At 35.1% G+C, this 57,671-nt stretch carries 54 protein-coding genes and 2 rRNA genes (2 of these 56 only partly in view); 31 read left to right on the top strand and 25 right to left on the bottom strand.

The features are described from left to right. A protein-coding gene (locus EL260_RS04435) for a GNAT family N-acetyltransferase (RefSeq protein ID WP_123859027.1) crosses the window boundary here: on the bottom strand, nt 1-1,353 show its 5' portion. The gene continues 252 nt to the left of window position 1, outside the view; 1,353 of the gene's 1,605 nt are visible here — the first part of the coding sequence; it begins with the start codon at nt 1,351-1,353; the stop codon falls past the left edge of the window. Between the two features lie 394 nt (nt 1,354-1,747). Here EL260_RS04435 and EL260_RS04430 point away from each other — a divergent pair, with 394 nt between their 5' ends. The 6 genes from EL260_RS04430 to EL260_RS04405 all read left to right on the top strand — a co-directional run bounded on the left by EL260_RS04430 (nt 1,748) and on the right by EL260_RS04405 (nt 5,121). Beyond that, nucleotides 1,748-2,212 carry a hypothetical protein gene (locus EL260_RS04430; protein WP_123859026.1) on the top strand — a complete coding sequence of 155 codons (465 nt, stop codon included), beginning with the start codon at nt 1,748-1,750 and terminating at the stop codon, nt 2,210-2,212. 86 nt (nt 2,213-2,298) lie between these two features. Continuing rightward, entirely contained in the window at nt 2,299-2,748 is a 450-nt protein-coding gene (locus EL260_RS04425) for a hypothetical protein (RefSeq protein ID WP_123859025.1), read from the top strand. Next, the gene (locus tag EL260_RS04420; protein WP_123859024.1) at nt 2,748-3,245 is read left to right on the top strand and encodes a metallophosphoesterase family protein; all 498 of its coding nucleotides are present in this window, start codon (nt 2,748-2,750) and stop codon (nt 3,243-3,245) included. Before EL260_RS04425 ends, EL260_RS04420 begins: the two co-directional genes overlap by 1 nt. 9 nt (nt 3,246-3,254) lie before the next feature. Then, complete coding sequence (locus tag EL260_RS04415; RefSeq protein ID WP_123859023.1) at nt 3,255-3,749, top strand: Smr/MutS family protein; 495 nt, start codon at nt 3,255-3,257, stop codon at nt 3,747-3,749. An 18-nt stretch (nt 3,750-3,767) separates the two neighbouring features. After that, a complete protein-coding gene (locus EL260_RS04410; RefSeq protein ID WP_123859022.1) occupies nt 3,768-4,484 on the top strand; it encodes a DUF3822 family protein in 717 nt (238 codons plus the stop codon). Nucleotides 4,485-4,548: 64 nt separating this feature from the next. Next, a complete protein-coding gene (locus EL260_RS04405) occupies nt 4,549-5,121 on the top strand; it encodes an RsmD family RNA methyltransferase (RefSeq protein ID WP_123859021.1) in 573 nt (190 codons plus the stop codon). On the opposite strand, the gene EL260_RS04400 is transcribed toward EL260_RS04405, so the two are convergent. Beyond that, nucleotides 5,118-5,465, bottom strand: a complete 348-nt coding sequence (locus EL260_RS04400; protein ID WP_123859020.1) for a winged helix-turn-helix transcriptional regulator — start codon at nt 5,463-5,465, stop codon at nt 5,118-5,120. The genes EL260_RS04405 and EL260_RS04400 overlap by 4 nt on opposite strands. Nucleotides 5,466-5,549: 84 nt before the next feature. Between EL260_RS04400 and EL260_RS04395 the strand changes: the two genes are divergently transcribed. Next, on the top strand, nt 5,550-6,149 hold the full coding sequence (locus tag EL260_RS04395) for a nitroreductase family protein (RefSeq protein WP_123859019.1): 600 nt from the start codon (nt 5,550-5,552) through the stop codon (nt 6,147-6,149). Between the two features lie 204 nt (nt 6,150-6,353). On the opposite strand, the gene murI is transcribed toward EL260_RS04395, so the two are convergent. The 5 genes from murI to EL260_RS04370 all read right to left on the bottom strand — a co-directional run bounded on the left by murI (nt 6,354) and on the right by EL260_RS04370 (nt 11,752). Then, nucleotides 6,354-7,184 carry a glutamate racemase gene (gene murI / locus EL260_RS04390; RefSeq protein WP_123859018.1) on the bottom strand — a complete coding sequence of 277 codons (831 nt, stop codon included), beginning with the start codon at nt 7,182-7,184 and terminating at the stop codon, nt 6,354-6,356. 151 nt (nt 7,185-7,335) lie between these two features. Next, nucleotides 7,336-8,460 (bottom strand): radical SAM family heme chaperone HemW, encoded by a 1,125-nt coding sequence (hemW, locus tag EL260_RS04385; protein ID WP_123859017.1) that lies wholly within the window; start codon nt 8,458-8,460, stop codon nt 7,336-7,338. A gap of 51 nt (nt 8,461-8,511) precedes the next feature. Further along, nucleotides 8,512-9,462 (bottom strand): PorP/SprF family type IX secretion system membrane protein, encoded by a 951-nt coding sequence (locus tag EL260_RS04380; RefSeq protein ID WP_123859016.1) that lies wholly within the window; start codon nt 9,460-9,462, stop codon nt 8,512-8,514. Nucleotides 9,463-9,513: 51 nt separating this feature from the next. Next, complete coding sequence (locus EL260_RS04375) at nt 9,514-10,587, bottom strand: RluA family pseudouridine synthase (protein WP_185145598.1); 1,074 nt, start codon at nt 10,585-10,587, stop codon at nt 9,514-9,516. Nucleotides 10,588-10,660: 73 nt separating this feature from the next. After that, complete coding sequence (locus EL260_RS04370) at nt 10,661-11,752, bottom strand: PASTA domain-containing protein (protein WP_123859015.1); 1,092 nt, start codon at nt 11,750-11,752, stop codon at nt 10,661-10,663. A 156-nt stretch (nt 11,753-11,908) separates the two neighbouring features. Between EL260_RS04370 and EL260_RS04365 the strand changes: the two genes are divergently transcribed. The 3 genes from EL260_RS04365 to EL260_RS04355 all read left to right on the top strand — a co-directional run bounded on the left by EL260_RS04365 (nt 11,909) and on the right by EL260_RS04355 (nt 14,179). Continuing rightward, complete coding sequence (locus EL260_RS04365; RefSeq protein ID WP_123859014.1) at nt 11,909-12,898, top strand: D-alanine--D-alanine ligase; 990 nt, start codon at nt 11,909-11,911, stop codon at nt 12,896-12,898. An 89-nt stretch (nt 12,899-12,987) separates the two neighbouring features. Continuing rightward, nucleotides 12,988-13,452: a pantetheine-phosphate adenylyltransferase gene (gene coaD, locus EL260_RS04360; RefSeq protein WP_045492768.1), complete on the top strand. Its 465-nt coding sequence runs from the start codon at nt 12,988-12,990 to the stop codon at nt 13,450-13,452. Nucleotides 13,453-13,546: 94 nt separating this feature from the next. Next, complete coding sequence (locus EL260_RS04355) at nt 13,547-14,179, top strand: trimeric intracellular cation channel family protein (protein WP_123859013.1); 633 nt, start codon at nt 13,547-13,549, stop codon at nt 14,177-14,179. A gap of 59 nt (nt 14,180-14,238) precedes the next feature. Here the strand turns inward: EL260_RS04355 and EL260_RS04350 are convergent, their stop codons facing one another. Both EL260_RS04350 and EL260_RS04345 read right to left on the bottom strand, forming a co-directional pair. Next, nucleotides 14,239-14,805, bottom strand: a complete 567-nt coding sequence (locus EL260_RS04350; RefSeq protein WP_123859012.1) for a tetratricopeptide repeat protein — start codon at nt 14,803-14,805, stop codon at nt 14,239-14,241. Nucleotides 14,806-14,955: 150 nt separating this feature from the next. Continuing rightward, the gene (locus EL260_RS04345; RefSeq protein WP_123859011.1) at nt 14,956-15,453 is read right to left on the bottom strand and encodes a dihydrofolate reductase; all 498 of its coding nucleotides are present in this window, start codon (nt 15,451-15,453) and stop codon (nt 14,956-14,958) included. A 77-nt stretch (nt 15,454-15,530) separates the two neighbouring features. Here EL260_RS04345 and EL260_RS04340 point away from each other — a divergent pair, with 77 nt between their 5' ends. The 5 genes from EL260_RS04340 to EL260_RS04320 all read left to right on the top strand — a co-directional run bounded on the left by EL260_RS04340 (nt 15,531) and on the right by EL260_RS04320 (nt 19,975). Next, a complete protein-coding gene (locus EL260_RS04340) occupies nt 15,531-16,136 on the top strand; it encodes a LemA family protein (RefSeq protein WP_066690947.1) in 606 nt (201 codons plus the stop codon). A 2-nt stretch (nt 16,137-16,138) separates the two neighbouring features. Continuing rightward, nucleotides 16,139-16,567, top strand: a complete 429-nt coding sequence (locus EL260_RS04335) for a TPM domain-containing protein (RefSeq protein WP_185145892.1) — start codon at nt 16,139-16,141, stop codon at nt 16,565-16,567. After that, complete coding sequence (locus tag EL260_RS04330) at nt 16,548-17,366, top strand: TPM domain-containing protein (RefSeq protein WP_123859009.1); 819 nt, start codon at nt 16,548-16,550, stop codon at nt 17,364-17,366. The genes EL260_RS04335 and EL260_RS04330 overlap by 20 nt, the downstream gene beginning before the upstream one ends. A 197-nt stretch (nt 17,367-17,563) precedes the next feature. Next, entirely contained in the window at nt 17,564-18,085 is a 522-nt protein-coding gene (locus EL260_RS04325; protein WP_123859008.1) for an NAD(P)H-dependent oxidoreductase, read from the top strand. 3 nt (nt 18,086-18,088) lie between these two features. Further along, nucleotides 18,089-19,975 carry a monovalent cation:proton antiporter-2 (CPA2) family protein gene (locus tag EL260_RS04320; protein WP_123859007.1) on the top strand — a complete coding sequence of 629 codons (1,887 nt, stop codon included), beginning with the start codon at nt 18,089-18,091 and terminating at the stop codon, nt 19,973-19,975. A gap of 2 nt (nt 19,976-19,977) precedes the next feature. Here the strand turns inward: EL260_RS04320 and EL260_RS04315 are convergent, their stop codons facing one another. Further along, nucleotides 19,978-20,796: a GIN domain-containing protein gene (locus EL260_RS04315; protein WP_123859006.1), complete on the bottom strand. Its 819-nt coding sequence runs from the start codon at nt 20,794-20,796 to the stop codon at nt 19,978-19,980. 250 nt (nt 20,797-21,046) lie between these two features. On the opposite strand from EL260_RS04315, the gene EL260_RS04310 reads away from it, so the two are divergent. The 5 genes from EL260_RS04310 (at nt 21,047) to EL260_RS04290 (ending at nt 25,620) form a co-directional block, all read left to right on the top strand. After that, nucleotides 21,047-23,188: a M3 family metallopeptidase gene (locus EL260_RS04310; RefSeq protein ID WP_123859005.1), complete on the top strand. Its 2,142-nt coding sequence runs from the start codon at nt 21,047-21,049 to the stop codon at nt 23,186-23,188. Nucleotides 23,189-23,254: 66 nt separating this feature from the next. Continuing rightward, nucleotides 23,255-24,028, top strand: a complete 774-nt coding sequence (locus EL260_RS04305; RefSeq protein ID WP_123859004.1) for a hypothetical protein — start codon at nt 23,255-23,257, stop codon at nt 24,026-24,028. A gap of 2 nt (nt 24,029-24,030) precedes the next feature. Next, nucleotides 24,031-24,462, top strand: coding sequence for a hypothetical protein (locus tag EL260_RS04300; RefSeq protein ID WP_123859003.1), 432 nt, complete (start codon nt 24,031-24,033; stop codon nt 24,460-24,462). Nucleotides 24,463-24,641: 179 nt separating this feature from the next. Beyond that, the gene (locus EL260_RS04295) at nt 24,642-25,019 is read left to right on the top strand and encodes a YchJ family protein (RefSeq protein WP_123859002.1); all 378 of its coding nucleotides are present in this window, start codon (nt 24,642-24,644) and stop codon (nt 25,017-25,019) included. Between the two features lie 7 nt (nt 25,020-25,026). After that, entirely contained in the window at nt 25,027-25,620 is a 594-nt protein-coding gene (locus tag EL260_RS04290; protein WP_123859001.1) for a hypothetical protein, read from the top strand. A 138-nt stretch (nt 25,621-25,758) separates the two neighbouring features. Here EL260_RS04290 and EL260_RS04285 read toward each other — a convergent pair whose 3' ends face one another. Together EL260_RS04285 and EL260_RS04280 are read right to left on the bottom strand one after the other, a co-directional pair. After that, nucleotides 25,759-26,259 (bottom strand): FKBP-type peptidyl-prolyl cis-trans isomerase, encoded by a 501-nt coding sequence (locus tag EL260_RS04285; RefSeq protein WP_123859000.1) that lies wholly within the window; start codon nt 26,257-26,259, stop codon nt 25,759-25,761. A 245-nt stretch (nt 26,260-26,504) separates the two neighbouring features. Further along, the gene (locus EL260_RS04280; RefSeq protein ID WP_123858999.1) at nt 26,505-26,750 is read right to left on the bottom strand and encodes a VF530 family protein; all 246 of its coding nucleotides are present in this window, start codon (nt 26,748-26,750) and stop codon (nt 26,505-26,507) included. Between the two features lie 75 nt (nt 26,751-26,825). Here EL260_RS04280 and EL260_RS04275 point away from each other — a divergent pair, with 75 nt between their 5' ends. Genes EL260_RS04275 through EL260_RS04265 form a run of 3 tightly spaced genes read left to right on the top strand, consistent with a single transcriptional unit; the run spans nt 26,826 to nt 31,278 of the window. Further along, nucleotides 26,826-27,020: a hypothetical protein gene (locus EL260_RS04275; RefSeq protein ID WP_123858998.1), complete on the top strand. Its 195-nt coding sequence runs from the start codon at nt 26,826-26,828 to the stop codon at nt 27,018-27,020. 13 nt (nt 27,021-27,033) lie between these two features. Next, nucleotides 27,034-28,239, top strand: a complete 1,206-nt coding sequence (locus EL260_RS04270) for a metallophosphoesterase family protein (RefSeq protein ID WP_123858997.1) — start codon at nt 27,034-27,036, stop codon at nt 28,237-28,239. Nucleotides 28,240-28,242: 3 nt separating this feature from the next. Continuing rightward, on the top strand, nt 28,243-31,278 hold the full coding sequence (locus tag EL260_RS04265) for an AAA family ATPase (RefSeq protein WP_123858996.1): 3,036 nt from the start codon (nt 28,243-28,245) through the stop codon (nt 31,276-31,278). 83 nt (nt 31,279-31,361) lie between these two features. Here EL260_RS04265 and EL260_RS04260 read toward each other — a convergent pair whose 3' ends face one another. Then, nucleotides 31,362-32,387, bottom strand: a complete 1,026-nt coding sequence (locus tag EL260_RS04260; RefSeq protein ID WP_123858995.1) for an LLM class flavin-dependent oxidoreductase — start codon at nt 32,385-32,387, stop codon at nt 31,362-31,364. Between the two features lie 154 nt (nt 32,388-32,541). Here EL260_RS04260 and EL260_RS04255 point away from each other — a divergent pair, with 154 nt between their 5' ends. After that, entirely contained in the window at nt 32,542-33,348 is an 807-nt protein-coding gene (locus tag EL260_RS04255) for a hypothetical protein (protein ID WP_198418057.1), read from the top strand. Nucleotides 33,349-33,613: 265 nt separating this feature from the next. On the opposite strand, the gene EL260_RS04250 is transcribed toward EL260_RS04255, so the two are convergent. Then, nucleotides 33,614-35,752 carry a S9 family peptidase gene (locus tag EL260_RS04250; RefSeq protein ID WP_123858993.1) on the bottom strand — a complete coding sequence of 713 codons (2,139 nt, stop codon included), beginning with the start codon at nt 35,750-35,752 and terminating at the stop codon, nt 33,614-33,616. A 278-nt stretch (nt 35,753-36,030) separates the two neighbouring features. Here EL260_RS04250 and EL260_RS04245 point away from each other — a divergent pair, with 278 nt between their 5' ends. The 3 genes from EL260_RS04245 (at nt 36,031) to EL260_RS04235 (ending at nt 38,677) form a co-directional block, all read left to right on the top strand. After that, nucleotides 36,031-36,543 carry a YceI family protein gene (locus EL260_RS04245; protein WP_123858992.1) on the top strand — a complete coding sequence of 171 codons (513 nt, stop codon included), beginning with the start codon at nt 36,031-36,033 and terminating at the stop codon, nt 36,541-36,543. Nucleotides 36,544-36,625: 82 nt separating this feature from the next. After that, on the top strand, nt 36,626-37,453 hold the full coding sequence (ygiD, locus tag EL260_RS04240) for a 4,5-DOPA-extradiol-dioxygenase (RefSeq protein ID WP_123858991.1): 828 nt from the start codon (nt 36,626-36,628) through the stop codon (nt 37,451-37,453). A 54-nt stretch (nt 37,454-37,507) separates the two neighbouring features. Then, nucleotides 37,508-38,677 (top strand): carboxypeptidase-like regulatory domain-containing protein, encoded by a 1,170-nt coding sequence (locus tag EL260_RS04235; RefSeq protein WP_123858990.1) that lies wholly within the window; start codon nt 37,508-37,510, stop codon nt 38,675-38,677. 55 nt (nt 38,678-38,732) lie between these two features. Here the strand turns inward: EL260_RS04235 and EL260_RS04230 are convergent, their stop codons facing one another. The 3 genes from EL260_RS04230 to hutH form a co-directional block, all read right to left on the bottom strand. Further along, the gene (locus EL260_RS04230) at nt 38,733-40,214 is read right to left on the bottom strand and encodes a S8 family peptidase (protein ID WP_123858989.1); all 1,482 of its coding nucleotides are present in this window, start codon (nt 40,212-40,214) and stop codon (nt 38,733-38,735) included. A 128-nt stretch (nt 40,215-40,342) separates the two neighbouring features. Then, on the bottom strand, nt 40,343-40,792 hold the full coding sequence (locus EL260_RS04225; protein WP_123858988.1) for a GNAT family N-acetyltransferase: 450 nt from the start codon (nt 40,790-40,792) through the stop codon (nt 40,343-40,345). A gap of 62 nt (nt 40,793-40,854) precedes the next feature. Further along, on the bottom strand, nt 40,855-42,342 hold the full coding sequence (gene hutH, locus EL260_RS04220) for a histidine ammonia-lyase (RefSeq protein ID WP_123858987.1): 1,488 nt from the start codon (nt 42,340-42,342) through the stop codon (nt 40,855-40,857). A gap of 130 nt (nt 42,343-42,472) precedes the next feature. On the opposite strand from hutH, the gene EL260_RS04215 reads away from it, so the two are divergent. Beyond that, nucleotides 42,473-43,234: a hypothetical protein gene (locus EL260_RS04215; protein ID WP_123858986.1), complete on the top strand. Its 762-nt coding sequence runs from the start codon at nt 42,473-42,475 to the stop codon at nt 43,232-43,234. Between the two features lie 86 nt (nt 43,235-43,320). After that, a complete protein-coding gene (uvrC, locus tag EL260_RS04210) occupies nt 43,321-45,117 on the top strand; it encodes an excinuclease ABC subunit UvrC (RefSeq protein WP_123858985.1) in 1,797 nt (598 codons plus the stop codon). Nucleotides 45,118-45,522: 405 nt separating this feature from the next. On the opposite strand, the gene EL260_RS04205 is transcribed toward uvrC, so the two are convergent. From EL260_RS04205 to EL260_RS04190, 4 genes are all read right to left on the bottom strand, one after another. Beyond that, nucleotides 45,523-48,372, bottom strand: a complete 2,850-nt coding sequence (locus EL260_RS04205) for a T9SS type A sorting domain-containing protein (protein ID WP_123858984.1) — start codon at nt 48,370-48,372, stop codon at nt 45,523-45,525. Between the two features lie 80 nt (nt 48,373-48,452). After that, entirely contained in the window at nt 48,453-49,226 is a 774-nt protein-coding gene (locus tag EL260_RS04200) for a hypothetical protein (RefSeq protein WP_123858983.1), read from the bottom strand. Nucleotides 49,227-49,236: 10 nt separating this feature from the next. Beyond that, nucleotides 49,237-50,319, bottom strand: a complete 1,083-nt coding sequence (locus EL260_RS04195; RefSeq protein ID WP_123858982.1) for a putative type IX sorting system protein PorV2 — start codon at nt 50,317-50,319, stop codon at nt 49,237-49,239. Nucleotides 50,320-50,331: 12 nt separating this feature from the next. After that, nucleotides 50,332-51,210: a DMT family transporter gene (locus EL260_RS04190; protein ID WP_123858981.1), complete on the bottom strand. Its 879-nt coding sequence runs from the start codon at nt 51,208-51,210 to the stop codon at nt 50,332-50,334. Nucleotides 51,211-51,383: 173 nt separating this feature from the next. Between EL260_RS04190 and EL260_RS04185 the strand changes: the two genes are divergently transcribed. Then, nucleotides 51,384-51,905 carry a GNAT family N-acetyltransferase gene (locus EL260_RS04185; RefSeq protein ID WP_123858980.1) on the top strand — a complete coding sequence of 174 codons (522 nt, stop codon included), beginning with the start codon at nt 51,384-51,386 and terminating at the stop codon, nt 51,903-51,905. Nucleotides 51,906-52,188: 283 nt separating this feature from the next. After that, a complete protein-coding gene (locus tag EL260_RS04180) occupies nt 52,189-53,817 on the top strand; it encodes an acyl-CoA carboxylase subunit beta (protein WP_123858979.1) in 1,629 nt (542 codons plus the stop codon). Between the two features lie 83 nt (nt 53,818-53,900). Here EL260_RS04180 and EL260_RS04175 read toward each other — a convergent pair whose 3' ends face one another. The 4 genes from EL260_RS04175 to EL260_RS04160 form a co-directional block, all read right to left on the bottom strand. Then, nucleotides 53,901-55,340 carry an AAA family ATPase gene (locus EL260_RS04175; RefSeq protein ID WP_123858978.1) on the bottom strand — a complete coding sequence of 480 codons (1,440 nt, stop codon included), beginning with the start codon at nt 55,338-55,340 and terminating at the stop codon, nt 53,901-53,903. Nucleotides 55,341-55,398: 58 nt separating this feature from the next. Then, a complete protein-coding gene (locus tag EL260_RS04170) occupies nt 55,399-56,517 on the bottom strand; it encodes a vWA domain-containing protein (RefSeq protein ID WP_123858977.1) in 1,119 nt (372 codons plus the stop codon). Nucleotides 56,518-57,263: 746 nt separating this feature from the next. After that, a 5S ribosomal RNA gene (gene rrf / locus EL260_RS04165) occupies nt 57,264-57,371 on the bottom strand. A 145-nt stretch (nt 57,372-57,516) separates the two neighbouring features. After that, nucleotides 57,517-57,671, bottom strand: a 23S ribosomal RNA gene (locus EL260_RS04160); it runs 2,609 nt beyond the window's last position.

The following is a 57,671-nucleotide window of genomic DNA, read 5'->3' as shown; positions in this document are numbered from 1 at the left end:
AAAGTTTGGAATTTTTTCTTTGGCAGGAGCAATAAGCATATGAAAGCCGTAATCTCCCGGATTGAAACGGTAATATTTACCCACTTCGTCTTTTATTGCCCAATATAGTTCCAGTGTAAAAATAGGATTGCCATTCAGAAGTCCGATATAAGGATGAGAATAATCTACTCCCATATGTTTGATGTAGGCTTCTTCAAACTCCTGTTGATCTACGTTCATCTCCCAATACTTTTTAGCATATTCCATATTAGACCATTCATGAAGGAATTCCATATCCGTTTCTGGATTAAAAGCTCTCAGAGTAATTTCTAAAGTCCCGTTATTGAAGTATCTTTTATGCAGTATTTCTCCATAATCGGGCTTGATCAGCTTTTTGGAATAATGTTTAGGATTAACTAGGAAATTATGCTGTCTGATATATTCTTTCCAGATATCCTGGTTCACACTATAAGCCTGCTTTAGGAAAAGCCTTGCCTCTATGGTTTCATAAATAAAATTCATGGCATCACCGTAAACTTCTCTCAAAGAATCTATTTCAGTATCTACAATCTGATAAAGAACCTCTTCTTCTATTGAGCCCAAATAAGCCAAATGCCTTAAAACAGGATATAAATTGTAATAAACCACATGGGTTCTTATAAAATTTTCAGCTTTTTCAGTTCTGATTACTGCTCCGCCTGTAATATACTCATCAAAATAAATATTTACTTTATCTGCATTTTGGCTAATAAATGTATGCTCGATATTACTGTTATAAATAATTCCTTCCTCAATATACTTTCCTACTGCTATTTTCAACAAGGAGTGGGTATATTCTGAAAACCAGCGGATAATTGCCGCTTTCTTATCATAATTGGTCTCCAGTGCAATATTCTTAGAAATAAACTCCAACTGCTTATCATTATCGTAGCCGAAGAATTTAAAGATGGATCCTGCCTTAACAGAGTCTGTGAAAGTATCAGTACTTTCTACAATTGTATGGCTCTGGTCAAAATATTCATCAAATTCTTCAGAAAAATATTTGATATAAGCCTCTTCTGGATTTTCTACGGTTGTATTTCCGCCGTAAACAATAGAAGTAAGAAATCGATATGCTTCCTCTGCGCTTATCTTAGCCACTTCGCCCATTTTCTTTTCTCTATACCCTACGTCATTTCCGATGTAATGAACTCCGGTAGTAGAAAAATGCTTTACAGGAACAATTAAATAAGATTCTTTACCTGTAATATTAATTCGGATGAATTTACTTTCAGAACAATTGTTCATGAACGTTGACAACTCTTCATCAAACTTTGGTATAAGGTCAAAATAATACCAGTTTTTGTTTTCCAATAAGTACAAACCGACACTCATTATTATTTTTGTTTAGATTAAATAAAAATTAAGACAAATATATACATATTTTTCACCCAACAAAAGAATTATTTAAAATACTGAAAATGAACAATTCAAAAATTTGATTTTCAATACATTAAAACAAATAACTCAAATTAATTAATCCACTAAAAAGTGAATACATGCATTTTATCGATCCCTTTTTTTAATAGTAAAGAGTATTTTTTTATATCCTAAAAAAATGAATTTAAGGATTAAATAAAAAAACAATAGAAAAATAGAAAATGTCTCAATATGAGACTTTATAGAAAATTTTAAGTGTTTGTGACAAGGTTATATTAAATAGAAAACTTTCAGCCTTGTATTGAAAAGCTTAATTTTGTCGATATTAAAGTGTAATCATTTTAAAAACATGAAAAAGTCAATCCCATTTCTTTTGTTGTTATTCTTCGCAGTCGGTTTTATGAAAAGCCAAGATAAAACCTCAGATCCTTTTCTCTTACAGAACTGGAAACTGAATACGCTGGATGACTACATATATACTTACGAAAAGCAAAATATTTTTGATGCCAAAACCCCTGGTTTAAAGTTTAGTAAAAACGGAAAAATTATTGGAAATTTGAGTAAATCAGCCAATGGTTATGATGTAAAGGATGATTTTCCAGGAAAAGCTTCAAAAATGGAACGATATATGGGAAATTGGAAGAAAGTCTCAGACACCACTATTGCCATTGTATTTTCTTCAAATAACAGCATGAACGGAACTTTTGTGATTTCAAGGCTTACTGAAAGCGGATTGAAACTCAGAAAAGTTTTCAGTGCAGACATTGAAAAAAAACTCGACTCTATACGAAGAACCAAGAATATTTCTTATTAGAACTTTATTAGTTTTACAGAAATACAAGATTCAATAAAAATAGTTTTGGTAAAGCTTCTTTATATTTGCAATTTAAAATAGTAAAAATGATAATAAACAGACTATTCGCTTTCTTCTTATTGATTGCGGGCTGTAATTTATATTCGTCACAGGATGTAAGCATTAAAGATGATAAGGTTCTTCTGGATGGGAAACAAATTTTAAAAGCAGAAAAGATCAATCTTACACAATACTCATTCTTCTCCATGAAAGATGATGAAGAAGTATTGATGTATAAATACATGGATAATGAAACGCCAAGATATGTAAGCGATGATTATTTTATCCTGAACTTTCTAACAGAAAAAACCAAAGTAGAATCTACTGACTTAGCAAAAATTGCCAATTTTATGAATTCCAAGAAAGGAATGGAAAAACTGGTAAAGTGGTTGCTCAAAGAAAGAGTGATCAATCAGGATGGAGAGCTAAATCCTGATCGTCTTGCAATATTCAAAGAAAAATACGACGAAAATATTACTCAAAGAACCCTTAGATAATGACAAAGATTCTTCTTCTCTCTGACTCTCATTCTTATATCGATGACCGGATCCTGGAATATGCATCTCAGGCTGATGAAATCTGGCATTGCGGAGATTTTGGAAGTATGGATGTTATTGAACAGCTGGAAAAAATAAAACCTTTAAAAGGAGTCTACGGAAATATAGATAACTCAAAAATACAATCTGAATTTCCTGAAGTTAACCGCTTCTTCTGTGAAAAACTGGAAGTTTTAATGATTCACATTGGTGGATATCCTGGAAAATATACTCCTCTAACCAAGAAGGAAATTGCGGAAAAAGCTCCTAAATTATTTATCTCAGGGCATTCTCATATTTTAAAAGCGATGTATGACGAAAAGAACAGTCTTTTACATCTAAACCCTGGGGCCTGTGGAAAACAAGGGTGGCACAAGGTGAGAACGATGATGCGTTTTGTAGTGGATGGTGAAGAGATAAAAGATCTTGAAGTCATTGAGCTTGGTTCAAGAGTATAAAATAAGAAAATGAAGATCGGAGATACAGTTTCTGTAGTGGATGAAGATTTAAACGGTGTGGTAACTTCCGTAAAGGGGAATATTGTGGTTTTCAAAGATGAATATGGCTTTACTCATCAATATTCTAAAGAAAAGCTCGTGCCCAAGAATCCTGATCTTTATGAAAATATTCGGGTAATAAAAAAAGCGGAGCCAAAAAAGATCATTTCTAAAAAACATCAAAAAAATCATTTGGTTTTAGACCTGCATTTTCATAATTTGGTAAAGAATCATAATGATTACGATAGTTTTGAAAGACTGTTTATTCAGAAGGAAAAACTGATTGAAGTGATCGAGTTTTGCAGAAAGAATAATTTAAAGAGACTGGAAATCGTCCACGGAATTGGAGATGGAACGTTACAACGGATGGTTCGGGATGTTTTGGAAAGCCTCGTTAATGTTGATTTTTATAATAAGGAAATACTTCACCATCAATCAGGTGCGGTAATGGTAGAATTTCACTAAATTTGCAGGAATTGAAATATGAACGTACTTAATTTACTTTTTACCAAAGACGGATTGATTTATCAGATTGTTAAAAACAAAAACATTCTGGAGGAGAAATCTTATTTCGTTACAGAAGAAACGCCCGCGAACCTTATAGAGGAAAAGTTGGATGAAGTTCTTCTCAAACAGCGTTTTGATGAAATTCAGGTCATTTCTGCACTGAATCATTTTACATTGATGCCGGAAGGTTTCTCTGACCATGATGCCGGGTTTGATCTGATCTCATTTAACGCTCCTGCTGATAGAGAGAAAGAAGAGCTGATGCTTTCCATCAACAAAAAATTCAACATTCAGTTTTATTACACTTTTCCTAAACACTATTATAAAAAAATAAAGGAGCTGGCGATACCGGTACATTTTAATTTTTCAGGGGAAAAGTTTTTAAGCTCCATTCACAATAAGAATAATAAAGAGATCCATATCAACCTTTATCACAATCAGTGTGAATTTTTTGCCATTGATAATAAGAAGATCATCCTTTACAACAATCTGGATGTGAATTCTGAGGTAGATTTCCTTTATTTTATCATGTTTACATTAAGTAAAATAGGTTTCGGAATTAATGAGACCAGCTTTTTCGCTTATGGTGAAACTACAGAAAATGAAACGTTTATTTCCGAACTTCAGAAGTTTGTCAAAAACCTGAAGATCGTTTTTGACAATATTCCTAATAAAAATTTTATACTAAATTAGAGATTGGTAGCGAGACATAATAATGTATGTCTCATATAATCTACTCCTTAAACTTTAATACAACATGTTCAGAATAATATCAGGCAAATGGAAAGCCAAAAAAATTGCCGCCCCTAAAAACTTTGATGTAAGGCCTACCACTGATTTTGCGAAAGAAGCATTATTCAGTATTTTGGAAAATAAGTACGATATGCAGTCGATTTCTGTATTGGATCTTTTCGCAGGAATCGGTTCTATCACCTTTGAATTTGCTTCCAGAGGGTGCAAGGACGTAACTTCAGTAGAAATGAATCCAAAGCACACTGCATTTATCAATTCTACTGCTTCTGAACTTGACATGGCTCTTCAGATCAATGTACAGAGAGGAGATGTGTTTGATTGGCTTAAAAAATTCAGAAATAAAAGGTCCTTCGAAATTGTTTTTTCTGATGCACCTTTTGAAATGGAAGAGAAAAAATACTACGAATTAATTTCTTTAGTCCTGAATAATAAGTTCTTGAAAGAAAATGGAGTTCTCATCGTAGAGCATCAAAGCCGAATGAAACTGGAGCATCCTAATTTAGTAGATACCAGAAAATACGGAAACGTGAGTTTCAGTTTTTTTGATCCAAATAAAGAAGATAATCAGGAACTTTAGTTCTTGATTATTTTTTTTGAATTCCCAGGAGCATCTATTCCCCATCGGGTAATTGCTTCGAGAACAGGCAGTAATGTCTTTCCAAATTCTGTTAAAGTATATTCCACCATCAAAGGCGGTTTCTCTGTGTATACTTTTCTATTAATAATGTTATCCTCCTCCAGTTGTTTGAGTTGAAGACTCAGTGTTCTTTCCGTAATTGTTGGAATATCTTTTCGCAGTTCGTTATATCTTTTAGCACCACTAATAAGATGGTGTAAAATTACAGCCTTCCATTTTCCGCCTATAAACCGCATGGTTACACTCGTACAGCAAGGGTAAGATTTGTTATCTATTGTATACATTTTTATACTATCATTTTTAACCGTTATTGCAAAGTTAATAAACTTAAATTAATTTTGTAACTATAAAAATGATAGTATAAAATTATGAACTTTTTAGACAAAATGAAAACAAGGTATACTGTAAAAAAGTATAATCCACAAGGCAATATCAGTGAAGAACAGATCTCTCAACTGAAAGAAATCCTGAATTTAAGTCCATCTTCCATCAACAGCCAGCCATGGAATTTTATCTTTGTAAATCGTGGCGAGCTGAAATCACAGCTAGCAGAGGTTTCTTTTATTAATAAAGAAAAAGTAATCGACTGCAGCCATCTGATTATTTTCCAGGTTCTTAAAAATCCTGAAGATTTTGAAAAGCAAATTGAAGAAAACCTGCCTGAAGGATCTGTAAATTATTACAAAAACAGAGTAAAGCCTAAAGGAGATGCTTTTGTTAAATCCTGGTTAGGGCATCAGGTATATTTATCATTAGGAATACTCCTTTCAGCTTGTGCAGATATGGGAATTGATTCAACACCGATGGAAGGAATAGAACCTGAGCTCTATGACGAGATCCTGAAGAATGATAAATATGAAACATTATTTGCCGTTGCAATCGGGGAAAAGCTGGATACGGATGCCAACCAACCTCAATTCAATCCAAAATCAAGATTAAACGCTGAGAAAGTGATCCTGGAAGCATAATTTGAAAATATGAATATCTTTTATTGATACTTAATTCTAAAATCTATATTTCTATGTAGTATGATATTTTTTACCATATAGAAACATAGATAATAGGCTTACCTAAAACTATTCTGTAACTGGCAATATACAGTATTGTGACTGCTTCACAACGCTTGCAATGACTATAAAAAAGTCTGCTTCTTTATGAGGCAGACTTTTTATTTATAATACTTTGAATTCTAAATCAATGGTTTTACCGAAGAATTTTTTAGAGATCTTTTCAAAGTTTTTGGTAAGATCCGAAAGATAGAAATGATAATTCGGCTTAGGGTTATTTTCATTCAGAAGATTGTATTTATCAAGAATAATCTTCAGATGATTGGCTACAATATTAGGAGAATCAATCACTCGAACCCTGTTTCCATAATACTGTTTAATCTCATCAATCAACAATGGATAATGGGTACAGCCCAGAATTAAAGTTTCAATATTTTTCAGCTTATTATTACTCAGATAATTGTAAATAATCGCATGAGTAATCGGATGATTCTTAAATCCTTCTTCAATAGCCGGAACCAATAAAGGCGTTGCCAATTCATCTACCTTAATCCATTTATTGTGTTTCCTGATGCTTTTTTTATACAATCCAGAATTCACAGTAGCTTTGGTGGCAATCACTCCCACATTGTTATGGATCTCATAAGCTACTTTTTCTGCTACAGGATTAATAACATCTATAACAGGAACTTTACCTGCCACCGACTTCATCACTTCATTCAACGCATTGGCCGTAGCCGTATTACAGGCAATCACAATGGCTTTACAGTTCTGCTCCAGAAGAAAATTAGTGATTTTTGTAGAGTATTCTATAATCGCTTCTTTTGACTTTTCACCATAAGGAAGGTGTTTAGTATCTCCAAAATAGATAAGGTCTTCATTAGGCAGAAGCCTTTTGATTTCCTTAGCAACAGTAAGACCACCTACTCCGCTATCGAAAATACCGATAGGCTGGCTGCGTGAAAGATGCGAATAATCTTGTTTTTTAGTTTTCAAATGAACTGAAATTTTATACAAAATTAATGAATTTACGTTGTATATAATAGCATATCATACTATATTATTAAGAAGCTTTGATTGTCAGATACAATATGTCGTCTTAATCTATAGATATATCATGCTGAGTGAAGTCAAGGTACTTTTTGTTTTAAACCATAAACAAATCCGAGGCAATTCCATCTGCCATAAACCAATGCTTCTCCGGAATTTTCAGATGATCATTTTCTATAATTAAAATACCATCTTCCATTTTATGTTTGATCTCATTTTGAAAATGCTCCATGAACCGGTCATCAAACTTTTCTTTTAAGCTTTGTAGATCTACCCCCCAAATGGTTCTTAAACCAATCATAATCATTTCATTAAACTGATCTTCTTTGGAAAGAATTTCTTCTTCCTTGGCTAAAAGCTTTGCACCGAGTTTTTTAATGTATTGTTGATTATTAGCAATATTCCAACTTCTCACATCAAATCCGTTGTAAGAATGTGCAGAAGGGCCAATTCCTAAATATTCCTGATATTTCCAATAGGCTGAATTATGTCTGGAGTAGAAGCCAGGCTTTGCAAAATTAGAAACTTCATAATGCTCAAAACCATGATCCTTTAAAAAATCAGATAAATAATAGAACTCACGGTTCTGCTCTTCTTCTTTCGGACTTTTAACTTTCCCTTTTAATATCCAGTTGTCAAGAGCCGTTTTAGGTTCAACTGTTAAAGCATAAGAGGAGATATGAGGAACTTCCAGAGCAATAGTTTTATGCAAATTTTCTTTCCAGATCTCCAGATTGGAAGTAGGCGAACCATAGATGAGATCTATACTTAGGTTTTCAAATCCAAAATCCTGAGCACGTTTTATAGATCCTTCTGCTTCTGAAGCGGTATGGGCACGGTTCATGAGTTTAAGATCTTCTTCAAAGAAACTTTGGGTTCCAATTGACAATCGGTTAACAGGTGTTCCTGCCAGTTGTTTTAAGAAGTTTTTATCCAAATCATCCGGGTTGGCTTCCAATGTGATTTCAATATCTTTTTCGAAACTAAAACCGTGTAAAACCTCATCAATTAAGGAATTAATTTCATCCACTGAAAGAATAGAAGGAGTTCCGCCTCCAAAATAAAGCGATTTTAAACTTTTACTCTGCAGCTCATGCTTTCTAAGCTGTATTTCCGTTTTCATCGCACGAAGCATTTCATCCTTAAAATTAAGAGATGTTGAAAAATGGAAATTGCAATAACTACACTTTTGCTTACAGAACGGAATGTGAATATATATCATAAAAAAAGCTCTGAAAAAATTCAGAGCTCAAATTTATTTAAATTAAATTGATTAATATCTATATCCTCGAACATTAATAAAGTTATCGAAGTTATACCCAAGTCCAATCATGAAGCTGTTTCCTCCATACGTTTGAATATCAGACAAACCTAGGTTATAAGTAGCTCCAATCATGATTTTGTTCAATCTTACTTTAACAATCGGAGCAATTTCTAATTGCTGGCTGTCAAATCTGTTCTGAGCAGCTCTATAACTTACCCCTACAGAGAATGCATTCACTTCATTATTGAAGGTAGCCATTAGGTTATAATCCATTACTCTTGTTGAGTTCGTGTTAAGATTAATCATGGCAGCAGGCGTTAACATGATGTTATCTGCAATATGCCAGTTATACCCTAAGTTTAAGAAAAACTTAATTGGAGAAGGTTCCCATCCGTTAACAATAGGTTTATCATTACCTAATGCAATATCATTTACGGAAACACCTCCAAAAAGGTTTCTATAAGTAGCAGCCAAACCGAAGTTAGCATAAGCCATGAAAATATTCTGCTGATCTCCTTTTACTAAAGGATCTCCCTGCTCTTCAACGTTGATTTTAGTATAATCAAAATTTCTGTTGTACAAACTTACACTTGTACCAAATGAGAACTGATCTTTTCTGTCTCCTTCACTACTTAGAGGAATAAAATATGAAGCACCCGCCGTAATACCACCCGCAGATTCAGCTCCGTTACTGTCTCTGAATATGGTAAGACCAGCACCTACTCTATCGAAAATGTTTGCATTAATTCCCACCGATTGTACATTTGGGGATTCGCTGAATTTTGAAAATTGCTTTTGATAAATGGCATTGAGCTGTACGTAGTCTGTTTTACCGTACTGAGCTGGGTTGAACAGGAAATCACCATCCAAAAGATACTGTTGATAATATGGTAGTGATTCTTGTGCTTTGTATGCATTTGACAAAAGAGCTAAACATACGATAGCATATAGTTTTCTCATAACAAATCTTGATTTCAATTCAACAAATATAAAAAAAATCTCAATATATTTTTAGTTTTCTAAATAAATTCTCCATTTTTTTACAGCATCCTCCATATCTTTGGGCATTGGGCTTTCAAAATATAATTCCTTTTTTGTTGTCGGGTGTATAAATCCTAGGGTATGTGCATGCAAAGCATGTCTTGGAAGAATTTCGAAAACATTTTTAATAAATTGTTTATATTTTGGAAGATTCACTCCTCTTAAAGGCGTATGCCCTTCATAGCGCTCATCATTGAACAATGTATGCCCAATATGTTTGAAATGCGCCCTGATCTGATGGGTTCTTCCTGTTTCAAGCTTGCATTCTACCCATGTCATATACTTAAATCTCTCTAAGACTTTATAATGGGTAACAGCATGTTTTCCATGGCTGCCATCTTCGTATACAGACATCTGCATTCTATTTTTAGGATGCCTTCCGATATGTCCTCTGATGGTTCCCTCTTCTTCCTGAGGATTTCCCCATACAAAAGCCCAATACAACCTTTTAGTAGTCCTGTTGAAGAACTGCTTAGCCAGAAAGCTTAATGCATATTCATTTTTAGCCACTACAAGAAGTCCGGAAGTGTCCTTATCAATTCTATGAACAAGCCCTACCCTGTCAAGATCAGATTTTGAGCCATTTTTTTCAAAATGAAATGCCAGAGCATTAACTAATGTTCCGTCCCAATTTCCATGTCCCGGATGTACTACCATACCAGGCTCTTTATCTACTACTACCAGATCATCATCTTCATACACTATATTAATAGGAATATCCTGTGGGATAATCACATTTTCTCTTGGCGGACGGGTTAGCAGTATTGAGATCTGATCACCAGGTTTTACCCGGTAATTCTGCTTCACTGCAGCACCATTTACTATAACGTTTCCAGCCCTGCAGGTCTGAGAAATTTTATTTCTTGAAGAATTCTGGCGGTGTATTAGAAGAAATTTATCAATTCTTAATGATTCCTGTCCTGGATCAACAGTGATATTAAGATGCTCATATAAACCTTTATTTTCTTCATCAATATCGATATTATCAATACTATTGGAATCTAATAATTCTTCGTCTAAAAAATCTTCGTTATCTTCTGACATTGTATTTATTTTTTTACACAAAAGGCTTCAACATTTTGCAGTTGAAGCCTATATTTTTACTATTAATTTTTATTTATTCTACGACTACTTTCTTAGCCTTTGGCTTTTGAGCAGGCTGTTGTGTAGAAGTTGAAGCTGCTGGTTTTGCAGTATTTCCTGTAGCAGGAGTACTTGTAGAAGCCTTAGGTTTCTCTGTCGTTGTACTTGCCGGTTTTGGAGTTGTAGACTGAGCTTTTGGAGTCTCTGTTTTCGGAGCTTCCACTTTTGGGGTTTCTCTCTTAGGCGCTGGTGTTGGTACTACCGGAGCTTCATAGCTTGGCTCATGGTGAACTTCTTCATATCGTACTGGTGGCAGAGAGGTATCTACTTTCATACGGTAAATAGAATTCAGTTGTTCCACTTTTGCTCTCAGTTCTGCCGGGGTTTTCTTACTTGCCCAAAGGTCAATCTGCATTCCCTGGTCACGCACATCACCGGAAGCAGGATCTTGATAATAGATAATATCAGATTCATCCTTGCCACCATCTTCATGTTCTATCAATCCTATTTCAAACATGCTCTTCGTAATGACTGCTCTTGCTTCTTTTACGGAAAGCCCTACTACATTAGGAATTGAAATATTTCTCATTGGTCCTGATCCTACCACAACATCAATGACGGAGAATCTAGGAAGACGGGCACCTGGATTTACAGCGTTTCCTTTATATAAAATCCTTAAAAGAGCATCTTTCTGAATACTCGGTTCGTAAATAGTATCGCCAATTTTCAGTCCAACCTGATCCAATCTCTGGAATGCAAGTCCTGAATATTTATTGATAACATCCGGAACAGCAATCTGAGCCCAGGTTCTAGGATTTACTTTAAGACGTACTGTTCTTCCATCCTTTACACGGGAACCCGGAGCTGGATAGATCTGTAAAACCTGAAATGGTCTGTATTTAGGGTCATAATTGGCACTGTCTACTTCATATTCCAACCCTGTATCATCTAATATTTTAACAGCATCATGTACAGATTTATTAACAACATTAGGAACAGGAATTTCCTGACCATGATTAGTGTGGTACTCTAACCAACGGAACGTAAGCCATACAAGACCTACGAAAACACCGATTGCCACTACTAAATTGACTAAAACTTTCCAATTGAAAAGTGATTTAAGCATACTTAAAAATACTTTAATTATAACCGCAAATATAGCTAATAATTTTAGAATGGACTTTTTATTTAACACAATTCATTTTTGATTTGAAAATTTCCCGATTTCCCGTATTGCATTGCATAAAATGTTTAAATTTGCCTTAATTGATACTATATGGTTATGAATAAAAAAAGTGTTGCCGTAGTAATGGGAGGCTATTCTGATGAATATGTTGTATCCTTAAAAAGCGGACAATTGATCTACGATTCCTTAGACAGAAATTTGTATGATGTATATAAAGTAGTCGTCCTTAAAGATGAATGGTATTTTTTAGGAGAAAATGATAAAAAATTTCCAATCAACAGAGGCGATTTTTCTGTCACCTTAGATAATGGAGAAACATTAAAATTTGATGCTTGTTTCAATATCATCCACGGAACACCGGGTGAAAATGGTATTCTCCAGGCTTATTGGGATGCCATAGGTCAAAAGTACACAGGTTGTGATTTCTACCAGAGTGCCCTTACCTTCAACAAAAAAGATACGCTCGCCGTATTGTCAAAATATGGAATTCCATCAGCTAAAAGCATTTATCTGAGAAAAGGAGAAAACATCGATGTAGATAAAATTGTAGAAGAATTAAATCTTCCCCTTTTTGTAAAGCCCAATCAATCCGGATCTTCACTGGGAATTTCTAAAGTAAAGGAAAAATCTGAACTCATCGCAGCTACAGAAATTGCTTTCAAAGAAGATGACGAAATCCTGATCGAAAGTTTCTTAAACGGAATGGAAGTTTCTGTAGGAGTCATCGATTTTAAAGGAGAAACTATCGTTTTAGGAATTACAGAGATTGTTCCAACTAATGAGTTTTTCGACTATGAAGCTAAATATGAAGGAGCATCTGAAGAGATTACTCCAGCGAGAATTGATGCAGAAACGACAAAAAGAGTAGAAGAAATTTCCAAAAGAGCCTACGATTCTCTTGGAATGAGTGGATTCTCAAGAAGTGAATTTATTTTAATGGATGGGATACCTTATATGCTTGAAATGAACACCAACCCAGGATTCTCTCCGGCAAGTATTCTTCCTCAACAGGCCAAGCATTATGGAATTTCCATTATGGATCTTTGTGGAAATGAAGTTGAAAAAGCTTTAAATAAAAGAAAATAGATCATAAAAGTTAGAAATCAGAGGTTAGTGATTGAGCAAAATTTGAAATCAAACCTCCATTGACAACTCAAAATCATAACTCATACAACATGAAAATTGCTGTTTTCCCTGGGTCTTTCGACCCTATCACTTTAGGACATTACGATATTATAGAAAGAGCGGCACCGCTATTTGATAAATTAATTATTGCCATTGGGCAGAATTCCCAGAAGAAATATATGTTTCCTCTTGAGAAAAGAAAGGAATTCATTCAAAACTCTGTAGCAGAATTCCCCAATGTAGAAGTAGATTCATTTGAAGGCTTAACAGTAGACTACTGTTTTGAAAAGAATGCTCAATACATTATCAGAGGACTTAGAAATCCTGCCGATTTTGAATTCGAAAAAGCAATAGCCCACACCAACAGAACATTAGCTCATAAAAAACTAGAAACCGTATTCTTATTAACCTCTTCCGGAAAATCATTCATCAGCAGCAGCATCGTAAGGGAAATTATTACCCACGGAGGTGAATACGAACTGATGGTACCCGATTCCGTTAGGGTTGAAAGATAAATATAGTGAGTAATGAGCAAATATAAATTATCTCAAATTTAAGTGGCATAATTTTTATTATTCATTGCTCATTATTCATTACTCATCATAATATATGCACGAACAGTTCAATTTTGCCATAGAAGTACTGGGAACCATTGCGTTTTCCATGTCAGGAAGTTTTGCCGCGATGCAGAAACGACTTGATCCTTTTGGCGTTCTTATTATTGCCTTTGTTACTTCTGTAGGGGGAGGAACTGTAAGAGATCTCCTGCTGGATATTCCCGTATTCTGGATGCATGATCTTCTGATGTGTGCCCTGATTATCATCACCAGCGTTATTTCCATGGTATTCAAATCCCTTGAAAAAAACTTTAAGGTCACTTTATTTATCTTCGATAGCTTTGGATTAGGATTATTTACCATTATTGGGATTCAGAAAGGACTCAATGTTGGGATCCACCCTCTAATCTGTATCGGATTGGGAACTATTACCGGCTGCTTCGGAGGGATTATCCGGGATATATTATTGAACAGAATTCCGTTAATCTTCAGAAAAGAAATCTATGCTACAGCATGTATTGTAGGCGGAGCTGCATTTTTATTAATGACGAAGTATACTCCACTTTCCTACACTTTTATACAGATCTTCACCATTTTATTGATTGTAGGGATCAGAACACTTGCCGTGAAATATCATTGGCAGATGCCTAAATTTTATGGCTACGATCAGACTTCGGAAATGTAACTCAAATGTAAAACGAAAGCACCTGAATCAGGTGCTTTCGTTTTATCTGTAGTTTCTTATTAGAACTTACCTCTCTGTCTCATATTAGGATTATGCATGTGTTTCTGCATCGTTGGCATTTTCAACTGATCTTTCATCATTTTGATCTGATCGGTCATCATTCCTGCGCTATCTAGTCTTTTAGCTTCTTCCAATAGCTTTTGCCCTTCCTGCTTTCTTCCTTTAGAAATTGCAGATGCTGCAAGGTTTAAAGTAGCCATTGCTCTGTCATGTTTCATATTCAAACCGTACTCCAAAGCTTTTTTCATTAAAGGCTCCACTTTTGTCGGGTGGTCCTGAGCTTGGGTTAAACCTAATAAATAGTGGAAATATCCGTATTGAGTTTTATGAAGCTGTCCTTTATAGTCGGTAATTTTTGTTAGCCATTCTGCAGCTTTCTCCATATTTTGTTTTCTCAATTGCCAGAATGCCAAAAGGATGTACTCATTTTTAAAGTAGAGTAAAATGGGAAATGCAGCCAAAAGAAAGATAACAATCCCCCAACCAAGATTTCTTGTGAAAATCATCATATAAAGTCCCAGAAGGATAAGAAGTGCTGCTATTGCAATTTTTATGTTCTTATTCATTATTAAATTTTAGAAGTGCAAAGATAATAAATTTAAAGGTTAAAGTTCAAAAAGTCAATGGTGAATGGTCAATTCGCTGCGCTTGTTAAATATTAATATCTATTGGTCATTTATTATTCCCATTGCGAAGCAAAAATTGATTATTGACTTCTAAGCTTCTTTCTTAATTCTTTCAAACGTCTGGAAACAGAAATCATAGCCATTCTTTTCATCTTTTTCATGGAAAACTTCATTTGTTTTTTTCCAGATCTTTCCATCAATTTTCGGGAAGAATGTATCCGCTTCAAGGTCTGCTTTTACCAAAGTAACCTCAAGTTTATCTACCATATCCATTGTTTGCTCATAAATATTTCCGCCTCCAATAACAAAAACCTCTTCATCAATCTTTTTAGCAAACTTCATAGCTTCTTTAATGCTTCCTACAATAAGAATCCCTTCCTCAAACCAATCTTTTTTTCTCGAAACAACAATATTGGTACGATTAGGAAGTGGTTTTCCAATACTCTCGTAAGTTTTTCTTCCCATGATAATCGGATGCCCGGAAGTAAGGTCCTTAAAATGTTTTAAATCTGTCGGAAGATGCCAAAGCAACTGGTTTTCAAAACCAATCTCGTTCTTCTCTCCCATTGCCACCACTATTGTTGTCATTCAAATATAATTTTCTACAAAATTAGCACATAATTTGTATATTTGATTAGCACAAAAAATTAAAAAAAAAATAAACTATGAAAAATAAAGGATGTCTGGGCGCCGGAACCATTGGTATCGCCCTCCTTATTATTGTTGCCGTCCTATTCTTCTGGGGAAAAAGCGGATATAACAGCTTTGTCAACAAAGAACAAACCGTTAACGCAAAATGGTCCAACGTAGAAACTGTGTATCAGAAAAGAGCGAATCTTATTCCTAACCTGGAAAGAACTGTAAAATCGTATTCAAAATTTGAGCAGGAAACTTTAACACAAGTTGTGGAAGCACGTTCTAAAGCAACTTCTATCAACATTGACCCTACCAATATGACGGAAGCAGATCTTGCTAAATTCCAGGCTGCACAGGGAGAATTATCCGGTGCATTAAGCAGATTAATGGCTGTAGTAGAATCTTATCCTAACTTAAAAGCAGATCAGCAGTATATCAACTTCCAGAGAGAGTATACCGCAATTGAAAACAGTATCAGAACAGAAACTGTTTATTATAACGATGCTGCTAAGGATTACAACACCTCAATCAAGACTTTCCCTAATAATATTTTGGCGAATTTCACCAACTTTAAAGAAAAACCTTATTTCAAAGCTGATGCAGGAGCTCAGAAAGCCCCTGAAGTATTTAAATAATAATGGGTAATTTCCTTACAAATCAACAAATCGCTTCCCTTGTGGAAGCGATTCAGTCAGCAGAAGACCATTCTACAGGCGAGATTAGGGTACATATTGACTCTAATACGGAGAACCGTGATGCTAAAACAGCATTTGAAGTTTTCAAAGAACTGTGTATGGATAAAACTACCGATAGGAATGCTGTGCTTTTTCATGTTAATTTTGAAAAAAAATACCTCACCATTATCGGAGATGTAGGCATTCATGCTAAAGTAAATCAATCGTATTGGGATCATCTGCACGATTATATCACTAACGAATTTGCCAAAGGAAACTATTATAAGGCTTTGAAAAGCGCTATCCTGGAAACAGGTATCGAACTTAAAAAATATTTTCCTGTAGAAGGAGAAAATCCAAACCAACTTCCAAATGAAATTACATTCTCTTAAAATAGTATTTTCATTTTTACTGATTTGCTTTTACACTTTTGTATCAGCACAATATACTGTTCCTGAAAAACCAGCAGTTTTATATCCTGTTTTTGATGAAGCAGGCCTTCTCTCTCAACAGGAAAAAGACGAGCTCAATAATAAGCTCATCAAATTTGCTGATTCCACTTCCACAGAAATTGAGGTTGTTATCATTAAGTCTACCAAAGGTGAAGATGTCAACTTTCTGGCTACAATGTTTGGCCAGCAATGGAAGATCGGGAAAAAAGGAGTAGACAACGGTGTTGTTTTTCTTATTGCTACTGAAGACAGAACCATGTCTATCCAGCAGGGGCGTGCTGTAGAACAATATCTCACTGCGTCTGTTGCAGGACAGATTCTGGATTATATTGTGACGCCCAACTTCAAAAAAGGGCTTTGGTATGAAGGGATCAACCGTGGTACCTCAGCCATTATGGATGCGGTTCAGGGGAAATTCAAACCTGTCCCTACTACAGCACCGTCAGGGGATGGCAGTGCTCTTAAAGTTCTTATCATTGCCTTTGTTATTTTTATCATCATTGCTATTCTCTTCGGTAATCGTGGCGGTGGTGGCGGTGGTCGTGGTAATTCTGACGATGATGATGATGTTATCATTAGCCGAAGAGGACGTAGAAACTATCCTGGTGGATTCTTTCCGTTCCCAGGTGGTTTTGGAGGTGGCGGCTTCGGTGGCGGAAGTTCCGGAGGAGGCGGTGGCTTTGGAGGCTTCGGCGGTGGCGGAAGTTTCGGAGGCGGTGGTGCTTCGGGAGGATGGTAATCTTACAAACATTCTATTCAGATATCAAGAGATCAGGTCTTAATGACCTGATTTTTTATTTAAAAACTTAAAATAATAGTATTTTTTTGATTTTAATTAACATGAATTTGACTTTTACATATTAATAAATTAATAAATCAACGCAAAAACTACCTTTTATTTAATATTTTTTCAGTATATTTACTGAAAACAGGATTATGAAGAAGACGCTGGTAGTATTTGCACACCCTTATCTGGAGCACTCCAATTCGAATGTAGAGCTCATCAATTTCTACGTTCGGCACCAGCATTATACCTTACGTGATCTTTATGAAGAATATCCTGATTTTCATATTGCTGCATTCCGGGAAAGAAAACGTTTAGCTAATTATGACCGCTTTGTTTTTCAATTTCCATTGATCTGGTTCGGAATGCCTCCTCTATTAAGACTATGGATTGATGAAGTTTTTGACCGTAACTGGCTGCAACCCGGAAAAGAAAATCCTCTTGAAAATAAGGAGGTTTATATACTGGTAACTACTGGCGGAAAGGAAAGATCATTCAGTAAAACCGGAACTTATCAATATACCATTGATGAACTTATCAGTGGGTTGATTGTATCTTTAAAGGTTTTCAAGGCTGATATCAAACATATCAAGATTGTTTACGAAGCCAATAAATTGTCTAAAAAAGAAATTATTCTACATAAAAAAGAGTTTACAGAACTGCTCAATCAATAATATATGGAGTCCAGCTTAGCGATGAACACATTAATTTTTCTGGGTGTAGCCATTATCATGGTTCCACTGGCCAGAAAATTTGGATTGAGTTCAGTAATCGGTTATATTTTAGGAGGAATCATTATTGGTCCCTACGTTCTCAGATTGACAGGAAATAATGTCAATGACATTATGCATGCCAGTGAATTTGGAGTTATCATGCTTTTATTCATTGTTGGGCTTGAACTGGAACCGCGGAAGTTCTGGGAAATGCGTAAAAAGATCATGGGGTTGGGGCTCACTCAGATGCTTCTGACCATTTTATTATTATTTCTGATATTCATCAGTGTGGGTTGGAGAATAGATAAAGCTATAGCTGTTGCCATGTGTTTTGCACTCTCCTCTACCGCAATTGTATTACAGACATTACAGGAAAAAAATAACTTTAAAACTACAGCTGGAGAGGCTTCATTCTCCACCTTACTATTTCAGGATATTTCTGTAATTCCTATTTTGGCCATTCTTCCGATTATTGCCAACTATAAAGCCAAGCATCATGATAATGAAATTCAAATCCTGATACAAAAGCTTCCGGAATGGCTTCAGGCCAGTACTGTAATTTTTGGAGTTGCCCTATTGATTTTATTGGGCAGGTATGTATTTGTTCCCTTTTTACGTTATGTTTCAAAATCAGGAATGACTGAGCTACTGACTGCTTCTTCCTTATTTCTGGTTATTGGAGTATCTGAACTGATGATCGTTATTGGACTTTCACCTGCGTTAGGAGCTTTCCTTGCCGGAGTAATGTTGGCCAACAGTGAATTCCGACATGAACTAGAAGCACAGATTAATCCTTTTAAGGGATTATTACTGGCAGTATTTTTTGTAAGTGTGGGATCAACCATTAATTTTAACATTATTCAAAAGGATCCCTTATTCATTTTTAGTACTGTATTTGCGGTATTGGCAGTGAAGTTTTTGGTGTTGTATACCATTGGAAAATTTTATAGGATAGATACTCCGCAAAGTCTTTTTTATGCCTTTGCACTTTCGCAGGTGGGAGAATTTGCCTTCGTACTGATTAATTATGCATCGGATCTCTATCTTTTAGGTCCGGAACTGAATGCACAGCTAATGGCCGTCACCGCGATTACTATGTGTATTACTCCTATTCTATTGATTGTTAACGATAAATTTATTACCCCTAAATTTATTAAAGAAATCCCTGAGGAAGAACATGATTATAATATTCTGGACAGTGATGTAAGTCAGAAAAAAATTATTATTGTAGGTTTTGGACATTTTGGAAGTACGGTGGGACGTCTTTTAAAAGCCAATAAAATATCGGCAACAGTTCTGGATAGAGATTCGGATCGTGTAAAATTGTTGCGAAGCTACGGCTTTAAAGTTTATTATGGTGATGCGACAAGAATACCTATTCTAAGAGCAGCAGGTATTGAAGATGCTGAAATTCTGGTATTGTGTCTTGATGATGCAGATGATAATATGTTTATTGCAGAACTTGTGCGTGAGCATTATCCGAAAGTAAAAATCTTTGTAAGGGCTAAAAACAGAATTGATGCCTATGAGTATCTCAACAATGGTATCAATCACATTTATCGGGAAACATTGGGAACTGCCGTTGATATGGCCGTTGATGTCCTGCATGAAACGGGAATGAGAAAATATGCAGCGAGACGTCTCGGTCAGCGTTTTATGGCTATTGATAAAGCCTCTATCAGAAAGTTGGCAAAGGCAACGGAAGATAGTGACATTGCTTTGTTTACTACAAAAGAACTTCTCCAGCGTGAGGAGGAGTTATTAGCTTATGATAATCTAAATTTTGATAATAAAAACTGGGATTCTTCTCCATCCACTGAAGAGGAAGAGGAGGAGGAATCCCAGGATTAATTTTATTCGATATTTACACTTCCGCCACTGCTTTCATTCTTAGTGATGTTTTTAAGATCTCCTTTTCTGGCAATATCTACACTTCCACCTGAAGAAGCTTCAGCTTTCACTGAAGAAACAGCACTGATGTGAATACTGGCTCCACTGGATGCATCTGCTTCTACATGATCTACAATAACACCCTTAGCCGAAATGCTGCTTCCCGAAGAAGAACTGATATCTGCATTTTTTGCTTTTCCAGAAATATCAATACTTGATCCTGATGAAGATTCTATATCAAGATTTACAGCCCAGATTTTTCCACTGAAATTACTGCTGCTATCTGCATTAATATTAAAATCGTTAGCTTCCAGGTTCCCTGAAACACTTCCAGCACTGGATACTTCAACACTGGTTTTTTCCTGAGTAAACTTATCTTTTACATTAATGCTTGCAGCTGATTCTGCAGTCAGTTTTGTAAAATCCCTGGTATAAATTTTTGCTGTAACTTTACTGATATTCATCACTCTGATTCCTTTCTTATAGTGAATATGAAGTTTCCCACCACTATTTTCTACAAGAATTTCGTCAATAATACTTTGAGGTGCTGAAATGATCACTTTTTCTACATCGGATTTTATAATCTCTGCATCAATAGCCTGAGAAACCTGAATTTCATCAAAATCTCCTTTGAATTCTCTCTGCTGAATAGGCCCGGTTTCTTTATTGATGACTTTCTCTACCCACCCATTATTGTTTTCTCTATTTTTTTTCTCATGTCTTTCATTACATGAGCCCAATACCACTAAGGCTGAAAAAATAAAAAGAGTTCTTTTTTTCATGTTTATTTTTTTATAGATTATTTTTTTGATTATAATTTAATAACAACTAAAATATAAAAAATATTACATCTTCTTATGATTATCCTTTTAGTCTCTGTAATTCGACATTTGAAAAGCTTTTTATGAAAACATAGGTTTTACTCTTTTCCATAAAAATGTTCAAATTATTCGTTTTATTAAATACACAATGCAAAATATCAGCTATAAGGCAAGTTTTTAATATCTTTATGCTTTAATAACAACTATATTTATGAAGAATATTTCATCGGTATTATTAATTTCTGCCTTGGCGTTCAATCAATCTTGTACTACAATGAAACAGACCGATACTCAACAGGAACTTCCTGCTCCCGATCCATCATTATCTTCAAACCCTTTTATGAAGAAGAGCAAGCTTCAGTACGAAGCTCCGGAGTTTGACAAAATTAAAAACGAACATTTTAAACCGGCTTTTGAATTCGGATTAAAGCAGCATGCTGCTGAAATTGAAAAGATTGCCAACAATCCAGCTTCTCCTACTTTTGAAAATACCATCGTTGCATTGGAAAAGAGTGGTGAAGTACTAAGAAGAACTCAAATTGTTTTTTCTAATCTGACAAGTGCAAATACAAACTCTACTCTACAGGCTTTGGATGAAGAATATGCTCCAATTTTTGCAGCACATTCTGATAAAATGTACCTGAATGAAAATCTTTATAAAAGAATCAAATCCATCAAAGAAGACGGACTTGATCCTGAAAGCAAGAGATTGGTACAATACTACAAGCAAAACTTTGAGATTGCAGGAGCTAACCTTTCTGCTGCGGATAAAGAAAAACTGAAGCAGATCAACCAGGAGCTGGCTTCTCTTTCTACTCAATATGCTAATAAATTATTGGAAGCAAGAAAGCAAGGTGGAGTATTCTTTTCTGAAGCAAAGGAACTTGACGGACTTTCTGCTGACGAAATTGCAGCGGCAGCAGCTGATGCTAAAACAGCAGGACAACCGGGTAAATACCTTCTTGCTTTACAAAATACAACCCAGCAACCTCTTTTACAGAATCTGAAAAACAGAGCAACCAGAGAAAAGTTATTCAAAGCTTCATGGACGAGAGCTGAGAAAGGTGATGCTAACGATACACGAGAAACAATTGAAAAGCTAGCTAAGATCAGATTGAAGAAAGCTCAGATTCTTGGTAAAAAGAATTTCGCTGAATGGAAACTTCAGGATCAGATGGCGAAAACCCCTGAAGCGGCTACTAAGCTAATGAATCAGGTTGCAACACCAGCAGTAGAGACAGCAAGACGTGAAGCAAAGGATATTCAGGATCTTATCGATCAGCAAAAAGGAGGTTTCAAAGTAGAACCTTGGGACTGGAATTTCTATGCTGAGCAGGTAAGAAAAGCTAAATTTGATCTTGATGAAAGCGAGATTAAACCTTATTTTGAAATCACAACCGTTTTAGAAAAAGGAGTTTTCTTCGCTGCTGAAAAATTCTACGGATTAACATTCAAAAAGAGAACGGACCTTCCGGTATATCACCCGGATGTAGTAACTTATGAAGTTTTCGATCATGATGGAAAATCTATCGCGATCTATTATCTGGATTTCTATACAAGAGATTCTAAAAATGGTGGTGCCTGGATGAGTAACTTCGTAGAACAGTCTTATCTTATGGGAACAAAACCTGTAATCGTAAACTGTTACAATTATCAGAAACCTGCTCCTGGGAAGCCTTCATTAATCAGTTTTGATGATGTTTCAACCATTTTCCATGAGTTTGGGCACTCTATTCACGGAATGTTTGCAAGCCAGAAATATCCATCTCTTTCCGGAACAAATGTACCAAGAGACTTTGTAGAATTCCCTTCTCAGATTAATGAGCATTGGGCACTAGATCCGATGGTTATAAAGAGCTATGCAGTTCATTACGAGACAAAACAGCCTATTCCACAAGCTTTAATAGACAAGATTAAAAAAGCAGCTACTTTCAACCAGGGATATATGACTACAGAATTGGTTTCTGCAGCAGCTTTAGATATGGATTGGCATTCTGTAACCAATGACAACCAGCTGATCCCTGTTTTAGATTTTGAAAAACAGTCTTTAACCAACCACGGCTTTACTTTAGCAACAGTTCCTCCAAGATATCATACTCCTTATTTTGCACACATCTGGGGTGGTGGATATTCAGCAGGATATTATGCCTATCTGTGGTCTGAAACATTGGATAACGATGCATGGGAATGGATTAGTAAGAATGGTGGTTTAACCAGGGAAAATGGTGACCGTTTCAGAAAATACATTCTTTCCGTAGGAAATTCTGTAGATCTTAATCAGGCCTTCAGAGATTTCACAGGACATGATCCGGACATTAAACCTTTATTAAGAAACAGAGGGTTTATTAAATAACACTTTATGATATTCAATACAGGTATAAAAGTATTGTCCTCATTAATTATTCTGACTTGCTTCTCAATGAAAAACAAAAGATTTGATGGCAGGTCAGAATCTTTTTTTCAAAAACGTACAGATACAGTTACGGATAAAGAATTGGCTGAATTAATCAAAGAAGAAACAAAACATTTGGATTCAGCATGTACAGCGGAAACAATAAGAGCCGAGTCTGATATTAAGAAGAACAAACTTGTTTATTTTCATTATTTCGGGATGGTAGATCATTACAGAAGTAATGAGGAAATGAATGAGCTTCTGAAAAAAAACAATATTGAAATTGATTCAGCCCTTACTTACTGCACAGTTCCTTGGAAGTTGCAAAACTGCTATGGGAAAATTATGGACAAGGAAATTAAAAGAAGATTTGGAGAAAAGTTTACTGATTCATTGAGGGAAGTTGCAGAAATACAATATGTAAGAAAGAATCCAGACCTCATCTATCCTTTTGAAGAATGTGATTCCGCCTCAAGGTATCCCGGTGATCAGGATTATAACGATTTTTTTAAGAATAGTAAAAAAGATTTCTGGAAAACTGTAGAGTATCCTTCAGATTTTGAATTTCGAAAAAATAAAGATCTGTACTCCCATATGTCTGCCAATTTTATTTTATACAAAACAGGTAAGATTTCAGATGTAAAAATTGCTATTACTTTTCACAACAAAAAAAACTATAAATATTCATCTTATTTCATGAAAGAATTAAAAGAATTCATTCAAAATACAAAATGGGTCCCTGCAAAAAAGATGGGAATTCCTGTACATAGTGAAATGAGAATGACAATACACTTTAAATAACTATGAAAAAAATTATTCTAAGCGCATTATTACTAACTTTTGGATCTTTCTATGCTCAGAAAACCAAATCAAAACCCCAAACTAACAAAATAGATAAACATCTCGTAGGTATATGGAAAGGCGGTGAAAAAGATCAGCAGATCGCCGGAATGGAAAAACTTTGGGTAATGGATAGAAAAGAAAACGGAACTTTTGTTCTAATTTTTACTACTGTTCAGGATTGTGAAGTCAATCAACACATTGAAAAAGGACAATGGTGGATCGAGAATGGTGAATTCCATGAGCTTCATTTTGCTTCCGGTCAAACAGATACCTATACTTACAAGGTACTGGATCCAAATCATGTAAAGTTTAGTTCAAAGCAACAAACTATGACCATGGCAACTGATACTTATAGTTTTGTGGATACAAAAATTGACGAAGATAATCAGTAAAATATAGTGAAAAGCATTCTTAGAAAGAATGCTTTTTTTGATTGAATCCTAAAATTATTATAGTCGTGATTCTTACGGAATGACTATCTAATGAGGTTATTTCTGAAGTTTTAGAATGAGCATTACCTGTTTCTATTGATATTCCCTACTTTTGCAGCATAAAATTTTAAATAAAAAAGATGAATTGTCCCTGCTGTTCAGGAAAATCCTACGAAGAATGCTGTAAGCCTTATCACACCGGAGAAAAAAATGCTCCTACTGCTGAAGGATTAATGCGTTCAAGATTTTCGGCCTTCGCTATTCCCAACGGTGAATATTTAATGGAAACTACCCTTCCGGGAAAACGAAAATTCCACAACAAACAGGATTTACAGGAATGGGGAGAGATTAATGAATGGACAAAACTGGAAATTATTCAAACTCCTACCTTAAACCATGTAGAGTTTAAGGCTTATTATACAGACCAAGATGGTCATCCGCAAATTCATCACGAATTTTCTGTTTTTCAGAAAATGCATGAACGCTGGTATTATGTTTCAGGTGAATTTTTAGATTAATAATAATATGAAGAAGAATTTTATTTACACATTGCTGTTTTTATTTTGCAGCTTTGGTGTTTTCAACGCACAAACAGCTGAAGATAAAAAAGAAGTTTCCATAGCTGTAACCGATATCTTAAAGGGTTTCCAGACCAAAAATGGTACTATCATGAATAAATACGTGAATGGAACCTATGGTGTAGGTATCCTTTTTAAAAGTGGTGGTGAGCTGGGATTTGTTTTAAATGAGGATGTTGATTTCAGCATGCCGTTAGGACCTATCAAAAAGGCATGGAATATCAAAAATCAATTTCCGATGCAATTCGACAAGAGTGATAGATATGATTTAAAAAATAAGAAATGGACAAAAGAAGGATTATTTGTTCAGTTTAATTCCAATATAGTCAATGATTATGCTGACAGGTTTTCAGAACTATACGCTGTAAAGGATCAGACGATTTTTAAGATCAATTCCAATCCTAAAAATGTTGTTTTTGTAACCCTTGCTGAGAACAGTAAGGAAAAGGCTCCTGTTAACGGATTTAGTTTTATCATGACAAAAATTGAAGGGAGATGGTTCCTTACGTTTATTGATGTAACGGAGTATGATACAGAATAAAGGGAATGCCAAGCACAAGACTTACTTTTGTGTATAAAAACAAAGTAACCAGCAGAACGTTCTGCTGGTTATTTTTATATTATCTTACAATATAATGTATAAAAAAATGTCCGAAATATCGGACATTTATATTATTTCTTAGTGAGCGTCAGTACCGTCAATTCCGTGAGCGTGACCGTGTGATAATTCCTCTTCTGTTGCAGGACGAGTGTTTAAAATTTCAACCTGGAAATCTAAAACTTTACCAGCCATTGGGTGGTTAAGGTCTGCTACTACAGCTTCAGGAGTTACTTCTACTACAAAAGCCTGGAAATTGTTCCCCTGATTGTCTGATAGAGGTAAAATCGCCCCAACAGGTGGAGTTCCTGATTCCTGGAACATTTCAAGCGGCAATTGAGCAATAGCATCAGGCTGTCTTTCTCCGTAAGCTTCTTCAGGCTGAATTACAAAAGCAGCTTTATCACCAGCTTTTAGACCAAGGATATTTTCTTCAAACTTTGGAATCATCATTCCAACACCATACAAAAATGTAAGTGGATTTTCTGCTGTTGTTTCTTCTACAAGAACTTTACTTCCATCTGCTTCGATAGTGTGAAGGATATACTTTACAGCTACAACGTGATTGTTTTCAATTGTCATATTTTTCTTTTTTTGTCGTAATTTTTTTTACGATTAACGATACTACAAATATACTCTTTTTGAAATTATTTAATTAGGTTGGTAGCTGGGAGATAGAAGAATGAAGCTATGAAAGGCATAAAGAATAACTATATTTTCTTTTTACCTTTAAAAAATATTCTTCTTAATTCCCTATAATAATTATCCGAAGTTATAAAACTACAAGTAATATTCAGCACCGGGCTTTCGGCTTCCAACCTTTATTCTTATTTCTGGTCTCCTCTCTTTTTCTTCTGTCTCAGTACAAAAAGATACAAGCTCTCTACTTTCGTTCTTGCCCAAGGTGTTTTCCTTAAAAACTTTAAAGAGGAACTGATGCTTGGATTATCTGTAAAGCATTTTATATTAATTTGCTCACCTAATTTTTCAAATCCTTCGTAGTATTCTACCAATTCTTCAAGGATAGCATCGAGTCTTTTTCCGTGTAAAGGATCTTTTGATTTTTCTTCCATAACACAGTAAAATTAAAACATTTTACCAGACTTACCCACTAAAATTGTTTACACTCTTAATCTTTAGTATTTTTGATGAAGCAATTTTTTACCTATAAAAAATATTCGCTGCAAACCAATATGAGCAAAAACAACGACGCCAACAGGAAAAAAAATAAAAAACAAATTGATCAGAAAAAACGGAAAATACAAAATGCAGAAGCAGAAAGAAAAGCACGTTTAAAACAGATTATGGCTGATTTCAAAACAAAAGAAAGCGATAATAAATAAAGATCAACTTTTTATGAAAATTCTACACACCGCCGACTGGCATTTAGGAAAAAAACTGGATCGCTTTTCCCGACTGGAAGAGCAGGCTTCAGTGATGGAGGAAATCATTGCGATTGCTGATGAAGAACAGGCAGACCTTATTCTTGTTGCCGGTGATCTTTTTGATAATTTTAACCCCGCTGTTGAAGCTGTTGAACTTTTTTATAAAACACTGAAACGTTTGTCTCAAAACGGAAAACGTCCTGTAATCGCCATTGCCGGGAATCACGATTCCCCCAACCTCATCAATGCACCAGATCCATTGGCTAGAGAATGTGGAATTATTCTAATTGGCCATCCCAAAGCAAAAATTACTCCGTTTGGAACAGAACATTTTAGTATTACCCATTCAAAAGAAGGTTTTATAGAAGTGAAAATCAACACTATTGATTTTCCAATAAGACTATTGCATACTCCTTACGCTAATGAAATCCGTTTGAAAGAATATTTAGGAGAAAATAAAGAAGAAGAGATCAATAATGTCCTTTCGAAAACTTGGAAAGATCTTGCTAATCAGTTCTGTGATGAAAATGGGATTAACCTGTTGACCGCTCATTTGTATATGAATAAAAGAGGAGGTGAAATTTTGGAAGAACCCGAAGGAGAAAAACCGATTAAAATTGGAAATGCTGATCTTATTTATTCTGACAGTATTCCGGAACAGATTCAATATACAGCTTTGGGTCACCTACATGGTTATCAGAATATCGGAACAAAGGAAAAGCCCGTAGTGTATTCATCTTCTCCCCTTTGCTATAGCTTTAGTGAGGCAGGTCAGACAAAATATATATCCATTATTGATGCAGAACCGGGGCAACCAGTTTCTTATGAAAAAAAGGTATTGAAAAGCGGAAGAACTTTAGTGCGAAAAACTTTTACATCTGTCTATGAAACTGTTCAGTGGTTGCAGGAAAATCCAAATACATTTATTGAACTTACATTAGAAAGTGAAACCTTTTTAACGGCTGATGAACGAAGGCTCATTTATCAGTCTCATACTGGAATTGTCCATCTTATTCCTAAAGTTAAAAGTAAGGAGTTCGGTGAAGAAACAAACCAAGAAATTAATTTAAATCAGAATATAGAAACATTGTTTAAGGATTATTTTAAATCAAAGAATGCAGGACAGGAGGCCAATGAAGAATTGATGAAATTGTTTAACGAAATTCTAAATACCTAAGCCATGATTCCTATTCGATTAACAGTTGAAGGTTTGTATTCCTACCAGGAGCGCCAGACCATAGATTTTAAAAATCTTACGGAAGCGGGATTATTTGGTATTTTCGGAGCAGTAGGTTCCGGAAAATCATCAGTTCTTGAAGCCATTTCGTTTGCATTGTATGGGGAAACGGAACGTTTGAATATGCGTGACAAAAGAGCGTATAATATGATGAATTTAAAATCGAACAGCTCTTATATTGAGTTTGATTTTATTAATTATGAAAATAAACTTTTTCGCGCTACCAGGGATTTCAGACGAAATTCCAAGAAGTTTGATGATGTAAAGCCTAATTCTGTAGCGTTCTATGAAAATATTGATGGAAAGTGGATTCCTTTGGATCATTCCAATGCGGAAACTATTATTGGTTTAAGTTATTCCAACTTCAAACGTACCATCATTATTCCTCAAGGGCAATTCAAAGAGTTTCTTGAATTAGGTGCTGCTGACAGAACCAATATGATGAAGGAAATTTTCAGCCTTCAGCGGTATGATCTGCAGAATAATGTTTCAACTTTGAATACCAAAAACAGATCTGAGCTGGATCAGCTTGAAGGACAGCTGAAAGGTTTTGAAGAAGTGAATGAAGAAAAAATTCAACTCCGGAAAGATCTTTTGGAAGAGGAACAAAAAAAACTGGTCCAAGCCAATGAAAAGTTTGAAAAAGCTTCCCAGACTTATCAACAACTGAAAAATTTAAAAACTGATTTTGAAAGTTTAAAACTAAACCAGGAAAACTTCGGTAAACTATCTGAACAAAAAACTCAGATGGATGCTCTGGAAGCTCAATCGGAACGGTACGATCATACTTTTAGAGTTTTTAATCCTTTGATTACCGAAAAAAACAGGCTTTTAAAGAGCATTGTTGAAAAAGGAAATGAGAAAGAAAACCAAACCAAAGCTTTACAGGAAACAGAAATTACTTTTAAGGTTGTAAAAGAACAACTTACTGCTCTAGAACCTAAAGTCAAAGCACTGGAACAGTCCAGAATACAGGAAAATGATTTAAGTCTTATTGTACAAATTCTGAAGTTTCATGATGAGATTAAAACTCTTAATGAAAGAACTCAAAAAGGCTCAGAAAAAGTAGCGGAAGTAGAAGTTCAAAGAGATATGATTCAGAAAAAAATCACTGAATTGTCTAAAAATATGGAGGTTTTAAAGGCTCAAAAGCTTGATCCCTCTTTAATTTCCGATGTGGGTAACTGGTTTATTCAACAAAAAAACTTTAAGAAATCACATCAGGAGCAGATTGAAAAAACTGAAAAACATCAGAAACAGATTGAACTCATTGCTGAAGAATTAAAACCTTTTGCGATTCAGGAAAACTTTAAAACTGATTTCAATAATAAAAAGGAAACGCTGGAAGCAAAGAAAAAGGAACTTTCTCAAAAGCTGGATCATTTAAAAATCCAAAAAGAATTGTCACGTTTTGCCAGTGAACTTCATCATGGGGAAGCCTGTCCACTTTGTGGTTCCCAGGAGCATCCGCATATTGTGGAATTTCATGATATCAACACCGAACTACAGGACATTCAGGAAAAAATAAAGATCGTTGAACAAGAAGCTCAACATCTTCAGCAACAGGAAACTGCTATTGAGAAAATACTGGATAGAAAAAAGATCTTTGAAGAGCAACTGATCTCTGAACAAAAAGTTCTTCAGCAGATCCAAAAGGATAGGGAAATTCATCTCCAACAGTTTATATGGAAACAGTTCAGCCCGGATCATGAGGATGATTTTGAGAAAAAAAGATCGGATTCGTTTGCTATCGAAAAACAAATTGAAGAAGCAGACAAAACCATTAATCTGGAACGTGAGACCCTTGAAAAAGAAAGCAAAGTTCTTGAAAAATATAAAAATGCTTTGGAAACCTTCAAGCTGGAAGAGGCTACCAAGCAGAAAGAAATCAATATCAGCCGTTCTAACCTTAAGATGCTAGAATGGGAACATTATGAGCAAAAGACTGTAACAGAAATTGAAGGAGCTTATCAGAAATTAGCGCAATCCAATACTGAAACAGAACAGCTATATCAAAAAACCTCTCAACAGGAAAAAGATCTTGCTCCTAAACTTGCAGAGCAGAAAGCTATCGTCAGCCAGTCTGAAAAACAAATTGCAGAACTTGAAAAAGAAATTTCCGGGAATCAGCAAACTATTGATAAAGCTTTAAACGAGCACAATTTTACAGTATTTAATGAAGTGGAAAAGATTCTTCAGCAGGAAATCAATATTCAGGAAGCAAGAGCTAAAATCCAGCAATTCAAAATTGATTTTGAAACTTTAAAGAAAGTTATTGAAGGTCTGGAGCTAAAACTTAGGGGGCTTTCCTTTGATGATGAACAGTTTTCATTGGCAGAAAAACACTTTGGAGAAGCTCAGGCTGAACTGAAGCAGATCAATGATTCTGTGGTAACTATGATTGCTGAAAAAGACAGACTAGAGAAGGAATACCAGAAAAAAGAAGAGCTTCTAAAGGAATTATCAAAGCTTCAAAAACGTTCTGAAAACCTGAAACTGATGATAAACCTGTTCAAAGGTGCCGGTTTTGTACAATATGTTTCCTCAATTTATCTAAGACAACTGTGTGATCATGCCAATACCCGCTTCCACAGGATGACAAGAAACCAACTGAGTCTACAGCTTAATGAAAATAATGACTTTGAGATCATCGATTATCTTAACGAAGGCAGAAGCAGAAGTGTGAAAACACTTTCAGGTGGTCAGGCTTTCCAGGTATCTTTAAGCCTTGCCTTAGCGTTGGCAGAAAGTGTTCAATCCAATGCTCAGGCTGATAAAAACTTCTTTTTTATTGATGAAGGTTTTGGAACTCAGGATACGGAATCTGTGAATATTGTATTTGAAACACTGACCAATCTGATGAAGGAAAATAGAATTGTGGGAATTATTTCTCACGTAGAAGAGCTTAAAGAAAAAATTCCTACAGCACTCAACATTATCAAGGATGAGGAAAGAGGAAGTTTAATTGAGATTATCTAACTTCTAATATTTTAAACTACAAAAGCCACAAAGTGTTTTAAAATACAGCTTTTGTGACTTTTGTGGTTAAATAAAACCTGTAATTACAGGTTTTGTACCAATGGTTTTACTTCTTTTCCAAATAGTTCAATAGACCTCATCATGACATCATGAGCCGGATCGCCAATATCCATATGACCAATAAATCTTGTAATTCCAAAGATTTCTTTCATGTAAGCAATCTTATCTGCTACCTCAGCCGGGCTTCCGATAAATAATGCCCCGTCTTTACTTCTTCCACCATCATACTGCATTTTGGTATAAGGTGCCCAGCCTCTGGAAGAGCCTATTCTATCCATTTGAGATTTGTAATTGTGGAAATATCCATCCACCACCTTCTGATCATCACTTACAAAAGTATGTGAATGAATTGCAATCTGCATTTTAGACATATCGTGTCCTGCTTTTTGATATTCCTGTTTGTAGAATTCAATCAGATTTTTAAACTGGATCGGCATTCCGCCAATGATGGCGACTACTAATGGCATTCCTAATTGAGCAGCACTTAAAACAGACTGTGGAGTCCCTCCCACTGCTCTCCAGATAGAAAGCTTACCATCATTTTTTGCTCTTGGATATACAGTCTGGTCTTTCATTGGAGCGCGAAGCTTTCCTGACCAGGTCACATTTTCTTCAGAATTGATTTTTAATAATAAATCCAGTTTTTCATCGAAAAGCTCTTCATAGTCATTCAACGAATAACCATATAAAGGAAATGACTCAATAAAGCTCCCTCGTCCAACGAATATTTCTGCTCTTCCGTTTGAAATTAAATCCAATGTAGAAAAGTCTTCATACACTTTTACCGGTTCTGATGAACTCAAAACAGTTACTCCACTTGCTAATTTTATATTTTTGGTAATGCTTGCCGCTGCTGCCAATACTATTTCCGGCGAAGAAACAGCATAATCCGGACGATGATGCTCTCCCATCGCAAAGACATCTATTCCTACCTCATCCATGAATTTTACCTGCTCAAGAATTTCATGAAGCTTGGTTCCTGCATCTCTATATTTCCCTGTTGACTGATCGAAAGCTAAATCTCCGAACATTCCTATTCCTAATTCCATATTGTTGATTTTAGTTATACAAAAATACAGCTATAAAGTATCAGATGCATTGATGTTTGATAAGATCGGAATTTGGCACAGGTTGTCTAAATGACGGCTTCTTTTTGTCATGTATCTAAACTTATTTATATTTGAGAATAATAACTTTATGAAAATGAGACACTCACTGGTATTTTTCTTCTTTCTAATGACTACTTTTTACTTTTCACAAAACAAAACGGAAATTTATGTGATTGGAAATATACATGACAGTGTTCCAAATTATCATCCAACAATATTGTTTGATATCCTGAACAAAATAAAACCTGATATTATTCTTCACGAGGTTGACAGCCAGGGAATGAAAGAATATGAGACTGATAAAGATCTCAAGGGAAACGAAATTATCGCAAGCAATCGCTATCTTAAAAAGTTTCCCAATACACTGAGACTTCCTTTTGATTTTGAAAACAGAAATCAATACAGAAGGGATAAAGGGATGGTTCCAACAGATAATTTGTCTGTAAAATTAATTGACAGTCTGTATAAAGCTAAAAAATTGTCACCATCTGAAGCTGAGGAATATGAAATTTTCCTGAATACAACTAAAGAACTCATGAAAAAGGCTGAATTGTCTCCCGAAAATTTCAACAATACAACAACAGATAAGATTTCAGAAAAAAGACAAAATGCTCAATACTCCGGTTTATCAAAAATAACAGAAAATAGGAAAGAGTTTTCCGAAAGATTTGTAACCAAACCTGATGGAGAAAAAATCAGCTACAAAAGCGGGTTCAAATTAATGTCAGGTTTTTGGGATCTAAGAAACCAAACTATGGCTCAGAATATCTATACTGTTTCGATAAGATATCCTCACAAAAAAATAGTTGTTTTAACCGGATTCCTGCACCGTTATTATCTGTTGAAAGAATTAAATAAACTGAACAACGGAAACTATATTATCAAAGAGTTTTACGAATAATATAAAGGAAGTTCAATGCAGCAGAAATAGTCTCCGAGAAAATATAAGATTTCCGGCCAGAGTTACACTGATTTTTTTGCCACGAATGCACGAATTTCTTATAATATTGATCGTATATTAGAGCCTATATTCTATGTGCCTATGGGGGTTCAAAATTTTAAATCCTTTCGCGTTAAAGAAGTATTCTATTAAATGTTCTTTGCGCCCTTGAGTTTCCCAACAAAAAACAACAAAAAAATCCAACCACAATGGCTGGATTTTAATTTTATTTTTTCAGATATAAATCAAAGTAATCTGTGATTTTCTGCATCAGGTGAACTCTGTCTTTTCCGATCACATTATGTGGATGTCCCGGATAAGTAAAGTAATCCAATTGAACTCCATTGTCAACAGCTGATTTGATAAACTTAATGGAATGCTGCCATACTACTACGTCATCCTGTGCCCCGTGAATCATCAATAGTTTTCCTTTCAGGTTCTGAACTTTATCCAAAAGATTAGCTGTTGCATATCCTTGTGGATTTTCTTGCGGTGTATCCATATATCTTTCCCCATACATGATTTCGTACATATTCCAGTCGATCACCGGTCCTCCAGCTACTCCTACTTTGAAAACGTCCGGTTTACGAAGCATGAAACTTGTTGTCATGAATCCTCCGAAGCTCCATCCGTGAATACCCATTTTGTCACCATCTACATAAGGAAGAGATTTCAGATAATCTACTCCTTTCATTTGGTCATTCATCTCTGTCGTCCCCAGATTTCTGAACACAGCCTGCTCGAACTTCATTCCTCGGTTGGAAGAACCTCTTCCATCCATAGTGAAGATGATATATCCGTTCTGAGCCATGTATTCATACCAAAGATTTCCGGAAGCCGGGAAACTGTTTGTAATCAGTTGTAAGTGTGGCCCATTGTATAAGTAAACAATTGTTGGATATTTTTTATTGGGATCGAAATTCGTTGGTAAGATGATCTTTCCATATAAAGGAGTTCCATCATCAGCCTTTAATTCTACATTTTTAATTTCCGGTCTCTGATAATTTTTTAATGTATTTTCAGAAGTAAGGATATTGGTAGATTTTAAACTGGATGTATTGATAATGTTTCCTACTCGTGGAGTATTGGGATTACTGTAAGCATCATAAAGATAGTTTCCATCACTGCTCAGAATTCCGAAGTGCATTCCTGCATCTGCATCCAATCTTTGCATTTTGAAATTTGTCCAGTTGATCTTATATAAATGTCTTTCTAAAGGTGTTTCCTTAGTAGAAGTAAAGAAAATTTCTTTTTTCTTTTCATTAAATCCTAAAATATCGGTTACCAACCAGTCTCCTTTTGTGATCTGAGCCACCAATCCTTTTTCTAAACTGTAATGAAATAAGTGATTATATCCCGTTCTCTGACTCTGCCAGATAAAATCTGTATTTGAATTCGGGAAGAAAGTAAGTGGATGTTGTGGTTCAACATATTTGCTGTCTGATTCTTCAAATAAAGTCTTTACCAAAGTTCCGGTAGCGGCATCATATTGGTTCATCTTCATGTGATTCTGTCCTCTGTTCAGTACCGCTACAAAAATATATTTTGAGTCCGGGCTCCATGTAACCGCTGTTAGATACTGATCTTTCTCACCATCAATCTTAAGGAAAGTTGTAGCTTGTGTTTTGATATTGAAAACACCTAATGTTACCTGATGCGATGTTTGGCCAGCCATTGGATATTTAATGTTATGATTAACGGCTGGCGTTACTGACCAGTCGATGATCGGATAATCTGCTACCATTGACTGGTCCATTTTGTAGAACGCTACACTTTCAGAATTCGGTGCAGGGAAAATTCCGGTATCAATTCCGAATTCATTTCTATGAACAGATTGACCACTGATTATATTTTCATTAGCCTCATTGGTTACCGCTATGGTTTTCCCGTTTTTATTAACAAATAAATTGTTTTTTGCAGTAAAGGCAAAAGTTTGTCCGTCACCAAACATTTTCACATTGGCTGCATCAAGATCAATCTTTGTTGAGTTCTTTATTTTCCAATCATTTCCAGATTTTTCAATCCAGAACATCTCACCATTGGTATTGAAATATCCATTGGATGTTCCTGTAAACTTAATAGGTGGAACAGATTTCAGCTTATTACTTGCAAACGGTTTGTTCAACTGTGTCAGAGATATTAGGGTATCCTGTTTGTTTGTTTTTAAATCCGTAGCCAGATATCCGCCTTTTACTGACTGGATATAAGATTTTCCGTCCGCAGACCATGAAAATTGTGAAATATTTTTCACTGCAAGGTTGGTACGCATTCCATTCACAGCCTCCGCCATTGTAAATTTCTGTGTCTGGGCAAACGCTGAGGTCCCCAAAGCAAGCATCAATAAAGAAAATTTATGTAATTTCATTGTATAAAATTGAATCCATCAAAAATAAGAAATAAAAATCATCCGTTAAGAAACGTTAAAATAAAACATTCATAAAATGGAATTAATGAATTGATGAAAATTATTTCTTACCTTAATAATGGAATTTTATGAGGTTCCTTGGATAAGGTAAAACGGGTCTGAATAAAAAAAGATGGTTTGTAATGAAGTAATTTCATTTCTTATCCTATATCAATGACTTGTATATACTCTCTATCCTAAATTTGCATCATTAACAACAACAAAAAATACAAAATACAATGGCAACAAAATGGATCTTAGACCCTACGCATAGTGAAATTACTTTCAAAGTAAAACACATGATGATTTCTAACGTAAAAGGAAGCTTCAGAACTTTCTCTGCTGAAATTGAATCTGAAGACGAGTTCTTTGCAAACGCAAAAACTACAGCTACCATTCAAACTGATTCTGTATTCACTAATAATACAGACAGAGACAATCACTTAAAGTCTGCTGAATTCTTCAGTGCTGAAGCTCACCCAACCATTACTTTTGAATCTCAGAAACTGAACAATGAAGTAGTTGGAAACCTTACGATCAACGGAATTACAAAGCCTGTAACATTAGATGTAGACTTCGGTGGAATCAATGTTGATCCATGGGGAAATACAAAAGCAGGTTTCTCTTTTGAAGGAAAAATCAGCAGAAAAGATTTTGGATTGAACTGGAATGCAGCGCTTGAAGCAGGAGGGGTAATGGTAAGTGATGATGTAAAAATCGCTGGCGAATTACAGTTTGTAAAACAAGCATAATTTGTAACATGCTTTTTAAAAGGTTCAGGGATTTTTATTAAAAAGCCTTGAACCTTTTATTTTTTATCAATATTCAATACTTATGAACCTCAACGATCTTCAAAATATAAGTGACAGTTTCAACAACACACAAAGAATGCCGGTTTTATTCCTTGGACACGGCTCTCCGATGAATGCTATTGAAGAAAACCAGTTTGTACAAGGGTTCCGCAAAATAGCGAGTGAAATTCCAAAACCGAATGCTATTCTATGTATTTCTGCACATTGGTATACGCCGGGAACCTTTGTCACCACTATGGAGATGCCTAAAACAATCCATGATTTTTATGGCTTCCCAAAAGAATTGTTTGAAGTACAGTATCCCGCTCACGGAAGTCCGGCACTTGCCAGGGAAACGGCTGAACTTTTACTTCCTGTAGAAGTAGAGGAAGATCACAATTGGGGACTGGATCATGGAGCCTGGTCTGTTATAAGACATTTATATCCTGATGCAGATATTCCTGTTATTCAATTAAGCATTGATTATACAAAACCGCCACAATATCATTATGACCTTGCCCAAAGGCTGAATAAGCTTCGTGAGAAAGGAATCCTAATCATAGGAAGCGGAAATATTGTTCATAACCTACGTATGATCGATTGGAAAAATATCAATACCGTTGGTGCTGGCTGGGACTGGGCTATAGAAGCAAGGGAGAAAACCAATAATTGGCTTTTGGATGGTAATTTTCAGAATATTATTGATTACCATAAACAAGGTACTTCTCTACAATATGCAGTTCCTACTCCTGACCATTATTTACCTTTGATCTACACTCTAGCTTTGAAAGATACAACCGAAAAATTATCTTTATTTAACGACGAACTGATTGGTGGATCTTTAAGTATGACCAGTGTGAGAATTGGATAAGCAATTTTCAATCATATCTTTTTTATCACTAAAAATTTAGTAATATTGTTAACCATGAAAACGATATTACTATTTTTTTTATTCACTTATTCCTTTTCTTTTACCCAGGTCATCAAAGGTACCGTGGTAGATGATAAGGAGCATCGATTAAGCAGTGTGAGCATCTATATTGATGGAACAAAAACAGGAACGGTTTCAAAAGAAGATGGAACTTTTAGCCTTTCTCTTTCTACACAAACTAGTGGTAATATTATTTTTCAGAAAGAAGATTATGAAACATTCAGTACAGAAATTTCAACAGTTATCAACAAAAATCTAAAGGTTGTTTTAACTAAAACCAATGCTATTGAAGAAATAGTATTGGTCCCTTATACTTCCGAAGCTTATACTCATTATATCAATACTTTTCTCCGTAATTTTATTGGAGATGATCTCGAAAATGTGAGAATCAAAAATCAAAAAACACTTAAATTTTCTTATGACAAAAAGAAGAAGCTGCTTAGAGTAAAAGCACCTAAGACTTTACTCATTGAAAATAAAAATTTGGGATATGAAATTGAATACAATCTGATCAATTATTCAACAGATTTTAATACGAATATTACCAATTATACAGGAACAAGTTTCTTTAAGGAAACTAAAAATACAGATAAGGTTAAAATCAATCGGATGAATGCTTATGACGGAAGTTCACTTCATTTTTTCAGAAGTATTTACTATAATACAATTCCTGAAAACGAATTCATTGTCAATCAGGTTGTAAAAATCCCCAATTCAAACTACCCTACTGAGGAAGAATTAAATGTTTTAAAAGATTTCATGACCATACCGAAATCTTCAGAGACAATCAATATTCCTGAAGATATCAGAGATATTTCCCGTAGAAAGAATAGTCAAAAACCTTATTCTCTTGCTATCACCAAAACACTGATCCCTGATTCAGACTATGTGAAAAGAACAAACGGACAGGTTCTCTTTAGTTTTAAAGATATTCTTCAGGTTAATTATACCAAGGCACCTTATGAAAGCATTAAAAAAAATCAATTTATCAGAGGAAAATACAATAGAACCTTATCTACTTTTCTCTATTCAGAGGAAGGAGAGTCTTTTGAAGTTTCAAAAGATGGAAATATTACCACACCTGATCAGCTTGTTACCCAGGGAGAATTTTCGAGAAATAAAGTTGAAAAAATGCTTCCTTTGGATTATCAGTTGGGAGATTAAGGGGCAATGTAAAAAAGAAGCAGGAATTCTCTTTCCCTGCTTCCTTTAAAAAAAATTATTGTACAGCCTTTAAAACATTAATGTTCCCATAGCCATAGCTCGAATTAACAGTTGGATAATAGGTTGCCGACTGCCTCATTTTATTAAGAACCTGGTCTCTGGTCCATGATGGGTTTTTAGCCCAAACCAATGCTGCAATTCCGGCAGTGGCCGCCGTCGCCACTGAAGATCCTCCTACGTAATCTGCTTGTCCGTTGTAATAACTTAAAACCGGAACTGTATTTCCTGATGCTCTTTCCATCTGGAAGGTAAAATCAATCTGACTTCCGGAGTGGCAAACATCACATTTCTGGTTGGAAGTTCCTTCTTTTACTCCTGTTATTGCCTGGGTTTCCGGCATTGAAGCAGGGAAGATAACCCCTACAAAATTCGTAAAGCTGGTAGATGTTCCTCCTGCACAGAAAATAAGTTTTCCTCTGGCATAAGCATATTTCACTCCATCCTCAATTTTCCCTACTGAAAAAATATGTCCCATTGACATAGAGATGATTTTTACATTGGTATTGTTACCTAAGTCTGTAAACGCAGTTTTCACTCCATTTTGCTCACTGGAAGTTTCCAATACTACATTTTCGGCAGCACGGTAAGCAATAAGATTTGCATTGTAGGCTACTCCTACGGGAAGTCCCGCATTATTTCTAGGGGCCGCCATTACAGAAGCCATTTTGGTTCCGTGTCCGCATTGATCTGCTGAACCATCAGCATTATAAACTCCAAATTTGGTGATCGTTCTTCCTGATGATGCTCCATTATTAAAACTGGATCCTAGTAAAGACTGATCTGGAGAAACTCCAGTATCAATAAGCCCAATGGTTACTCCTGCTCCTGTACTATAGTTCCAGGCGTCAGGAATATTATGTTTGGTAAATGCCCATGGAATTTTTGCAGTGGGTGTTGTGGATGTATAATCTACAGCACTTAAAGTAGCAGTGGAGAAACCACACCCTGAAGAACCGCTGCCTGAAGATTTTGAAGTGGTATTATATTTGGCTTCATTTTCAAAATAATGATAGTCTGCGGGCTCTACATATCGTATGTTTTTCATCTGGCGAAGAGCCGTTATCGTTTCTTCTTTTTCGATGGTTACATCCAGTTGGTTAAGATACTTGTCGGAATTCAAAAGGAATCTTGCTGATCCTCTTCCTTCAGATTTTGCAATGGCATTTAAAATTTCGTCCTCCATATTTTTATTATCCGGAGATTTACTTCTGTCAAAATCATCCTTGGATGAACCAAATCCAATAGATACCATTCTGTTACCACGGAAAATAGCGCTCCAAAGAAAATGATCGGATTCATTCTTCCAATTGAAAGTTCCTTCATTTTTTATGGCCTGGTTGATCCTTTCATTAATCTGTTTTTCCGTTAAAGGAGTTTTCTGAGACATCTCAGTATTCGGGTTCTCATTGCGAAGTTCCTCCTGTGTACAGGAGTTTAAGGCAAAAAATAATGCCAGGAAAAATACAGTTTTTTTCATATGTTATAATTTTGGTTGGAGCCACAATATAACACTTTCATGAGAATTAAAAGTTTAAAAAAAATAAATTTAGCATTACATGAATATTAATATCAGGAGTAAATACCAGGTCAGAATTTCAAGTGTTCTTACCTCAATTGCTTTTCATAACATACACTACGCTCCACACCAATATATTGTCCATAATTTGGAATTCTTAAGAATCCACTTTTTTCATAAACGGAAATGGCATTCGTCAATTCCCTGGAAGTTTCGAGAACTGCTTTTTTATACCCTAAATCCTTAGCCCAATTTTCTAATTCCTTTACAATGGAAGAGCCTAACCCTCTTTTTCTGAACGCTGGGTTGGTAAACATTCTTTTGATCTCCACAGTATCTTCGGAAAGTTCTTTGAAAACGCCACATGCTGCCGGAACTTCATCAATATAAACCACAATGCAATTTTTAATCTTATCAGTTGTATTAAACTGGGCAAAAAATGCATCATCAGCTCCGTTATGTTCTGCAAGCGTAGAATCAAGGTACTTTACCAAGGTTTGAAAATCTGAAGAGCTGGAATCTGTTCTATGGATAGTCATATTTATTTGATCGATTTTAGAAACAAAAAAGCTCCCATTGGGAGCCTTTCATTTTTATTTGATTAGTTTACAACAAACTTTCTTTCTTTGATAAGCTCTGCAATGGCCAGCATATCCTGACCGATCAGTCTGTCATCTTCAAGTTTAGCAACCTTGGAACGAAGAATCGTGAAGTTTTCTTCAATGATCTTAGAACACTTTGATGGTCTTCTGAACTCTAGACCCTGAGCAGCAAACATTAATTCAACAGATAGAATATTAACCAGATTTCCAAGAACCTGATTGAACTTTCTTCCGGAAATACTTCCCATGGAAACGTGGTCTTCCTGCCCTAAACTTGTAGGAATAGAATCCGCAGATGCAGGGAAACATAATGTTTTATTTTCTGTTACCAACGCTGCAGAAGTATACTGAGGAATCATAAATCCTGAATTCAGTCCTGAGCTTTCTGTTAATAATCTTGGAAGTCCATATTTTCCTTCCAATAATAAGTAGCTTCTTCTATCCGAAATATTTCCTAATTCAGCCGCTGCAAGCGTTGCATAATCTAATGGTAAAGCCATCAGCTGACCGTGAAAGTTTCCTCCGGAGATAGATTCTTCAGCACTTAAAACAATTGGGTTATCTGTTACAGAATTCAATTCTGTTTCTGCCATGCTTTTAAGATGTTCAAAAGCATTTCTGCTCGCTCCGTGAACCTGTGGCACACATCTCATGGAATAAGGATCCTGCACTCTCTCACAATCTTCATGAGCTTTCATATTTTCCGAACCTTTCAGGAACTTAAGCATTCTTGCAGCTACTTTTTTACTTCCTTCAAATGGTCTGATCTCATGAAGTTCTTTTTTGAAAGGACTTTCAGAACCTCTGTATGCTTCAATACTCATTGCAGCTGTCATATCAGCAAGATCCAACAGATATTCAAACTTCTCAAGCCCTTTGATGGAATGCGCTAAGATAAACTGTGTACCATTGATTAGACCCAATCCTTCTTTTGGCCCAAGAGCCAATGGTTCAAGATTATGTTTTTCCAATACTTCCAGGGTATCAGAAATTGTATCTCCTTCCCAAACCTGTCCAAGACCTAATAAAGGCAACACCAGATGAGCTAAAGGGGCTAGATCTCCTGAAGCTCCTACAGATCCCTGTTCAGGAACAACCGGAATAATATCTTTTTCAAGCATAAGAATCATTCTCTCGATAACGTCAAGAGAAACTCCGGAAAATCCTTTTGACAAAGCATGAACTTTAGCAATCATCATGATTTTAGAAAGTTCTTTTTCAATAGGTTTCCCTACTCCTACAGCATGGGAAATAATCAGGTTATACTGTAACTGAGCTGTTTCATCAGCTGATATTTTAGTATCGCACAGTGGTCCGAACCCTGTATTGATACCATATACGCATCTGTCGGACTCAACAATTTGCTGTACGTTTTTCTGAGATTTTAAAATTTGGTCTTTTGCTGCTTTATTCAGCTTGGCTTTATTAGGTTTTTTACATATTTCCAGAACATCATGGAAAGTAATAACATCTACTCCGTATATCATTTCTAAAAAATTTTCTTAAAATTACGCATTTAACAATAATTGGAGAAACTAAATTTTACTGTTCTATCTTTTTATGTAAAGAAGTGAATTAATTTGTTATTTTTACCACGAAAATTAAAAACTATAATACATGAGACTGAAAACTCTACTACTTGCATTATGTGTTGCAGGCACAGCCACTTTTGCCCAAAAAGTGAAATATTCCAAGGAAGAAAGAAAAGAAATGAATCGTTATCTATTTAACGAAGGTTTCAATACGGCAACAGACAAAAAAGTTTCCACCATTATCTTAAAAGACAATACGGAACATCAAGGATATAGCAAATCATGGGAAAAGCAAAGAGGACAGATTCTTTCTATTACTATTGAAGATGTTGATTCAAGAAAACCTATGAAATTTGCGGCGGCTGATATTGCTGAAATGTATTTGTATGCAACAGACACTGAAAAGTCTATGAAAGCAGCAAAGTTTATTTCAAATATGAGAAATTACAGCACTAAAAAATACAGAAAATCTATAACCGACGATGCTATTCCCTATGAAAACCAAATCGTTTCTTTAAAAAACAAGAAAGAACCCAAAGCTTTTTTAATGCAGGTCATCAATCCTGAATTTAATGAACTTATAACCGTTTACCATGATCCATTTGCTTCAGAAACTATAAGTACTGGTTTTGCTGGTGCTCCTGCATTTGGAGGAGGTGTTATTAAATCTTATTATGTAAAGAAAGGAAATAAGGTAATGTGGCTTCACAAAGATGATTTTGAGGACAATTATGACTTTTTATTTGGGGATAACGCTGAATTCATGAAAAAATATCCAAAAAATTCTGTAGAATGGGATTATTTCAGCTTTTTAGTGTATCAATATACTGATATGAACCACGGATAAAATGCATCATTAAAATATCAAAACCTGTAGAATCATCTGCAGGTTTTTCTTTTTTTAAATAGGGAAAGTTTCCTTAATTTTGTTATATGAATCCTTCTTTAGAATTACAGCTCAAAACTTTACCTTCCGAACCTGGTGTTTATCGTTATTATGATAAAAACGAGCAATTATTGTATGTAGGAAAAGCTAAAAATTTAAAGAAAAGGGTTCTCTCCTACTTTAATAAAAATCTTTCAGGATACAGGATCAAAATTATGGTTGGCAAGATCCAACGTCTGGAAACAACCATTGTAAACAGTGAGTATGATGCTCTTTTGCTGGAAAATAACCTGATTAAGGAACATCAACCGTTTTATAATGTCATGCTTAAAGATGACAAAACCTATCCTTGGATCTGTATTAAAAATGAAGATTTTCCCAGAATTTTTCTCACCAGAAATGTCATTAAAGATGGTTCGGAATATTATGGACCTTATGCAAAAGTACGTCCCGCAAAAATTTTGCTGGATACCATCAAACATATTTATAAACTCAGAACCTGTAATCTGAATCTTTCGCCTGCTAAAATTGCAGACGGAAAGTATAAAGTCTGTCTGGAGTATCATATTAAAAACTGTGAAGGTCCTTGTGAAGATCTTGAAAGTAAAGAAGAATATGATGAAAAGATAGATGCCATCCGTGGAATCATTAAAGGAGATTTCCGCAAAGCAAAGGAGTATCTGGTGAATCAAATGATGAAGCACGCCTCCAATCTTCAGTTTGAAGAAGCTCAGATTATTAAGGAAAGACTGGATATTCTGGAGGATTATCAGGCTAAAAATACAGTGGTCAATCCAAATATTGATGATGTGGATGTTTTCGGTATGACCAGTGATGAGACTGCAGCTTATGTTAACTTCTTCAAAATAAGAAACGGAAATATCATCCAGAGTTTCACTACAGAAATTAAAAAAATTCTTGAAGAGACTGATGAAGATATTATGGAAGAGGCTTTAATTGAGATCAGGCAGAAGTTTGGATCTGATTCTAAAGAAGTACTGCTTCCTTTCCATTTATCTGTAGAAATTCCAAATGTAAAACTTATTGTTCCTAAAGTTGGGGATAAAAAAAGAATCGTAGAGCTTTCTGAAAAAAATGCAAAGGAATATCGTCTGGAAAAATTAAAACAAGTTCAGATTGTTGATCCGGAAAGACATACGAACAGGATTATGGCTGAAATGCAAAAGCTTCTCAGAATGCCTGTAGAGCCCCGCCATATTGAAGGATTTGACAACTCGAATATTCAGGGAACCAACCCGGTTTCTGCCTGCGTAGTTTTTAAAGACGGGAAACCTAGCAAGGCAGACTACAGAATTTTTCACCCTAAAACAGTAGAAGGTCCCAACGACTTTGCAACAATGGAGGAAGTTATCTACCGTCGATATAAGAGAATGCTGGATGAAGGGGAAAGCTTACCACAATTGATTCTTATTGATGGTGGAAAAGGTCAATTATCTTCTGCTGTCAAAAGTCTTAGACTATTAGGATTGTATGGGAAAATTACCATCGTAGGAATTGCCAAAAGGCTTGAAGAGATTTTCTTTCCGGAAGATCCTATTCCATTATATCTCGACAAAAAGTCCGAGACTTTAAAAATCTTACAAAGAGTACGGGATGAAGCTCACCGATTTGGGGTAAAACATCACAGAACAAGAAGAAAAAATTCCACTATAAAATCTGAACTGGAAGAAATTCCTGGTGTGGGAGAAAAAACCATAGAATTATTACTGTCTAAACTTAAGTCTGTAAAAAGAATTAAAGAAGCCAACCAAGAAACATTGGAAGAGATCTTAGGTAAAAGTAAAGCAAAAGTGATTTGGGAGTTTTTCAATAATAACGGATAGTCTCGCCTACTCCATTAATTTATTTTTCACAAATAAAGGAACTTTTTTTTATAAAATTACAATTCAAAATACATTTTCTCAATAAGAAACAAATACTATAAAAATACATCACAAACCCATATTAAGACTAATAAAAATTCAATATATTTAAAATATAAAACAAATAATATCATTATATATGTTTTTTTCATAAATTAGTATTATCAATTAATAAACAATAATACCATGAAAAAAAACTCATTCTGCAAATGATAATGCATTAGCCATTCTACCCTATTTTCCCTTTTTCTATTTTTTTATACAAATCCATAACCTGGTAGACTCCTAATTATTACTCTAAAAAAGAAAAAACACATCAACATATCTATTACAAAAAGGCTCTTTTTCAAGAGCCTTTTATATTGATTATTTTTTTATGATTTTACCGAGGTAATCTCCTTTACTTGTTTTGACTTTAATGAAATATATTCCTGATGAAAGTTCTGCTACATTAATATTCGTATGGTTGTAGATCATATCCTTCACCAACTTTCCGGAGGAATCGAAAATTTTCAGGGTCTCTATTTTATCATTTTCTTTCAATCTTACTGAAAAATATTCTGAAACAGGATTAGGATAAATCTGAAGATCTAAAGTTCTATTTTTACTTTCTGTTTTAGTAGTTTCATTGGTTGCCAGATAAACCGGCATTAGATCTGTAATTTCATATAATTCACTTCCATGTTCTTTGGTGGAAATGGTCAGAAATAGTTTTTCACCATCTGTTCCCATTTTCTGAATATTTTCATTAGCCAAAAGCTGATCATCATCGTTGGTTACAAAAATATCCATAGGATAAACAGAAGTGCCATCACTTTTCCATACTTTTTGGGAATCACCATTCAGGAAATAAAAATAGTTATTAATACACGTCATATCTTTCACAGAAGAAATATTTTGGGATAAATTAGAAGTACCACCAGCTGTCCCATCTGTTTTCCACAGTTGCGTATTATTGTTATTGGTAAAGAATAACTGATTTCCACATTTTTTAAATTGTACATTCCCTGAAAAATGATCTGATACAATCTTTTCCGTCCCGGCAACAGTTCCATCTGTAGAATACAAAGCTGGCGAGGGATAACCTGAGGTCACATAAAATAACTTATCATTAAACACTATTGTTTCTCTTACAATAGTGGTAGAGCTATAAGGAGCTGCGTAAGATTTCAGCAATACAGCAGATGCCTGATCTCCGTTTGAGACCCAAAGTTCATTCTGTCCGGAGCTGTAGTTTGTCGGAGTATTTTCCTGTTGTTTTGTAAAGAATAGCTTATCATTAAATGTATTTAAGACTTTGATATCACCATCTGTTCCGTCCTGGTAGGAAAACTGTATTGCCTTTTGAGTATTTGCTTCAGTAGCATCTGTTTTCCAGATTCCCAGCTTTCCATTTTCTTTTGCCACAAAATAGGCAAATCCATTCAACACTGCAGCTTTTGAATCTACGGAATAAAGACTTCCCATATTATCTGTGGAAATATCTTTTACTAGACTAACGGTATTAGATGTATTATCAATTTTCCAAAGTTCAGTACCCACCAAATTATTATATCCGGCAAAAAGTAATGTATTATCATTTAAATTTGTGTACAATACCCTGCTGGTGATATCTGGCGATGATATTGATATGGTATTGGCTGCTGTTCCATCTGTTCTGTAGGCCCCTTCAGGTGTATACAGATAACTTCCAACTTTAATAAAATTGTCATTAAAGCCACTGCTCATTCCAACAGACCAATCATTCCCATAATTGGACAGTCTCTCAATCTGCTGCGTACTTTTATTTCTTTTATAAATCTGGCTTTTATATTGTCTGTCTGTTGCAATGAAAATCAGGTCATTATTCAGTCCATAAAATGCATGAGGGGAAGAACTATCAGACTTATTGATATCAGAAGCTATTGCAATCTCATGGGTAACCGGATCTAATGAAAATAGCTCTGTTCCATATTTCGGAGTACTTCCGCTAAGATAAATTTTAGAATTCAGGTCTATAAAGCTATTATTGGATGACATATCAAGTCCTGTGATCTCAAAATTCTGAGATGAATTTCCATTAACAACCCAGAATCTGTTATAATAATTGGGCATTGTAAGAATCAGGTGGTTATTATCTGAACTCGTTCCATATATCAGAGCATCATTATTGGTAGTATAGCGAACAGTTCCGGCTTCTGTACCATCTGTTTCCCAAATATAATTACCATATCCCAAACTTACCCCGTTGGCACCATTTTGAAAGAATATTTTATTATTAAATTTTACAAATTTCATCATGGTCATAGAACTTGTAGCTCCGGGCATCAGATTCTTGAGTAAATGTGTTCCGGCAGTTGTTCCATCAGAAATCCACGGTTCTAAACCGTTTACAGTATCAGATCCTGTAAAAACAAAATAGTCATCAGTTGCTGCACCCTCCAGCTGATAAAACCCTACAGATTTGACAGATACTGTACCTGCTTCAGTTCCATCTGTTGAGTATAATTCATATCCTGTTCCAACATTAGCAACAAAATAAAGTTTATTTTTTAAAATTAATGCTTTAAAGTCTCCATCAATACTTCCGTATGATGGACCGGTAACAATATCTTTTAATAATGATGTTCCTGCTGCTGTACCATCTGATTTCCATATCTCTGTTCCATGCACACCATCATTAGCCGCAAAAAACACGGTATCATTCATGGTATACATTTTAATATTTCCGGAAGTATATTCAAATATTTTTAGCTGCTGCAGAATACCTGTTACTATATTATAGCCCCAAAGTTCTTTATTGTGATAGAAAAAGATATTATTTCCTGTGGCTGCGGTAACTTCAATTGAATAATAAAAATTAAGATCTGTTAATTTGGAAGTCCCTGCCGTTGTTCCATCTGTTACCCAGAGCTGTTTGTTGTCATTATTATTCTGAGTAATAAAGTATATCTTATTATTGAGTTTCATAAAAGCAGGATTACCAGACATGCTCATATTAGAGCCCGGAAAAATATCTTTTATTAACGATGATTTTTGTGTTATTGGATTAAAACTCCACAACGCTGTTCCATCAGATTTTGAAGCAGGAAAAAGAATACGGTCATTCAATTTTATAAGCGGGGCTGGGCTACTTGAAGATCCGAAGTTAATCTCATGTAATTGAGTATTAAATACATTTTGTGCACTAGAGTATATTGACATCGCAGTCAATATCGAAATATAAATTTTCTTCATGTTTTTAATATATAAAGTTAATCCTTAATTCAAAATATTTTTGAATTAAGGATTAACTATAGTTTCTTACTATATACAGATTATTTTGCTGCAAAAACCTCCTTAGAATATCTCCCATCAGCCTGTGGAATATCAATTATAATATTTCCATTCTCAAAATAACCAATTGTAATACTGTTATCAGAAAGCTTCACAATAAACACATCTTTCTTTGAAGTTGTTTTAAAAATAGCAAACGGCACAGAACTTCCTGATTTAGCCAGAATAAACTGACTTGCATCAATTTCTATCTTTTGTACATCTACTTTTCCGTTAGAATAATTACCTGCACCAGGAGTAATAGAAGATTTTGAGGGTACTTCCCTAACAGCATTCTGAACAGGATTCGAAATATTTGTGGCAGATTGATTTTGATTCTGATTCTTAGCAGGTAGCATTGCAACAGGACTAGAAGTGCTTACTTTTATTAAAGCTACCTTCAGAGCATCTGCAAGACCTTCTTCAAATTCCTTGATATTGGAGCTCCCTTTAGATTCAAGGATTACCTTATTATTACAATCTTTAAACTCCAGCATTAGTTTATTTGACAATAGACTACTAACATGCAGAACATTAGCATTCAAAACATTACAGGAATTATCTTTTGCTTCTGAAGGCCAAAGATCTATACTCGCAGGTAAAACCACATAATTTTTACCTTTTAATGCTTTTGCTAGAGCAGCTTCTAACCCATAACTATCTCCTTTGAATGTTGTAAATTCTTCCGGAATAGACACATATTTATAATCTGAAACTTTCTGTCCGAAAACAGCTGTTGAGCAAATGGCCAACATCAATATTGATAATTTTTTCATATCCTTCATTTTAATCGTTTCTGAATGCTCCCATATCTAACTTAAGTGAGAAGAAATTAGAATAGAAATTAGATCCTCCAATTCCTGAATTCGTAATTGCATAATCCAGGGTAAGTCCTCTATATCTGATCCCTATCCCCGCACTTGGCTGGAAAGAAACTTTTCTTTTTAAATCTTCTATATCTGTAATAGACTGGAATCTATTGATCCCTAATCGTACAAAAATCATTTTCTGGTATCCTAATTCAGCTCCTGCATAGGGACTGATACTGGCAAAATCGGTTGAGATTAAAGAAGCCGTTTTCGCAAAATCTACATTGATCCCTGCTTCCGGTAATACATAAACACTACTATTGATTTCAAATAACTTACTTGCTCCTACATTAAGCTTAGGCATCGTAAGTTCCATTTTATCTTTTGGTGCCGGGTTAAATTCTTCACCATTCACTACCGTTGACAATTCTTTCTGGTTAATACTCCAAAAGTTAACAGTAGTTGTAATATCTCTTATCATTCCCCCGAATTTCCATCCGTTTTCACCTTTATAAATAGCCCCCACGTCAAAACCGAAACCATACCCATTTGCAAATTTACCTACATTTCTATAGACAATTTTAGCATTTACCCCCACATCAAGATTTGGATTTCCTCCTGGGCGAAATGCATATGAAAGTATAGCGGCATAGTCCGATTGGGAGAATTTTGTAATTTTATCGTAATCAATATTCCCTTCAGCATCAATCATCTGGGTGGTATTCAGAATATTATCTACTCCAAGCCGTACCACAGAAACTCCAAAAACACCTTCTTCTAATACTTTAGCATAAGCCAAATAATCATATTTTGCAATAGACTCAAAGTATTCAGCATGCATTGCAGCTCCTTGCCAGTCTTTTTCAATAGACATCAAACCTGCCGGGTTCCACATAGGAGAATATACGTCATCCTGATTGGATATTACAGCCCCTCCCATTGCCAGTCCTCGGGCTCCTGCTCCGATATTTAAAAATTCATTGGAATATTTCCTGATAATCTGAGATTGAGACAGCCCATAGAGCAGTGAAAATGCAAGTAAAAAATATTTTTTCATCATTTAAATTTGATGCTAGTTAAAGTTTTTAGTTTTTCTGGCTTTTATTAATCCATTCGCAATGATTGCCAATATCATAACCCCTGAGGCAATATAAAATATAGGACTCATATGTTCTGATTCCCCAAAGATAAAAAAAGCTAGTATAATTCCGTAAACAGGTTCCAAATTAACTGTTAAAATTAGAGTAAAAGGCGATATATACTTCATTAATTTCACTGATTCCAGCATTGGAAAAGCAGTAAAAACACTGGCTAACAAGCATATTAACGCTATGTCACGATAGTTTATTTCATTCATTTGAAAAATTTGTCCTGAAAACAAATAAAATAACATCAAAATAAACCAACCAGAGAATATTTCGTAAAATATGATATTTCCAGAACTTGTCTTTCCAAACATTTTTCCATTAAAAACAGAAAATATAGTCCCAAAAACAGCACAGAGAATTCCATATATAATTCCTTCTTTATATTGAAATTCTGTTTTGAAAATCAGTAAAATGCAGGCTACAATTACTACACCCATCACTACTTCTGAAATATCAATCTTTCTTTTAAAGATAATAGGCTCCAAAATAGAAGCAAAAAGCGTTGATAGTGATAAACAGCTCAACGCAATAGAAACATTGGAAACTTTGATGGAATAAAAAAAACAATACCAATGAAGCGCCATGGTAAAACCTATTGCTGCCAACTGAAAAAATATTTTTCTAGAAACCTTTATACTTTCTTTCTTATATACTCTGATAAATACAAAAAGAAAGATTGCTGCAAACAGCATCCGATAAAATACTAGGATCTGAGCATTGGCATGAATCAGTTTTCCTAAAATTGCAGTGAATCCCCATAAAAATATTATTAAGTGCAATCTGAAAAGCGCTAATTTATGCATATCCTACCTTCTTTAAAATTTTAACAGGCAAATTTACAAATAGGCTTTTATAAATCTCACAAAAAACTTAAATTTAAGTTAATAAAAAATGATAAATTTAGTTTTTAATAGTTTTTGCTTCTAATACATAATCTATTCTATTCATTTTCTAAAAAAATCAAAAAAGAAAAATAATGATTTTAAATCCAGATATTACAATCAAAACGGAGCGCATCACCTTACAGCCTGTTAAAGATTCATATATAGATGATATTTTAGAACATTTTACAGAGGAAGTCACTAAGTATATGCCCTTTAATCCACAAGGTAATAGAGAAGACATTATCAATTTTGTGAATGAATCAAAAAGAACTCTATCCCAAAATACGGACTTGGTAATGGTCGCTCTAGATTCAAACGGAATTTTTATTGGATGTTGTGGCATTCATAACATAACGGAAGAGTCTATCGAGCTTGGATTATGGCTAAAAAAAAGCTCTCAAGGGAAAGGATTAGGAACTGAGATCATCACTAAACTCGTTGAATTCCTTGAAAATAATTTTACTTTTACATATATTCTATATCCTGTGGATGAAGAAAATATAGCCAGCAAAAAAATTCCAGAAAAACTAGGCTTCATTCCAGTTAAAAAATACAAGAAATTTAAAAATCCTCTTACTGACCTTTCTATTTTAGAGTATCGAAAATATTACTAACAAATACTATTTATTATCAAAAAAAACCCTGAAAATTCATTAAACTTTCAGGGCCTTCAAATAATAAACTATTAAAAAAATAAACTAGGAACAGAGTATTTGCAGAGGATTTCACCCCCTGTTACTCTATTGTAAAGTTAGAAAAAATTTAAATTATTTAAAAATATTTTTTTGTTAAAAATTTCACAATTAACTAATAACCAAACTATTAAACAACTGTTTTACTTCCTAATCATATTCCTCATAAAAATAGTATCTTTAAGCGTAAAAAATTGAAAATTCTATGGACATCGAATTCAACAAACGAGAAGATCAGAACAGATTAAAATTATCAGAGATAAATCGCTTGCTTGCCGAGATCAAAAAAGGAGGCGGTGAAAAGAGGCTTCAGAAGCTTCGTGAAGAAGGAAAAATGACAGCAAGAGAAAGAGTAGACTATCTTCTTGATAAAGGTTCTGATTCCATAGAAATAGGAGCATTTGCCGGCTATGAGATGTATGAAGAACATGGCGGATGTCCTAGTGGAGGTGTAGTTGTAGTTATGGGGTACGTTTCCGGAAGGCAATGTATTGTTGTTGCCAATGATGCCTCTGTAAAAGCTGGAGCTTGGTTTCCCATCACAGGTAAGAAAAATTTAAGAGCACAGGAAATTTCCATGGAAAACAAACTTCCCATCATCTATCTGGTAGATTCTGCAGGAGTTTATCTTCCAATGCAAGATGAAATTTTCCCGGATAAAGAGCATTTTGGAAGAATCTTCAGAAACAATGCCAAAATGAGTTCTATGGGAATCATCCAGATTTCAGCGGTTATGGGCAGTTGTGTAGCAGGCGGTGCTTATCTTCCTATCATGAGTGACGAAGCCATGATTGTGGACAAAACAGGTTCTATTTTCCTTGCAGGAAGCTACCTTGTAAAAGCTGCTATTGGGGAAAGTATTGATAATGAAACATTAGGAGGAGCTACCACGCACTGTTCTATTTCAGGGGTTACTGATTATAAGGCCAAAGATGATAAAGACGCTTTAGACAGAATCAAAAATATCATGAAATCTATCGGAAGTACTGAAAAAGCAGGCTTCGACAGAATAGAAAGTTTTCCGCCAAAAGAAAATCCTGATAATATCTTCGGAATTATGCCGGTTTCAAGGGCTGAGCAATATGATACCTATGAAATCATCAAATGTATTGTGGATAACTCAGAATATGAAGAATATAAACCAGACTATGGTAAAAGTATTATTTGTGCTACTGCACGCGTAGATGGCTGGTCTGTAGGAATTGTAGCCAACCAGAGAAAATTAGTGAAGAGCGGTAAAGGAGAAATGCAGTTTGGAGGAGTGATCTATTCCGATTCTGCCGATAAAGCTACTCGATTCATTGCCAACTGTAATCAAAGAAAAATTCCTTTAATCTTCTTACAGGATGTTACCGGTTTCATGGTGGGTTCAAAATCAGAACATGGAGGAATCATCAAAGATGGAGCAAAAATGGTAAATGCAGTTTCCAATTCTGTAGTTCCTAAATTTACAATCATTACTGGTAATTCGTATGGAGCAGGAAACTATGCGATGTGTGGAAAAGCTTATGATCCAAGGCTGATTGTAGCATGGCCTTGGGCAGACTTGGCAGTAATGGGTGGTGCACAAGCAGCTAAAGTACTGGCACAGATTCAGGAATCTACACTGAAAAAACAAGGTAAAGAAATTTCTGAAGAAGAACATAACAATATACTGGATACTATTTCAAAGAAATATCAAAAACAAACAGAATCTACTTACGCTGCTTCAAGATTATGGACAGATGCTATCATTAATCCAACAGATACCAGAAAATGGATTTCTATGGGCATAGAAGCTGCCAATCATGCTCCTATTACAGAGAAATTTAATCTGGGAGTTATTCAGGTCTGATCATTAATTTGATTAAAATATAAAAAGATGTGGAAGTTACTTCCACATCTTTTGTTTTTATGCTCTTTAAGTTTTTCGAAATTTTAAGAAAAGAAAACTCCCGTTCTGAATCTTTCTCTATTCAGTCTCTTGTTAACTGCCAATCCCCAAAGAATAAACTCTTTTAAGAATAAAACATCTTCCGGCTGAGTATCTGGCTGATATTTTTCAATAATCTGATCAAGAGGATAAATCCTGTTAAGAGATTTTGCATAGGCTTCATCCGAAGATTCATCTGTAATTTCCAAAAAGCCATCGTCGTCCAAAAACCACTCCGTAATTTGGCTAAACGGTCCATCAATATTCTTTTTCTCCAGTTTTTCGACTTTCGGGAAATAAGAGGTGAATAAAGTTCTGATCGCATTATCAATTAATAACTGAGCGACCGCTTCTGCTCCTTCCTGCTCACCTTCATAAACCAATTCCACTTTTCCCGTAATCGCAGGAATTATTCCCACAAAATCGCTTAATCTTACAGAAGTTGCTTCATCACCTGTCAGTAAAGACCTGCGTTCCGCTGTACTCAATAAATTTTCGAAAGCTGTAATACTCATACGGGCACTTACTCCACTTTTTGAATCTACATATTCGCTTTCACGAGCCTCAAATCCAATCTGTTCCAGAAGATCCTTCGCTAAAGAAGGAACATATACTCCATTTTTCTGACGGCTGTCTAAACTGGATTCATAATTGGTAATTTCTCTTGCAATATTGATATTTTCAGGATAATGAGTCAAAATCTGAGATCCTATACGATCTTTCAGCGGTGTCACAATACTTCCCCTGTTGGTATAATCTTCAGGGTTTGCGGTAAAAACAAATTGTATATCCAAAGGCATTCTCACCTTAAATCCTCGAATCTGCACATCGCCTTCCTGCAAAATATTAAACAAAGAAACCTGAATTCTTGCCTGAAGATCCGGTAATTCATTAATTACAAAAATACAACGGTTAGCGCGCGGAATCATTCCAAAGTGAATCACACGGTCGTCTGCATAAGAAAGTTTAAGATTGGCAGCTTTAATAGGATCTACATCACCGATCAGATCGGCAACAGTCACATCCGGAGTAGCCAATTTTTCAAAAAATCTTTCATCGCGGTGAAGCCATTCTATTGGAGTATTATCACCTTCCTTCTCAATTAATTCTTTAGCATAGCGGGAAATCGGATTCAATGGATCGTCATTAATTTCACTTCCTTCAATAAAAGGAATCCATTCATCCAGTAAAGAGGTCATCATTCTTGCCAGCCTGGTTTTTGCCTGTCCTCTCAATCCTAATAGATTAATGTTATGACGGCTCAGAATAGCGTGTTCCAATTGAGGAATAACCGTATTTTCATATCCGAAAATTCCCTCAAATACAGATTCTTTATTACGAATTTTAGCTTTTAAATTATCTCTTAATTCGTCTTTTATATTTTTTGATATATATCCTGAGGCTCTTAATGAACCCAGTGTTTTTATGTTTGGCTTTTCAGTCATCTTATTTAAAATCTGATTTTATAAACGTTGAAATATATTTTTAATGAATAGTCATTTTTTAACGAATTCTTTTCTTACGATTAGTCTCATAATCCTCAAAAATCATATGTCCTAGTCCATTGAGTCCCGTATAAAAAGCCTTCCCTTGATTAGCTTCTGTAAATTCACTCACGAAACGCTGTAAATAAGGATCCTGCGCAATCATAAAAGTAGTAATCGGAATATGTAACCTTCTTGCCTGAGATGCCATATTATAACATTTCTGAACAACATATTCATCCAAACCATAAGAATTCATATAGTAAGTACCATCCGCCTGACGAATACAACTTGGTTTTCCGTCGGTAATCATGAAAATCTGTTTGTTGGTATTTCTTTTTCTACGTAGAATATCCATTGCCAATTGAAGCCCTGCCACTGTATTGGTATGATAAGGACCAACCTGCAGATAAGGCAGATCCTGAATTTTAACAGGCCATGCATCGTCACCAAAAACAATGATATCCAGTGTATCTTTCGGATAACGGGTAGTAATCAGCTCTGCAAGTGCCATTGCTACTTTTTTGGCCGGAGTGATACGATCTTCACCATACAATATCATACTGTGGCTGATGTCAATCATCAAAACCGTGCTCATCTGTGATTGATGAATACTGTCTTCTACAATTAAATCATTTTCAGTAAGATGAAAATCTCCGATTCCGTTATTGATTTGAGCATTCTTAAGACTTTCCGTAATAGAAATTTTCTCTACCGGATCACCAAAATTATAATTACGAAATTCTCCCGTTGTATCTTCTCCTGTTCCGCTTTTATTGGTTTTATGATTACCGTTACCACTTTTACCAAGATTTCCGAATATTTGATTAAGCGCTTGTTTACGGATGTTCTGTTCCATTTTTGCGCTCAGGCGAATTCCATTTCCACCATTAGGATCAACTTCATCACGGATGTATCCTTTCTTTTTAAGGTCCTCAATAAAATCGTCAATAGTATATTCCGGAGTGGTAAGCTGATATTCTTCATCCAGCATTCGAAGCCAGTCAATGGCTTCATCAAAATCTCCTGAAGTGTGGGTTAGCAAATCTGTAAAAATTTCCAGTAACCGATCAAATACAGACAGTTCCGGTGCTTTGTAAGTTTCAAATCTGAACCCTCTCACAATATGCTCTTTCATAGAATAAAGTTACAACATAAATAAAAAGACTTTAAGAGATTTAGTCTATTTTAATCTTCATGAATAGAAATAATCTTGACTTAATTTCAAAAAATACTCTCAGGAGCTTTATCCTGCTATCCACTCATACTCCTGGCACCAATGCCTTTCCCTTATCCTGAACCTCGCCGAAGGGCTAACCCAAGCTGCGGGGTAACCGTTCCTATCAGGGCTAGGAAAAAGGTATGAATCATCAGTAATGGGTAATGAGCAATAAGTAATCTATAATGAAGACGAGTGTACTTGTATGATTCTTTATCTTGTCTATATTCTATTTGTCATCCCGTAGGCATCCAGCCAGCGTTATTCACAATTATACCTACTCAAGCTACCATTGAAAATAAGAAGCTCTTTTTTCCTTTCAACCATTTAGATCCTTACAGGATGACAATAGACGATGAAAAAAAGAATTATAATGATATTCAATAGTTGAGTACAATCTAACTCTCAGTGCTATTTATATTTGATACAGCCAATATTCAATAGAAGTGGGCTTTAGCCCGCTTAATAGTAAATAAGAATTCCAATGGCTTTAGCCAAAACTTAGAGATTATTTATTACTGATTAATGATTGTTTTGTGATTGTATTGTGGTTGTAATGTTTTAGTGTGGTGTGGTGGTGTGTTTTGTATTGTGTTTTGGATTTGAGTATAGAGCAAAAAAAAGTCTCATACATTACTGTATGAGACTTTTAAAAATAAAATAAAAACTGGCGGCGGCCTACTCTCCCGCGTTAGCAGTACCATCGGCGCTGGTGGGCTTAACTTCTGTGTTCGGAATGGGAACAGGTGAGCCCCACCGCTAAAACCACCCTAAAGGTTGTATATAAGATGTCAGATGCAAGACAGCAGATGTCAGACCAATTGGTCTGATATCTGAGATCTAATCTCTGATATCTGTTTTAAGCGATAAAAACTTTCACAAAGAGCTAACCTTGCTGCACTTTCGTGCGCCATATCAGGCTATAAATCTACGGGTAATTAGTACTACTCGGCTATGACATTACTGTCTTTACACCTATAGCCTATCAACGTGGTCATCTCCCACGACCCTTAAAAGATGTCTCATCTTGAGGCGAGTTTCGCACTTATATGCTTTCAGTGCTTATCTCTTCC

Origin of the sequence: Chryseobacterium nakagawai (assembly GCF_900637665.1) — a bacterium.
Lineage (GTDB): Bacteria > Bacteroidota > Bacteroidia > Flavobacteriales > Weeksellaceae > Chryseobacterium > Chryseobacterium nakagawai.
This window is presented reverse-complemented; position numbering and strand designations above follow the sequence as displayed.

Coding starts and splice junctions, on each gene's coding strand:
- EL260_RS04430 (WP_123859026.1), top strand. CDS start 1,748: ATGAAAAAGTCAATCCCATTTCTTTTGTTGTTATTCTTCGCAGTCGGT.
- EL260_RS04425 (WP_123859025.1), top strand. CDS start 2,299: ATGATAATAAACAGACTATTCGCTTTCTTCTTATTGATTGCGGGCTGT.
- EL260_RS04420 (WP_123859024.1), top strand. CDS start 2,748: ATGACAAAGATTCTTCTTCTCTCTGACTCTCATTCTTATATCGATGAC.
- EL260_RS04415 (WP_123859023.1), top strand. CDS start 3,255: ATGAAGATCGGAGATACAGTTTCTGTAGTGGATGAAGATTTAAACGGT.
- EL260_RS04410 (WP_123859022.1), top strand. CDS start 3,768: ATGAACGTACTTAATTTACTTTTTACCAAAGACGGATTGATTTATCAG.
- EL260_RS04405 (WP_123859021.1), top strand. CDS start 4,549: ATGTTCAGAATAATATCAGGCAAATGGAAAGCCAAAAAAATTGCCGCC.
- EL260_RS04400 (WP_123859020.1), bottom strand. CDS start 5,465: ATGTATACAATAGATAACAAATCTTACCCTTGCTGTACGAGTGTAACC.
- EL260_RS04395 (WP_123859019.1), top strand. CDS start 5,550: ATGAACTTTTTAGACAAAATGAAAACAAGGTATACTGTAAAAAAGTAT.
- hemW (WP_123859017.1), bottom strand. CDS start 8,460: ATGATATATATTCACATTCCGTTCTGTAAGCAAAAGTGTAGTTATTGC.
- EL260_RS04380 (WP_123859016.1), bottom strand. CDS start 9,462: ATGAGAAAACTATATGCTATCGTATGTTTAGCTCTTTTGTCAAATGCA.
- EL260_RS04375 (WP_185145598.1), bottom strand. CDS start 10,587: ATGTCAGAAGATAACGAAGATTTTTTAGACGAAGAATTATTAGATTCC.
- EL260_RS04370 (WP_123859015.1), bottom strand. CDS start 11,752: ATGCTTAAATCACTTTTCAATTGGAAAGTTTTAGTCAATTTAGTAGTG.
- EL260_RS04365 (WP_123859014.1), top strand. CDS start 11,909: ATGAATAAAAAAAGTGTTGCCGTAGTAATGGGAGGCTATTCTGATGAA.
- coaD (WP_045492768.1), top strand. CDS start 12,988: ATGAAAATTGCTGTTTTCCCTGGGTCTTTCGACCCTATCACTTTAGGA.
- EL260_RS04355 (WP_123859013.1), top strand. CDS start 13,547: ATGCACGAACAGTTCAATTTTGCCATAGAAGTACTGGGAACCATTGCG.
- EL260_RS04350 (WP_123859012.1), bottom strand. CDS start 14,805: ATGAATAAGAACATAAAAATTGCAATAGCAGCACTTCTTATCCTTCTG.
- EL260_RS04345 (WP_123859011.1), bottom strand. CDS start 15,453: ATGACAACAATAGTGGTGGCAATGGGAGAGAAGAACGAGATTGGTTTT.
- EL260_RS04340 (WP_066690947.1), top strand. CDS start 15,531: ATGAAAAATAAAGGATGTCTGGGCGCCGGAACCATTGGTATCGCCCTC.
- EL260_RS04335 (WP_185145892.1), top strand. CDS start 16,139: ATGGGTAATTTCCTTACAAATCAACAAATCGCTTCCCTTGTGGAAGCG.
- EL260_RS04330 (WP_123859009.1), top strand. CDS start 16,548: ATGAAATTACATTCTCTTAAAATAGTATTTTCATTTTTACTGATTTGC.
- EL260_RS04325 (WP_123859008.1), top strand. CDS start 17,564: ATGAAGAAGACGCTGGTAGTATTTGCACACCCTTATCTGGAGCACTCC.
- EL260_RS04320 (WP_123859007.1), top strand. CDS start 18,089: ATGGAGTCCAGCTTAGCGATGAACACATTAATTTTTCTGGGTGTAGCC.
- EL260_RS04315 (WP_123859006.1), bottom strand. CDS start 20,796: ATGAAAAAAAGAACTCTTTTTATTTTTTCAGCCTTAGTGGTATTGGGC.
- EL260_RS04310 (WP_123859005.1), top strand. CDS start 21,047: ATGAAGAATATTTCATCGGTATTATTAATTTCTGCCTTGGCGTTCAAT.
- EL260_RS04305 (WP_123859004.1), top strand. CDS start 23,255: ATGAAAAACAAAAGATTTGATGGCAGGTCAGAATCTTTTTTTCAAAAA.
- EL260_RS04300 (WP_123859003.1), top strand. CDS start 24,031: ATGAAAAAAATTATTCTAAGCGCATTATTACTAACTTTTGGATCTTTC.
- EL260_RS04295 (WP_123859002.1), top strand. CDS start 24,642: ATGAATTGTCCCTGCTGTTCAGGAAAATCCTACGAAGAATGCTGTAAG.
- EL260_RS04290 (WP_123859001.1), top strand. CDS start 25,027: ATGAAGAAGAATTTTATTTACACATTGCTGTTTTTATTTTGCAGCTTT.
- EL260_RS04285 (WP_123859000.1), bottom strand. CDS start 26,259: ATGACAATTGAAAACAATCACGTTGTAGCTGTAAAGTATATCCTTCAC.
- EL260_RS04280 (WP_123858999.1), bottom strand. CDS start 26,750: ATGGAAGAAAAATCAAAAGATCCTTTACACGGAAAAAGACTCGATGCT.
- EL260_RS04275 (WP_123858998.1), top strand. CDS start 26,826: ATGAAGCAATTTTTTACCTATAAAAAATATTCGCTGCAAACCAATATG.
- EL260_RS04270 (WP_123858997.1), top strand. CDS start 27,034: ATGAAAATTCTACACACCGCCGACTGGCATTTAGGAAAAAAACTGGAT.
- EL260_RS04265 (WP_123858996.1), top strand. CDS start 28,243: ATGATTCCTATTCGATTAACAGTTGAAGGTTTGTATTCCTACCAGGAG.
- EL260_RS04260 (WP_123858995.1), bottom strand. CDS start 32,387: ATGGAATTAGGAATAGGAATGTTCGGAGATTTAGCTTTCGATCAGTCA.
- EL260_RS04255 (WP_198418057.1), top strand. CDS start 32,542: ATGAGACACTCACTGGTATTTTTCTTCTTTCTAATGACTACTTTTTAC.
- EL260_RS04250 (WP_123858993.1), bottom strand. CDS start 35,752: ATGAAATTACATAAATTTTCTTTATTGATGCTTGCTTTGGGGACCTCA.
- EL260_RS04245 (WP_123858992.1), top strand. CDS start 36,031: ATGGCAACAAAATGGATCTTAGACCCTACGCATAGTGAAATTACTTTC.
- ygiD (WP_123858991.1), top strand. CDS start 36,626: ATGAACCTCAACGATCTTCAAAATATAAGTGACAGTTTCAACAACACA.
- EL260_RS04235 (WP_123858990.1), top strand. CDS start 37,508: ATGAAAACGATATTACTATTTTTTTTATTCACTTATTCCTTTTCTTTT.
- EL260_RS04230 (WP_123858989.1), bottom strand. CDS start 40,214: ATGAAAAAAACTGTATTTTTCCTGGCATTATTTTTTGCCTTAAACTCC.
- EL260_RS04225 (WP_123858988.1), bottom strand. CDS start 40,792: ATGACTATCCATAGAACAGATTCCAGCTCTTCAGATTTTCAAACCTTG.
- hutH (WP_123858987.1), bottom strand. CDS start 42,342: ATGATATACGGAGTAGATGTTATTACTTTCCATGATGTTCTGGAAATA.
- EL260_RS04215 (WP_123858986.1), top strand. CDS start 42,473: ATGAGACTGAAAACTCTACTACTTGCATTATGTGTTGCAGGCACAGCC.
- uvrC (WP_123858985.1), top strand. CDS start 43,321: ATGAATCCTTCTTTAGAATTACAGCTCAAAACTTTACCTTCCGAACCT.
- EL260_RS04205 (WP_123858984.1), bottom strand. CDS start 48,372: ATGAAGAAAATTTATATTTCGATATTGACTGCGATGTCAATATACTCT.
- EL260_RS04200 (WP_123858983.1), bottom strand. CDS start 49,226: ATGAAAAAATTATCAATATTGATGTTGGCCATTTGCTCAACAGCTGTT.
- EL260_RS04195 (WP_123858982.1), bottom strand. CDS start 50,319: ATGATGAAAAAATATTTTTTACTTGCATTTTCACTGCTCTATGGGCTG.
- EL260_RS04190 (WP_123858981.1), bottom strand. CDS start 51,210: ATGCATAAATTAGCGCTTTTCAGATTGCACTTAATAATATTTTTATGG.
- EL260_RS04185 (WP_123858980.1), top strand. CDS start 51,384: ATGATTTTAAATCCAGATATTACAATCAAAACGGAGCGCATCACCTTA.
- EL260_RS04180 (WP_123858979.1), top strand. CDS start 52,189: ATGGACATCGAATTCAACAAACGAGAAGATCAGAACAGATTAAAATTA.
- EL260_RS04175 (WP_123858978.1), bottom strand. CDS start 55,340: ATGACTGAAAAGCCAAACATAAAAACACTGGGTTCATTAAGAGCCTCA.
- EL260_RS04170 (WP_123858977.1), bottom strand. CDS start 56,517: ATGAAAGAGCATATTGTGAGAGGGTTCAGATTTGAAACTTACAAAGCA.